58 protein-coding genes and 1 tRNA gene (2 of these 59 cut by a window edge) are annotated in these 55,154 nt (G+C 59.1%); 26 read left to right on the top strand and 33 right to left on the bottom strand.

Going from position 1 to position 55,154, the window contains the following annotated elements; translation table 11 throughout:
• The 3 genes from nuoC to HBJ59_RS09480 form a co-directional block, all read right to left on the bottom strand.
• A protein-coding gene (nuoC, locus tag HBJ59_RS09490; RefSeq protein WP_167663372.1) for an NADH-quinone oxidoreductase subunit C/D crosses the window boundary here: on the bottom strand, positions 1-1,288 show its 5' portion. It extends 497 nt beyond the left edge of the window; the window shows 1,288 of its 1,785 coding nt (coding positions 1-1,288); the start codon lies at positions 1,286-1,288; the stop codon falls past the left edge of the window.
• A 72-nt stretch (positions 1,289-1,360) separates the two neighbouring features.
• Positions 1,361-2,035 (bottom strand): NADH-quinone oxidoreductase subunit B family protein, encoded by a 675-nt coding sequence (locus HBJ59_RS09485; RefSeq protein WP_003174719.1) that lies wholly within the window; start codon positions 2,033-2,035, stop codon positions 1,361-1,363.
• Positions 2,036-2,045: 10 nt separating this feature from the next.
• Positions 2,046-2,459, bottom strand: coding sequence for an NADH-quinone oxidoreductase subunit A (locus HBJ59_RS09480; RefSeq protein WP_003219575.1), 414 nt, complete (start codon positions 2,457-2,459; stop codon positions 2,046-2,048).
• A gap of 592 nt (positions 2,460-3,051) precedes the next feature.
• On the opposite strand from HBJ59_RS09480, the gene HBJ59_RS09475 reads away from it, so the two are divergent.
• The 12 genes from HBJ59_RS09475 (at position 3,052) to HBJ59_RS09420 (ending at position 13,899) form a co-directional block, all read left to right on the top strand.
• Positions 3,052-4,050 (top strand): ATP-grasp domain-containing protein, encoded by a 999-nt coding sequence (locus tag HBJ59_RS09475; protein ID WP_167663371.1) that lies wholly within the window; start codon positions 3,052-3,054, stop codon positions 4,048-4,050.
• A 79-nt stretch (positions 4,051-4,129) separates the two neighbouring features.
• On the top strand, positions 4,130-5,269 hold the full coding sequence (locus tag HBJ59_RS09470) for a trypsin-like peptidase domain-containing protein (RefSeq protein ID WP_076016760.1): 1,140 nt from the start codon (positions 4,130-4,132) through the stop codon (positions 5,267-5,269).
• A gap of 69 nt (positions 5,270-5,338) precedes the next feature.
• On the top strand, positions 5,339-6,475 hold the full coding sequence (locus HBJ59_RS09465; protein ID WP_167663370.1) for a phosphoribosyltransferase domain-containing protein: 1,137 nt from the start codon (positions 5,339-5,341) through the stop codon (positions 6,473-6,475).
• Positions 6,465-7,223 carry a trehalose phosphatase gene (locus HBJ59_RS09460; protein WP_167663369.1) on the top strand — a complete coding sequence of 253 codons (759 nt, stop codon included), beginning with the start codon at positions 6,465-6,467 and terminating at the stop codon, positions 7,221-7,223. The genes HBJ59_RS09465 and HBJ59_RS09460 overlap by 11 nt, the downstream gene beginning before the upstream one ends.
• Complete coding sequence (locus tag HBJ59_RS09455; RefSeq protein WP_167663368.1) at positions 7,216-8,310, top strand: cysteine protease StiP family protein; 1,095 nt, start codon at positions 7,216-7,218, stop codon at positions 8,308-8,310. The genes HBJ59_RS09460 and HBJ59_RS09455 overlap by 8 nt, the downstream gene beginning before the upstream one ends.
• On the top strand, positions 8,310-9,260 hold the full coding sequence (locus HBJ59_RS09450; protein WP_167663367.1) for an HpcH/HpaI aldolase/citrate lyase family protein: 951 nt from the start codon (positions 8,310-8,312) through the stop codon (positions 9,258-9,260). The genes HBJ59_RS09455 and HBJ59_RS09450 overlap by 1 nt, the downstream gene beginning before the upstream one ends.
• 102 nt (positions 9,261-9,362) lie before the next feature.
• The gene (locus HBJ59_RS09445) at positions 9,363-9,953 is read left to right on the top strand and encodes a TerD family protein (RefSeq protein WP_076016765.1); all 591 of its coding nucleotides are present in this window, start codon (positions 9,363-9,365) and stop codon (positions 9,951-9,953) included.
• Positions 9,950-11,122 (top strand): TerD family protein, encoded by a 1,173-nt coding sequence (locus HBJ59_RS09440; RefSeq protein WP_167663366.1) that lies wholly within the window; start codon positions 9,950-9,952, stop codon positions 11,120-11,122. The genes HBJ59_RS09445 and HBJ59_RS09440 overlap by 4 nt, the downstream gene beginning before the upstream one ends.
• 63 nt (positions 11,123-11,185) lie before the next feature.
• A complete protein-coding gene (locus HBJ59_RS09435; RefSeq protein WP_167663365.1) occupies positions 11,186-11,635 on the top strand; it encodes a tellurite resistance TerB family protein in 450 nt (149 codons plus the stop codon).
• Positions 11,636-11,647: 12 nt separating this feature from the next.
• Complete coding sequence (locus HBJ59_RS09430; RefSeq protein ID WP_076016768.1) at positions 11,648-12,682, top strand: TerC/Alx family metal homeostasis membrane protein; 1,035 nt, start codon at positions 11,648-11,650, stop codon at positions 12,680-12,682.
• A 33-nt stretch (positions 12,683-12,715) separates the two neighbouring features.
• Positions 12,716-13,291: a TerD family protein gene (locus tag HBJ59_RS09425; RefSeq protein ID WP_076016769.1), complete on the top strand. Its 576-nt coding sequence runs from the start codon at positions 12,716-12,718 to the stop codon at positions 13,289-13,291.
• Between the two features lie 29 nt (positions 13,292-13,320).
• Positions 13,321-13,899, top strand: a complete 579-nt coding sequence (locus HBJ59_RS09420) for a TerD family protein (protein ID WP_076016770.1) — start codon at positions 13,321-13,323, stop codon at positions 13,897-13,899.
• Between the two features lie 77 nt (positions 13,900-13,976).
• On the opposite strand, the gene HBJ59_RS09415 is transcribed toward HBJ59_RS09420, so the two are convergent.
• The 10 genes from HBJ59_RS09415 to HBJ59_RS09370 all read right to left on the bottom strand — a co-directional run bounded on the left by HBJ59_RS09415 (position 13,977) and on the right by HBJ59_RS09370 (position 25,430).
• Positions 13,977-14,516: a DUF1523 family protein gene (locus HBJ59_RS09415; protein WP_076016771.1), complete on the bottom strand. Its 540-nt coding sequence runs from the start codon at positions 14,514-14,516 to the stop codon at positions 13,977-13,979.
• Between the two features lie 253 nt (positions 14,517-14,769).
• Positions 14,770-16,095, bottom strand: coding sequence for an isocitrate lyase (gene aceA / locus HBJ59_RS09410; RefSeq protein ID WP_003219577.1), 1,326 nt, complete (start codon positions 16,093-16,095; stop codon positions 14,770-14,772).
• 494 nt (positions 16,096-16,589) lie between these two features.
• Positions 16,590-17,327, bottom strand: a complete 738-nt coding sequence (locus tag HBJ59_RS09405) for a secretin N-terminal domain-containing protein (protein WP_076016773.1) — start codon at positions 17,325-17,327, stop codon at positions 16,590-16,592.
• A gap of 237 nt (positions 17,328-17,564) precedes the next feature.
• Positions 17,565-17,987 carry a GNAT family N-acetyltransferase gene (locus tag HBJ59_RS09400; RefSeq protein ID WP_017479509.1) on the bottom strand — a complete coding sequence of 141 codons (423 nt, stop codon included), beginning with the start codon at positions 17,985-17,987 and terminating at the stop codon, positions 17,565-17,567.
• The gene (locus tag HBJ59_RS09395) at positions 17,980-19,146 is read right to left on the bottom strand and encodes a cupin domain-containing protein (RefSeq protein WP_063031419.1); all 1,167 of its coding nucleotides are present in this window, start codon (positions 19,144-19,146) and stop codon (positions 17,980-17,982) included. The genes HBJ59_RS09400 and HBJ59_RS09395 overlap by 8 nt, the downstream gene beginning before the upstream one ends.
• Before the next feature lie 84 nt (positions 19,147-19,230).
• Positions 19,231-20,601 (bottom strand): adenylosuccinate lyase, encoded by a 1,371-nt coding sequence (gene purB, locus HBJ59_RS09390; RefSeq protein WP_167663364.1) that lies wholly within the window; start codon positions 20,599-20,601, stop codon positions 19,231-19,233.
• A 124-nt stretch (positions 20,602-20,725) separates the two neighbouring features.
• Positions 20,726-21,349 carry a high frequency lysogenization protein HflD gene (gene hflD, locus HBJ59_RS09385; protein ID WP_076016775.1) on the bottom strand — a complete coding sequence of 208 codons (624 nt, stop codon included), beginning with the start codon at positions 21,347-21,349 and terminating at the stop codon, positions 20,726-20,728.
• Positions 21,346-22,470, bottom strand: a complete 1,125-nt coding sequence (gene mnmA, locus HBJ59_RS09380) for a tRNA 2-thiouridine(34) synthase MnmA (protein ID WP_076016776.1) — start codon at positions 22,468-22,470, stop codon at positions 21,346-21,348. The genes hflD and mnmA overlap by 4 nt, the downstream gene beginning before the upstream one ends.
• A gap of 59 nt (positions 22,471-22,529) precedes the next feature.
• A complete protein-coding gene (locus tag HBJ59_RS09375) occupies positions 22,530-22,976 on the bottom strand; it encodes an NUDIX hydrolase (RefSeq protein ID WP_167663363.1) in 447 nt (148 codons plus the stop codon).
• Between the two features lie 228 nt (positions 22,977-23,204).
• The gene (locus tag HBJ59_RS09370) at positions 23,205-25,430 is read right to left on the bottom strand and encodes an NADP-dependent isocitrate dehydrogenase (RefSeq protein ID WP_167663362.1); all 2,226 of its coding nucleotides are present in this window, start codon (positions 25,428-25,430) and stop codon (positions 23,205-23,207) included.
• A gap of 494 nt (positions 25,431-25,924) precedes the next feature.
• Between HBJ59_RS09370 and icd the strand changes: the two genes are divergently transcribed.
• Positions 25,925-27,181: an NADP-dependent isocitrate dehydrogenase gene (gene icd / locus HBJ59_RS09365; protein WP_167663361.1), complete on the top strand. Its 1,257-nt coding sequence runs from the start codon at positions 25,925-25,927 to the stop codon at positions 27,179-27,181.
• Positions 27,182-27,251: 70 nt separating this feature from the next.
• Here the strand turns inward: icd and cspD are convergent, their stop codons facing one another.
• Positions 27,252-27,518 carry a cold shock domain-containing protein CspD gene (cspD, locus tag HBJ59_RS09360; protein WP_076016779.1) on the bottom strand — a complete coding sequence of 89 codons (267 nt, stop codon included), beginning with the start codon at positions 27,516-27,518 and terminating at the stop codon, positions 27,252-27,254.
• A gap of 218 nt (positions 27,519-27,736) precedes the next feature.
• On the opposite strand from cspD, the gene clpS reads away from it, so the two are divergent.
• Positions 27,737-28,126: an ATP-dependent Clp protease adapter ClpS gene (clpS, locus tag HBJ59_RS09355; protein WP_076016780.1), complete on the top strand. Its 390-nt coding sequence runs from the start codon at positions 27,737-27,739 to the stop codon at positions 28,124-28,126.
• Positions 28,127-28,155: 29 nt separating this feature from the next.
• Positions 28,156-30,426 (top strand): ATP-dependent Clp protease ATP-binding subunit ClpA, encoded by a 2,271-nt coding sequence (gene clpA / locus HBJ59_RS09350; protein ID WP_010172706.1) that lies wholly within the window; start codon positions 28,156-28,158, stop codon positions 30,424-30,426.
• Between the two features lie 236 nt (positions 30,427-30,662).
• Here clpA and infA read toward each other — a convergent pair whose 3' ends face one another.
• The 3 genes from infA to aat all read right to left on the bottom strand — a co-directional run bounded on the left by infA (position 30,663) and on the right by aat (position 32,425).
• Positions 30,663-30,881 carry a translation initiation factor IF-1 gene (infA, locus tag HBJ59_RS09345; RefSeq protein ID WP_002553999.1) on the bottom strand — a complete coding sequence of 73 codons (219 nt, stop codon included), beginning with the start codon at positions 30,879-30,881 and terminating at the stop codon, positions 30,663-30,665.
• A 100-nt stretch (positions 30,882-30,981) separates the two neighbouring features.
• Positions 30,982-31,689, bottom strand: a complete 708-nt coding sequence (locus HBJ59_RS09340; protein WP_167663359.1) for an arginyltransferase — start codon at positions 31,687-31,689, stop codon at positions 30,982-30,984.
• 55 nt (positions 31,690-31,744) lie between these two features.
• Positions 31,745-32,425 (bottom strand): leucyl/phenylalanyl-tRNA--protein transferase, encoded by a 681-nt coding sequence (aat, locus tag HBJ59_RS09335; RefSeq protein WP_076016782.1) that lies wholly within the window; start codon positions 32,423-32,425, stop codon positions 31,745-31,747.
• A gap of 486 nt (positions 32,426-32,911) precedes the next feature.
• Between aat and HBJ59_RS09330 the strand changes: the two genes are divergently transcribed.
• Genes HBJ59_RS09330 through cysG form a run of 6 tightly spaced genes read left to right on the top strand, consistent with a single transcriptional unit; the run spans position 32,912 to position 40,417 of the window.
• Positions 32,912-35,320, top strand: coding sequence for a DNA translocase FtsK (locus tag HBJ59_RS09330; protein ID WP_167663358.1), 2,409 nt, complete (start codon positions 32,912-32,914; stop codon positions 35,318-35,320).
• Positions 35,321-35,377: 57 nt separating this feature from the next.
• Positions 35,378-36,001: an outer membrane lipoprotein chaperone LolA gene (lolA, locus tag HBJ59_RS09325; protein WP_026078226.1), complete on the top strand. Its 624-nt coding sequence runs from the start codon at positions 35,378-35,380 to the stop codon at positions 35,999-36,001.
• Between the two features lie 27 nt (positions 36,002-36,028).
• Positions 36,029-37,351, top strand: a complete 1,323-nt coding sequence (locus HBJ59_RS09320) for a replication-associated recombination protein A (RefSeq protein WP_010172481.1) — start codon at positions 36,029-36,031, stop codon at positions 37,349-37,351.
• Complete coding sequence (gene crcB, locus HBJ59_RS09315; RefSeq protein ID WP_008431560.1) at positions 37,351-37,725, top strand: fluoride efflux transporter CrcB; 375 nt, start codon at positions 37,351-37,353, stop codon at positions 37,723-37,725. The genes HBJ59_RS09320 and crcB overlap by 1 nt, the downstream gene beginning before the upstream one ends.
• Positions 37,726-37,741: 16 nt before the next feature.
• The gene (serS, locus tag HBJ59_RS09310; RefSeq protein WP_167663357.1) at positions 37,742-39,022 is read left to right on the top strand and encodes a serine--tRNA ligase; all 1,281 of its coding nucleotides are present in this window, start codon (positions 37,742-37,744) and stop codon (positions 39,020-39,022) included.
• Complete coding sequence (gene cysG, locus HBJ59_RS09305; protein WP_167663356.1) at positions 39,023-40,417, top strand: siroheme synthase CysG; 1,395 nt, start codon at positions 39,023-39,025, stop codon at positions 40,415-40,417.
• Positions 40,418-40,546: 129 nt separating this feature from the next.
• Here cysG and HBJ59_RS09300 read toward each other — a convergent pair whose 3' ends face one another.
• The 7 genes from HBJ59_RS09300 to HBJ59_RS09270 form a co-directional block, all read right to left on the bottom strand.
• On the bottom strand, positions 40,547-41,542 hold the full coding sequence (locus HBJ59_RS09300; RefSeq protein ID WP_167663355.1) for a glutathione S-transferase family protein: 996 nt from the start codon (positions 41,540-41,542) through the stop codon (positions 40,547-40,549).
• Between the two features lie 88 nt (positions 41,543-41,630).
• Positions 41,631-42,632 (bottom strand): glycosyl transferase family protein, encoded by a 1,002-nt coding sequence (locus tag HBJ59_RS09295; RefSeq protein WP_167663354.1) that lies wholly within the window; start codon positions 42,630-42,632, stop codon positions 41,631-41,633.
• A complete protein-coding gene (locus HBJ59_RS09290; RefSeq protein WP_167663353.1) occupies positions 42,629-42,964 on the bottom strand; it encodes a TusE/DsrC/DsvC family sulfur relay protein in 336 nt (111 codons plus the stop codon). The genes HBJ59_RS09295 and HBJ59_RS09290 overlap by 4 nt, the downstream gene beginning before the upstream one ends.
• A complete protein-coding gene (gene tusB / locus HBJ59_RS09285) occupies positions 42,961-43,254 on the bottom strand; it encodes a sulfurtransferase complex subunit TusB (RefSeq protein WP_167663352.1) in 294 nt (97 codons plus the stop codon). Before tusB ends, HBJ59_RS09290 begins: the two co-directional genes overlap by 4 nt.
• Positions 43,254-43,604, bottom strand: a complete 351-nt coding sequence (gene tusC / locus HBJ59_RS09280; protein ID WP_017479529.1) for a sulfurtransferase complex subunit TusC — start codon at positions 43,602-43,604, stop codon at positions 43,254-43,256. Before tusC ends, tusB begins: the two co-directional genes overlap by 1 nt.
• A 1-nt stretch (position 43,605) precedes the next feature.
• Positions 43,606-43,998: a sulfurtransferase complex subunit TusD gene (tusD, locus tag HBJ59_RS09275; protein WP_017479530.1), complete on the bottom strand. Its 393-nt coding sequence runs from the start codon at positions 43,996-43,998 to the stop codon at positions 43,606-43,608.
• Between the two features lie 89 nt (positions 43,999-44,087).
• Positions 44,088-44,759, bottom strand: a complete 672-nt coding sequence (locus tag HBJ59_RS09270; protein ID WP_076016792.1) for a Bax inhibitor-1/YccA family protein — start codon at positions 44,757-44,759, stop codon at positions 44,088-44,090.
• 152 nt (positions 44,760-44,911) lie between these two features.
• Here HBJ59_RS09270 and HBJ59_RS09265 point away from each other — a divergent pair.
• Positions 44,912-45,002: transfer RNA gene (locus HBJ59_RS09265), tRNA-Ser, on the top strand.
• Positions 45,003-45,260: 258 nt separating this feature from the next.
• On the opposite strand, the gene HBJ59_RS09260 is transcribed toward HBJ59_RS09265, so the two are convergent.
• Entirely contained in the window at positions 45,261-46,172 is a 912-nt protein-coding gene (locus HBJ59_RS09260) for a bifunctional GNAT family N-acetyltransferase/nucleoside diphosphate kinase regulator (RefSeq protein ID WP_167663452.1), read from the bottom strand.
• Between the two features lie 280 nt (positions 46,173-46,452).
• Between HBJ59_RS09260 and HBJ59_RS09255 the strand changes: the two genes are divergently transcribed.
• Positions 46,453-46,881, top strand: a complete 429-nt coding sequence (locus HBJ59_RS09255; RefSeq protein WP_167663351.1) for an N-acetyltransferase — start codon at positions 46,453-46,455, stop codon at positions 46,879-46,881.
• Positions 46,882-47,079: 198 nt separating this feature from the next.
• Complete coding sequence (locus HBJ59_RS09250; protein ID WP_003219642.1) at positions 47,080-47,538, top strand: Hsp20 family protein; 459 nt, start codon at positions 47,080-47,082, stop codon at positions 47,536-47,538.
• A gap of 128 nt (positions 47,539-47,666) precedes the next feature.
• Here HBJ59_RS09250 and HBJ59_RS09245 read toward each other — a convergent pair whose 3' ends face one another.
• The 5 genes from HBJ59_RS09245 to HBJ59_RS09225 all read right to left on the bottom strand — a co-directional run bounded on the left by HBJ59_RS09245 (position 47,667) and on the right by HBJ59_RS09225 (position 51,303).
• On the bottom strand, positions 47,667-48,995 hold the full coding sequence (locus HBJ59_RS09245) for an OprD family porin (RefSeq protein ID WP_167663350.1): 1,329 nt from the start codon (positions 48,993-48,995) through the stop codon (positions 47,667-47,669).
• Between the two features lie 233 nt (positions 48,996-49,228).
• A complete protein-coding gene (locus HBJ59_RS09240; RefSeq protein ID WP_017477095.1) occupies positions 49,229-49,483 on the bottom strand; it encodes a hypothetical protein in 255 nt (84 codons plus the stop codon).
• 40 nt (positions 49,484-49,523) lie between these two features.
• Positions 49,524-50,516 carry a zinc-dependent alcohol dehydrogenase family protein gene (locus HBJ59_RS09235; protein WP_167663349.1) on the bottom strand — a complete coding sequence of 331 codons (993 nt, stop codon included), beginning with the start codon at positions 50,514-50,516 and terminating at the stop codon, positions 49,524-49,526.
• A gap of 61 nt (positions 50,517-50,577) precedes the next feature.
• Positions 50,578-50,880 carry a helix-turn-helix transcriptional regulator gene (locus HBJ59_RS09230; protein WP_167663348.1) on the bottom strand — a complete coding sequence of 101 codons (303 nt, stop codon included), beginning with the start codon at positions 50,878-50,880 and terminating at the stop codon, positions 50,578-50,580.
• 54 nt (positions 50,881-50,934) lie between these two features.
• On the bottom strand, positions 50,935-51,303 hold the full coding sequence (locus HBJ59_RS09225; protein ID WP_167663347.1) for a hypothetical protein: 369 nt from the start codon (positions 51,301-51,303) through the stop codon (positions 50,935-50,937).
• A 204-nt stretch (positions 51,304-51,507) separates the two neighbouring features.
• Here HBJ59_RS09225 and HBJ59_RS09220 point away from each other — a divergent pair, with 204 nt between their 5' ends.
• Entirely contained in the window at positions 51,508-51,705 is a 198-nt protein-coding gene (locus HBJ59_RS09220) for a hypothetical protein (protein ID WP_167663346.1), read from the top strand.
• A 56-nt stretch (positions 51,706-51,761) separates the two neighbouring features.
• On the opposite strand, the gene HBJ59_RS09215 is transcribed toward HBJ59_RS09220, so the two are convergent.
• Positions 51,762-52,322, bottom strand: a complete 561-nt coding sequence (locus HBJ59_RS09215) for a fasciclin domain-containing protein (protein ID WP_167663345.1) — start codon at positions 52,320-52,322, stop codon at positions 51,762-51,764.
• 191 nt (positions 52,323-52,513) lie between these two features.
• On the opposite strand from HBJ59_RS09215, the gene HBJ59_RS09210 reads away from it, so the two are divergent.
• Positions 52,514-53,263 carry a hypothetical protein gene (locus HBJ59_RS09210; protein ID WP_076017135.1) on the top strand — a complete coding sequence of 250 codons (750 nt, stop codon included), beginning with the start codon at positions 52,514-52,516 and terminating at the stop codon, positions 53,261-53,263.
• Between the two features lie 13 nt (positions 53,264-53,276).
• Here the strand turns inward: HBJ59_RS09210 and HBJ59_RS09205 are convergent, their stop codons facing one another.
• Positions 53,277-54,413 (bottom strand): sugar ABC transporter permease, encoded by a 1,137-nt coding sequence (locus HBJ59_RS09205; protein WP_076016803.1) that lies wholly within the window; start codon positions 54,411-54,413, stop codon positions 53,277-53,279.
• Positions 54,414-55,154: the final stretch of a D-xylose ABC transporter ATP-binding protein gene (gene xylG / locus HBJ59_RS09200; RefSeq protein ID WP_167663344.1), read on the bottom strand. 819 nt of this gene lie beyond the right edge of the window; the window shows 741 of its 1,560 coding nt (coding positions 820-1,560); its start codon lies beyond the right edge, outside the window; the stop codon is at positions 54,414-54,416.

The following is a 55,154-nucleotide window of genomic DNA, read 5'->3' as shown; positions in this document are numbered from 1 at the left end:
CGCAACCGGTGGAACGCAGGCCAGCACCGGTGACGCCCCATTCCAGGGCTTCTTTGGTGTTGTACTGGGCGACGCCGATGGTCCGGCCCTTGAGGATGCTGTTGTCCAGGGCGGCTTTCTGGTACTCGTCCAGACGCTTGGGCATCCAGTCGATGAATTCCTTGACCAGGCGTTCCCAGCCACGCGGCAGGTCGTGGGCGACACCGCCGATGCGGTACCAGGCCGGGTGCAGGCGGAAACCGGTGATGGCTTCGATGACCTTGTACGCACGCTGACGGTCGGTGAAGGTGAAGAACACCGGGGTCATGGCGCCGACGTCCTGGATATAGGTACCCAGGAACAGCAGGTGGCTGGTGATCCGGAAGAACTCGGCCATCATGATGCGGATGGTGTCGACCTTCTCCGGCACCTTGATGCCGGCCAGCTTCTCGACCGAGAGCACGTACGGCAGGTTGTTCATCACGCCGCCGAGGTAGTCGATACGGTCGGTGTACGGGATGAAGCTGTGCCACGACTGACGCTCGGCCATCTTCTCGGCACCACGGTGGTGGTAACCGACGTCTGGCACGCAGTCGACGATTTCTTCGCCGTCCAGTTGCAGGATGATGCGGAAGGCACCGTGAGCCGAAGGGTGGTTCGGGCCCAGGTTGAGGAACATGTAGTCCTCGTTGGTGCCGGAGCGCTTCATGCCCCAGTCTTCCGGACGGAAGCGCGCAGCCTCTTCTTCAAGCTGTTGCTTGGCGAGGGTCAGGCTGAAGGGATCGAATTCGGTGGCGCGGGCAGGGAAGTCCTTGCGCAGCGGGTGACCTTCCCAGGTCGGCGGCATCATGATGCGCGTCAGGTGCGGGTGACCCGGGAAGTCGATGCCGAACATGTCCCACACTTCACGCTCGTACCAGTTGGCGTTAGGCCAGATACCGGTCACGGTCGGAACGCTCAGGTCGCTCTCGGAGAGGGCTACCTTGATCATCACGTCGCTGTTACGTTCCAGCGACATCAGGTGATAGAACACGGTGAAATCGGCGCCGCTCGGCAGTCCCTGGCGCTTGGTGCGCAGGCGCTCGTCCACGCCATGCAGGTCATAGAGCATGACGTACGGCTTGGGCAGGTTGCGCAGGAAGCTCAGGACTTCGACGAGCTTGGCACGCGCCACCCACAGCACCGGCATACCGGTGCGTGTGGCCTGGGCGGTGAAGGCGTCAGGGCCAAAACGGTTATTGAGTTCGACGACCACATCCTGGTCGTCTGCCTTATAAGGCGGGATGTACAGAGCACTGCCTGTAGTCATGGTTTTTTATCGCTTTCGGTCAACGTAAAGAATGAAGCCAGGTTTTCGTTCTATAAAAGAAGCGGTTCTGGATCAGACTTCGTCGGGGCTGCGCAGGTTGGTGACTGCGATTCGCTGTTCGCGGCGCTGTTCCTTTTGCGAAGGCATCTCGGCGCGGTACACGCCTTGATCGCCGACGACCCAGGACAGTGGGCGACGCTCCTTGCCAATCGATTCCTGCAGCAGCATCAAGCCTTGCAGAAATGCTTCAGGGCGGGGCGGGCAGCCAGGCACGTAGACGTCCACGGGCAGGAACTTGTCCACCCCTTGAACCACGGAGTAGATGTCGTACATGCCACCGGAGTTGGCGCACGAACCCATGGAGATAACCCACTTTGGCTCGAGCATTTGCTCGTAGAGACGCTGAATGATCGGCGCCATCTTGATAAAGCAGGTACCGGCGATAACCATGAAATCCGCCTGACGCGGCGATGCCCGGATAACTTCGGCGCCAAAGCGCGCGATGTCGTGGGGCGCCGTGAAGGCGGTGGTCATTTCCACGTAGCAGCAGGACAGACCGAAGTTGTACGGCCACAGGGAGTTCTTACGTCCCCAGTTGACCGCGCCACTCAGCACGTCTTCCAGCTTGCCCATGTAGATGTTTTTGTGGACTTGGTCTTCTAACGGGTCGGAAACGGTTTCCCGTTCGCCGATGGGGTACTGCTCGTTAGGAGCATCCGGGTCGATCCTGGTGAGATTGTATTGCATCGCCAAAGCCTCATTGTTTCAGCTTCGCTTGCCGCTTGCGACGAGCTTCCGGAGCCCAATCAAGGGCGCCCACTCGAAATAGGTAGACAAGGCCTGCCAACAGAATTGCTATGAAAACGAGAGCTTCGACGAATCCGGTCCAGCCGCTTTCGCGGACGGACACAGACCAGGCAAAGAGAAAAAGGGCTTCGATATCGAAGATCACGAAGAGCATCGCGACCAGATAGAATTTGGCTGAGAGCCGCAAGCGGGCGCCACCTGTAGGCAGCATGCCGGATTCGAACGGTTCATTTTTGCTGCGGCCCCAGGCTTTTGACCCGAGGAGGCTGGAGACACCGAGCATGAAGGCGCAGAGGCCGACAACACCGAGGAGGAAAATGGCAAAGCCCCAGTTGTGGGCCATGAGTCCTGTCGCTTCGGTCATGCTGGAAATCCTTAACAGAGAGCAAAGGTCTCTGAGCTCGAAAAAGTAACGATGCAGTGACGATATGTCGCAGCGCAATCAATCGCGGTGATTTTATGGCTAAACACCGGGCAAGTAAAATTCCTATAGCGAAATTATTCGATGGAATAAGGACATAGTGCACCTTCTTGGGGCTGTAGCCCTTGTGGGGCGGGCATTAGCGCGCATTTAATGAATTGTGTTTTGTTTAACCGGTAACGAAGTTTTCATGCTCTAAATGATAATGAATATTGTTTGCGTGGGTTTTAAACAACTGTTCGGCGTTTAGCGGGGGAAGTTGCTGTTACTTGTGCGGGTGGCGCAAGTTGGTAAAGCGGATGTTTTAACTGACTTTGGCGACGCGGATACCGCTCTGGATCAATGTTTGGTCCAAAAAGGCGCGAAAGCGACCTCGGCGGGACTTGGGGCGTTTGCGGTCTGTGATACGGCGAAACAGGATTTAGATAGCCTTTTGCTTGATGTTCGTTAATGTGTCGGAAAAATTACACAGCGTTGAGGGCTATCGCCCAACGAGTGCGTCAATTTCTGCCGATGTTCATTGAGGAGCGTACACGTGATCTGGTTTCTTGAAGGTCAATCCAGCCAGCGCGACATTATTATAGGTGCGCGTGAAGCATTACCGGCGGGTGTCAGGGTCTTTGCCTCACACCGCCAGGATCGGCCCGAGATCACAGGGCAGGCCGACGTCGCTTTTCAAGAGCCTCAAGACAACCAGGAGCGTATCGACTGGGTAATTGAGACGGCACTTGAGCACCGTATCGAAGTCATTCTTGCGGGACGTATTGGCAGCCAGTACGAGGCGGCACGCGACCGATTCGAGGCTGCTGGCTTGCGCCTTGTCACCGGCGGCATGTCCATGGAGACCTTTGACAAGGTCGACGATAAAAGCCAGTTCACCGCTGAGGCCGAGCGTGCGGGGCTCGCTTGCACGCCTGCGATTACGGTCACAAATGCCCAGGAACTGGCGGCGGCCTACGCGGTGCTGTCGGCGCAGGGAGAGGTTTGCATCAAGCCTGTGGTCGGCATCTACGGGCAAGGGTTCTGGCGGTTCAAGTCGGATGTCGACCCGTTTCGCTGTTTGCAAAACCCGGATGCGCGGGAAATCGATTTCGACACCTACCTGAAGATTTACCGGTCGGGCGCAGAGCGTGCGCCGATGCTGGTCATGCCTTACCTCGCCGGCAGCGAGTGTTCGGTCGACATGGTGTGCGAGGCGGGCAGGCCCGTGGCATTCGTGGGCAGGAGGAAGCAGGGCGTTCACCAGACATTCGAGCGCGAATCAGCGGCCGTGGAGTTGGCGCTCAAGGCTGCGGCGCATTTCAAGTGCGATGGCTTGGTGAACGTGCAGACGCGGGACGACCTTGAAGGCGTTCCCTATCTGCTGGAGATCAATCCGCGCTACTCCGGCGGTATCGGCTATACGCGCGCGACCGGGGTAAACCTGGCCGGAATTTTCGCCACTCGTCGGCTTGGTTTGCCGGAGCCGGCGAGTCAATGGGCCGAAGGCGTGCGCGTGAAGCCCATTACGGTCGCCGTACTAGCCTCTAATTGATATCAACGCGCCACAGAAAGAGTGAATGATTATGTCTGTCTTGACATAATCACCCTCACATCGATCAGGGAAGGTTAGGATGAAGGCGCTTACGCCCGGAGCAAACACCGCTATTTCAGGTGTAAAGACTGCATGGACACTCGACTCCGGTAACGCCACCGCCTTCGGTGAGTACGCTGCCGTCGCATTGCTCCCCGTCACCGAGAAGCGCCTGCCAACAGGCGATCCGGCGCTGTTTCAAATCACCCAGAAGTGGATGGAGTGGAGCGGCAAGCAAGCCTCGATCGGTTGTTCCCTTGATTTGTCCGCGTTGCCTGGCGGCAGTGAAGGGGTGTTGCTGGTCGTTTACACCTTTGGCGCCGCAGGCCCTGTCAGTGAACTCAAAGAGTTGCGTCTTCAGGTCGACAATCAGGTCGAGTTGCACCTGGATTTGCGTAACAACGGCGAATCGGCCATTGTCATCGGCGAGTTTTACAAGCGTAACGATCAGTGGAAGTTCCGCGCGCTCGCCGAAGGTTCCGCCTATGGCCTCGCCGCGATGGGGCGACGCATGGGCATCAGCATCGACGACGCACACCCAAACCGCCGCCCTTATTCCGGCGACTCTCCAAGAAACCGTGGTTCTGCAACGGGCACCGGTTTTGCCGTTTCACCCAGTCACGTCATGACATGCGCCCACGTAATCGAGGGCATGCAGGAACTGCACATTTCTTCTTTTGCCGGCCGTTACCGCGCGGAAGTGGTCGTGGTCGATCAACGTAACGATATCGCGCTGTTGCGGGTCCAGGACTGCCCGACGTTATCGCCCGTGCTCTTCAAGGACGGCGCCGGTTGTGCCCTGGGCGAATCAGTGATTGCACTGGGTTTTCCAATGGCGGGCCTGGCCGGAGGTGGTGTGCATGTCACCCAGGGAGGCGTGTCCAGTTTGTTCGGGCTGCACAACGATTCCAGTTTGCTGCAATTCACCGCAGCGATTCAGCCCGGGTCCAGTGGCAGCCCGTTGTTTGATACCAGTGGCGGCGTCATCGCGATGGTGACGTCGACCTTGCCGGACGCGCAAAACATGAACTTTGCCGTCAAGGCAGGCCTGCTCCTGGCCTTCCTGGATGCCTGCCAGGTATCACCTTCCAAATCTCCAACGGGCCGAACGTATTCGACCTCGGAAATGGCCCGTGAAGCTCAATCCTCGCTTTGGCGGATTGAAGCCAGAAACCCGTAGAGGCACCCGGTTTGAAGAAAAAGTGAGGGGCATTGCACTCACTAAACGCCTCTTTTAGGAATGTCGTACATGGAATCCGCAGCAGTAAAAACATCGACCCGCCGACTCAGCGCGCAGCTCAAGCGCGGGTTGATGGAGGTTGATATAGACCAATCGGCCTTCGAGCCCGAATCACTCTTCGGATTCGCGGAACGCCGCAATCCAAAGCGCGCGTTCCTGTTTGTATCGCGGGTGCTGGGCAAGCATATCCCTGTGCGCCCATCGGCCATGCAGGCCAGTTACGCAAGCCTAGCCGCGAAGATTCCCGCAGATTTACCCGGGCCGGTGCTGGTGATCGGCATGGCCGAGACCGCCGTGGGCCTGGGCGCCGGTGTGCACCGCATGTACAGCAAGACCCGCCAGGACACCGTCTATCTGGTGAGCACCCGGCATCCGGTGGGGGATGAAATGTTCGCCCGCTTCGAAGAGGAGCACAGTCACGCCAGCGCGCACTTGATCCATCAGCCAACCGATCCCGCTATCCGCGAACGGATGCACCAGGCGCGTTCTCTGGTGCTGGTGGACGACGAGGCCTCAACCGGCAAGACGTTTATCAATCTGCACCGGGCGCTGATAGAGGCCGGGCTTAGCAAGGTCGAGCGGGTGGTGACGTGCGTGCTTACCGATTGGTCCCAAGGGGCCGTGCGCAAGGTTTTGGGCGAGACGGCCGATGAGGTGTCGCTGCTTCAGGGCACGTACCGCTTCCTTGAGGATGTGAGCGCGCCGCTGCCGCACATGCCGGATGTCGGGGCGGTGGCGGTGGGCGACTGGCCGATTGATCCGCGCAACGATTGGGGGCGTCTGGGCGTTTGTCATGTGGATGACACGCTTGCAACGGATATTCAGGTGAAGCCGGGCGAACGGATTCTCGTGGTGGGCACCGGGGAATTCGTGTGGCGCCCGTTCCTGTTGGCCGAGCGCCTTGAACAGGCGGGGGGCGACGTTCATTTCAGCTCCACCACCCGCTCGCCGATTGCCCTGGGGCATGAGATCGGCCACGCCTTGTCGTTCTCCGACAACTATGGCCTGGGCATCCCCAATTTTCTTTACAACGTGCGGCCAGGCCAATTCGACCGGGTGTTGATCTGTAGCGAAACACCTGCCCAGGCAGTTCCGCAATCGTTGATAGACGCATTGAACGCAGAGGTCATCGTCGATGAGCAGTAAGCGCCCCCTGATCCTCATAGACCTGGATGACACGTTGTTCCAGACGGCTCGCAAGATGCCCGAAGGCAGTGCCCGGCATACGGCGACGCTGGATGTCGATGGGCAGCCCAACGGTTACATGAGTGCCGTGCAGAAAACGTTTGTGGAGTGGCTGCTGGAATCGGCCGATGTGGTTCCGGTCACCGCGCGCAGCGTGGAAGCTTACAGTCGCGTGCAATTGCCCTTTGTCGCAGGGGCAGTGTGCTCCCACGGTGGGGTGATTCTTCAACCCGACGGGACGTTGGATCGGGATTGGCATGGGCAGATGACTGAGGTGCTCGCCGCCTATCAAAGCCGTTTGCCTGCGCTCAGCGCGGCAACCTTGGCGATCGGCGAGGAAATGGGCTTTTCCCTGCGCGGCTGGGTGGTCGAAGAGCAAGGCCTGCTCAACTATGTCGTGACCAAGCACAACGAGTCCGACGACTCGGTGCTGCAGAAGGTACTGGCAGAAGTCCAGGCCCGCGGCCTTGTGGAAGGCATGCATATTCACGGCAACGGTAACAACCTCGCGTTCCTGCCCAATGGCCTGGCCAAGCGCCATGCGGTCCAGGAACTGCTGCGTCGAGACCGTGCCGCTCACGGCGAACGCCCGGTGTTGGGGTTTGGCGACAGCGTGACTGACCTGGGTTTTATGAACGAATGCAACTTCTGGGCAACGCCGGCCAATAGCCAACTGGCAAAAGTCGTGGAGGCGATGATCCATGCGTGATGCCTTCGCCCATCTGACAACGGTCGGTAGCGGGAGCTACCAGGCCGACGACGTGCTCTTCCTGCTGCAGCCCGTCGAGATTGAAGTGACGGATGTCCATGAGAAAGAGCGCCTGATCCAGACCAAACAAAAGCATTACTCGGAGATGATCAGCCAGGAGTCGGCGCCTACCGAAGTGCACAAAGAGCTGTACCAGCGGGCCATGCAGCAAAACGCGGGCAGGATGGCCAGCGACGTTCAGTCCTTGGCCCTGGCCCTGGCCCAGGCTTGCAAGGGGCCTTCGATTGCGCTCGTGTCGTTCGTCCGCGCGGGCCTTCCGCTGGGCGTGCTTTTGCGCCGTGCGCTGCTGGATCTAGGGCGTGATGCCCATCATTACGGCATCAGTATCGTGCGTGACCGTGGCATCGACAAAGTTGCCCTGGAAGCCGTGATCGCCGCTCATGGCGCCGAGAACATTGTGTTCGTGGATGGTTGGACTGGAAAGGGCGCAATCTCCGGCGAGATCCAGCGCAGCCTCAACGGCGATGCGCGGTTCCCGGAGCAGCCACGCCTTGTGGTGCTCGCCGATCCATGCGGGCGCGCCTGGCTGGCGGCTTCCGCTGAAGACTGGGTGATTCCATCGGGCATTTTGGGTGCCACGGTTTCCGGCCTGGTCTCGCGCTCCATCTGGCCCGCCGAGGGTGGGTTGCATGGGTGCGTGGTCTACGACCACCTGAATGAACACGATGTTACCCGCGATTTTGTGAACCAGATTGAAGCCGTGCGCCGGGCATTGCCTGCCGTCGCGCCCGCGTCTGCATGGACGCAAGCGCAGCGCACTGAGTTGCAGTCGGCGGCGCTGGACGTGATCGACGTAATCGCCAAGCGTTTTGGCATTACCAATTTGAACCGGGTAAAACCTGGTATCGCCGAGGCTACCCGTGCCGTATTGCGCCGAGTGCCGGACCACGTGCTGGTGCGTGATCGCAGCGATCCGGACGTCCAACTGCTGATGCACCTGACCGAGCGGGCCGGTGTGACGGTTGAGGAAGTGGGGGCGGCCCTTGGCCCCTACCGTGCAGTGACCGTCATCCGGAGCTTGAGCTGATGAAGAAAATATCGCCTTACGCCCTGGGTGCCACGCTCTACATGCCGGCCACCCGTGAGGACATTCTCGAGGTAGTGTTTCGCAAGAAGCTGCCTCAACTGCGCTCTATGGTGGTGTGCCTTGAGGACGCGGTTGCCGAAATCGACGTCGACACCGCCCTGCGCAATCTCCATCGGTTGTTGAGCGCCATTGAGCAGCAGGGCGGCCGGTCGGAAGACGGGCCGATGCTGTTTGTGCGCCCGCGCGACTGGCAGATGGCGGCGGTGCTGAACGATTGGCCGCTGATGGCTCATGTCGATGGCTTTGTCGTGCCCAAATTGAGCCTGTCTAACCTGCGTGCGTGGGAGTTGGCGGTTACCAACCCGCATATTCTGCTGATGCCGACCCTGGAAACCCGGGAAGTCTTCAATCCGCAGGCAATGGTCGAGCTGGGTACGGCGCTCAACGAAACGCTGGCGCAGCGCATTATCGCGCTGCGCATCGGCGGCAATGACTTGCTGGGTTGCCTGGGGTTGAGGCGTAACCCGGACATGACGCTGTACAACACGCCTATGGGCTATGTGATCCCGATGTTGGCCGGGGTTATGGGCTCCCAAGGGTTTGCCTTGACGGCGCCGGTGTTCGAGCAACTGGCCACGCCGCATCTGCTGCTGGAAGAGCTGGGCCTTGATATTGCCCATGGTTTGGTGGGTAAGACGGCGATTCACCCGAGCCAGATCAACACTATCCAGGACAGCCTGCGTGTCAGTGTTGAGGATTTAAATTGTGCCAAATTAATGCTGAACGAGATCGCGCCCGCTGTTTTCAAACACAATGACGCAATGTGCGAACCAGCGACTCATCTCAAATGGGCGACCAACATCCTTGAACGTGCCAAATGGCATGGCGTCAGGCATGTCGAAACCAGCCACACCGAACAACCGATTCGTCTCGCCGAGGCCGGCCGATGACTCAGGGCATACCTGCTTTTGTCCTGAAGCCAATGGTCGCCTGCGTGGCTGAAGACAACAACCGTACACACCAGAAAACGACGATTAACAAGGAGCGTACCGATGGCCCTGACTCTGACTAAAAACCAAACAATTTCCCTGGAAAAAACCGCGGGCGGTGGTGGCCTTACAGCGATCAGCCTTGGACTGGGCTGGGATCCGGAGAAAGCCGGGTTCCTGGGGCGGTTGATGGGCAACAGCGGTGAGATCGACCTGGATGCCTCCTGCATCCTTTTCGACGCAGACCTTCAGCCAGTGGACCTGGTGTGGTTCCGCCAATTGCAATCGCGCGACGGCTCGATCAAGCATTCCGGCGACAACCGCACCGGCGAAGGCGATGGCGACGATGAAACCATCAACGTTGACCTGCAGCGCCTGCCGGCCACGGTCAAATCGCTGGTGTTCACCGTGAACAGTTTCACGGGTCAAAACTTCGAAAAAATTGCCAACGCCTACTGCCGTATCGTCAACGCGAGCAACAAGACCGAACTGGCGCGCTTCAATCTGTCCGAGAAGGGCAGTCATACCGGCGTGGTCATGGCAAGCCTGGTGCGCGAAGCCGGCGGTTGGGAATTCAAGGCTATCGGTCAAGTCACCAACGGCCGCACAGCTGACGACCTGGTCAACCTGGCCATCCAGGCAGTACGGCCATGACGACCTTGGGGCCAGGCGCAAATGCGCCGGTCGCCACCGGCCAGGTACGGGTCGATATCAGCTACTCGGCCATTCCGGGCGCTGATATCGACGTGTCTGCGTTTGTCCTTGGGGCTGCTGGAAAAGTCCGCGGCGACACTGATATGTGTTTCTACGGGCAGACCAATGTACTGGGTGGCGCGGTGCAAATGACCGAGTCCTCGGCCGGTCGCGCGGGGTTCACGCTTGACCTGTCGCGCCTTGAGGCGGCAGTCGAGAAAGTCGCGTTGACCGCAACGATCTATGAGAACAAGGCCAGCTTTGACCGTGTGTCTCATCTCGCACTGACTGTTACCGGCGGCATTGAGGCGCAGATCCCCACGGCAGGCATGAAGGAAACCGCACTGATTCTGGGTGAGTTCTATCGTCGCCAGGGTGAATGGAAGTTCCGCTGTGTAGCCCAGGGTTTTGCAGGTGGCCTGGAGCCGTTGGCCCAGCACTTTGGTGTTGAAGTCGCTGCGCCTGCGCCTGCGCCCGCAGCTCCAACTCCAGCACCCGTGCCTGCTCCGGCAGCGGCGCCGAAGCCATCGGTCAGCCTCAGCAAAATTACCCTCGACAAGACTCGCTCGTCGATCAGCCTGGAAAAAACCGCTGACGGCTTTGGCGAAATCAAGGTCAACCTGAACTGGAACAAAGGCAAGGGTGGTGGCGGTTTCTTCTCGCGTAACAACGCCATTGACCTGGATGTCGGGTGCCTTTACGAGTTGCAGGACGGTTCCAAGGGCGTCGTTCAGGCGCTGGGCAATTGCTTCGGCGAACTGAATCGTGACCCCTACATTCAGCTCAAAGGTGATGACCGTACCGGCGCCGTCAGTGATGGCGAATGGCTGCACATCAACGGTAAACACTGGGGTGAGATTCGACGGGTCCTGGTGTTCGCATTCATTTATGAAGGCGCCCCGAACTGGCGGGAAACCGATGGCGTGGTGACTATCCATGTCCCGGGTCAGCCACCTATCGAGGTTCGCCTGAATGAAGAGGGCGGTCGCCTGGGCATGTGTGCAATCGCCCTGCTGGAAAACGTCGGTGGCAGCGTCAAGGTGAGCCGCCGCGTTGACTTCCACAAGGGGCATTCGCTGATGGACAAGGCTTACGGCTGGGGTATGCGCTGGGCGGCAGGTTCCAAGTAACCCGGTTATCCAACTGCAATTGAATACGGCGGGCCAGACCGGCCCGCCCTTGAGGTGAACAACATGTTGTCATGGCTGAAAACGAATGCGGCGCTTGCCCGCGAAAAGTTGACCACCGAGGTGAGCAAGTTCAAGAACAGGGAGTTCATGGAAGCTGTCGCCAACAGCTGCGCTATGGTCGCGGCGGCCGATGGTGAAGTCACCGCAGCAGAAAAAACCAAGATGGCGGGGTTCATCAGCAACTCGCCCGAACTGAAAGTGTTCAACCTGACCGACGTCATCAAGGTCTTCAACGACGCGTGTGCCAAGTTCGAATTTGACTTCCAGATCGGTCAGGCTGAAGCCCTGAAAAACATCAGCAAGATCAAAGGCAAGGACGGGGCAGGTCGTTTGCTCGTTCGTGTCGCCTGCGCCATTGGCGCGTCGGACGGTGATTTCGACGAAAAAGAAAAAGCCGTTTGCCGTCTGATTTGTCTCGAGCTGGGTCTCCCCCCAGCTGACTTTGAACTCTAAAGGAACATTACTGTGGAAGTTAGCCACCTGGGTTTCCCCCCGCTGACCATTGCCGTGTTTGTAGCATTGGCGATTGGCGCGATGGTACTCGACATGTTTACCCACCGTGGCGACCAGCCCATCAGCCTGGCGCGTGCGTCGGCCTGGTCGATATTCTGGATTCTCATCTCGTTCGCTTTTGCAGGATTCCTGTACGTCGAGCACGGTTCTGAAGTCGCCACGCTGTTCATCACCGGCTACGCCCTTGAAAAAGTGCTGAGCGTGGACAACCTGTTCGTGTTCATGGCGATCTTCGCCTGGTTCAAGGTGCCCAATGGCCTGCGTCATCGCGTGCTGTACTGGGGCATCCTTGGCGCGATCGTGTTCCGCCTGATCTTCGTCGCCATTGGTACCGGACTGTTGGCCCTGGGGCCTTGGGTCGAAGTGGTCTTCGCCCTGGTCGTCGCCTGGACTGCCGTCATGATGCTGCGCAGCGGCGGCGATGACGAAGAAGAAGAGGATTACTCCCAACACATGGCTTACCGTTTCGCCAAGAAACTGTTCCCTGTGTGGCCGAAACTGCACGGTCATGCCTTCTTCGTACGTCGCAAGACCCTGGAAGCCGAACTGACCAAGCCGGAAAACGCCGGGATGTCGTTGGCTGCCAAAGGCGGTTTGTTCGCGACACCACTGTTCCTCTGCCTGGTGGTGATGGAAGTCTCCGACGTGCTGTTTGCGTTTGACTCTGTCCCGGCAGTTATTGCGGTGAGTCGTGAGCCATTGATCGTGTTCTCGGCGATGCTCTTCGCCATTCTCGGCCTGCGGACCATGTACTTTGTGCTGGAAGCCTTGAAGCGCTACCTGGTTCACCTGGAAAAAGCGGTCATCGCACTGCTGTTCTTCATTGCCGTAAAACTTGGCTTGAATGCGACAGACCATATTTTCCATCACGGCTACAACATTGATCCGAACACCAGCTTGATCATTGTTGTCGTTGTACTGGCCATCGGTATTTTTGCCAGCGTGCTCTTCCCTCAAAAGGAAGAAGTCGAAGTCGAAAAATCGTAATTTCAAACAGATTACCCACAAGGAGTTGTACTCATGGCACTGACCCTTCAAAAAGGCGGCAACCTGTCTCTTTCGAAGACCGACCCGACACTGACCAAGATTCTGATCGGTCTGGGCTGGGATCCTCGCGCGACTGACGGGACTGAGTTTGACTTGGACGCCAGCGCATTCCTGCTGGGTGCCAACGGCAAAGTACGCAGCGACGCCGACTTTATTTTCTACAACCAGCTCAAAAGCGCTGACGGTTCCATCGAGCACACTGGCGACAACCGCACCGGTGCCGGCGATGGCGATGATGAAGTACTGAAAGTTGATCTGAGCCGCGTTCCTGCGGATATCGACAAGATCGCGTTCACCGTTACGATTCACGATGCAGACGCTCGTAAGCAGAATTTCGGTCAGGTCGGCGGCTCGTTCATTCGCGTCGTAAACGAGATCAGCGGTGCTGAGATTGTTCGTTATGACCTTGCTGAAGATGCCTCTACCGAAACCGCGATGATCTTTGCCGAGCTTTACCGTAACAACGGCGAGTGGAAATTCCGCGCCGTTGGTTCGGGCTTCGCGGGTGGCCTGAAAGCAGTGGCCAACTCGTACGGCATGAGCTTCTAACCCCCACGTCCAGAACAAGGAAATTAATCATGGCTGTAAGTCTTTCCAAAGGCGGCAACGTATCGCTGTCCAAAGAAGCCCCCGGGTTGACCGAAGTAGTTGTAGGTCTGGGCTGGGACCCTCGTGTCACGGACGGCACCGAGTTCGACCTCGATGCATCGGTTTTCGTCGTAGGTGAAAACGGCAAGGTGCTCGACGACAACAGCTTCATTTTCTACAACAACAAGAAGTCGGCTGACGGTTCCGTCGAGCACATGGGCGATAACCGCTCCGGTGCCGGCGAAGGCGACGATGAACAAGTGACCGTAAAACTGACTTCCCTGGCCCCGCTGGTGAAGAAGCTGGTATTTGCTGTCACCATCCACGACTCCGAAGCCCGCAAACAGACCTTCGGTCAGGTTGCCAACAGCTTCATTCGTGTGGTGAACAAGGCTGATGGTAAAGAGCTGGCGCGTTTCGACCTGAGCGAAGACGCTTCGACTGAAACTGCGATGATCTTCGGCGAGCTTTATCGCAGCGGCGAAGAGTTCAAGTTCAAGGCGATCGGTCAGGGTTTTGCTGGCGGCTTGAAGCCTCTGGCTGAAGCCCATGGCGTTAGCATTGGCTAACCCATTGGGTTAAAAAAAAGCCCCGTCTTTCGAGCGGGGCTTTTTCATGTCTGCCGTTTAAGCAATCAGGGCTGGGGTCAACTTACGACAGTCTGATGACGCCGCTTCAGGCGGCGTTTGATGAACACCGCGACAACAATAAGCACCAGCGCGATGATACTCAGGAACACCGTATTGAACAGCGGGAAGGGTTCTTCACGGCTGTTGGTAGCTTCGATATCGGTGACGTTCGGGAACACCGACAATATCTTGATGCGCCACCCGTAGTACCGGATGAGCGCCAGTTGTTCAGCGTTGCGAGAGTAACCCTGGGCCTTGGCCTGGATGTCCGCAGAATCGAACTTGAAATACCAGGGGAACGACCAGCCGGTGTCTTCATTGCGGTAGACCATGACGTCTTTGGTGTCAGGGTGCTCGGTGTTGATGAAGTAAACGTCTCGGGTCGGGCCATCAGCCGGGTTCTCGGCATTGATCACGCCATCGTGGTCGACCCGCTTGACCTCGCCTCCGGTGATCAGCACCACCTCGTGTTGGGGGAGGACGTAGAAAAGCCCCAGTGCGCCGGCGCTGACGATAAGCAGCACTGCACCCAGAATTACGCCTTTGAGCAACTTCATACCTTCACTCCATTTTATAAGGTGGCAATTTTGCCCGTTTTCTTCGCCAGAGGGCATGTTTAGTTGGTAGCCATTCAGTGTTGCAGGGCGCGCGCAGTGGCGCATCTGCACTGACCAGTGGCGTTTGACGGCGGTAGTAGCGTGCAGGATAAAACTGTTGCAAAAAAAAACGCCCCGAACCAGTCGGGGCGTCAGATCGTGCGGCACTGCGGTTAGGTCTTCCTTGGGGCCGCCGTGGCCGTGTACTCAGTACTTAGTGGAACTGCTCTTCTTCGGTCGAACCGGTCAGCGCAGTCACGGACGAAGTGCCGCCCTGGATCACGGTGGTCATGTCGTCGAAGTAGCCGGTGCCCACTTCCTGCTGGTGCGCCACAAAGGTGTAACCCTTGGCGGCGTCAGCGAATTCCTGCTCCTGCAGCTTCACGTAGGCGGTCATGTCGTTGCGGGCGTAGTCGTGCGCCAGGTTGAACATGCTGTGCCACATGTTGTGAATGCCGGCCAGGGTGATGAATTGGTGCTTGTAGCCCATGGCAGACAGTTCACGCTGGAACTTGGCGATGGTCGCGTCGTCCAGGTTCTTCTTCCAGTTGAAAGAAGGCGAGCAGTTGTAGGACAGCAGTTGGTCCGGGTATTCCTTCTTGATGGCTTCGGCAAAGCGGCGAGCTTCGTCCAGGTCCGGCTTGGCAGTTTCGCACCAGATCAGGTCGGCGTACGGCGCGTAGGCCAGGCCGCGAGCGATCGCCTGGTCGAGACCGGCGCGCACTTTATAGAAGCCTTCCTGGGTACGTTCGCCAGTCACGAACGGCTGGTCGTACGGGTCGCAATCCGAGGTCAGCAAGTCAGCCGCGTTGGCATCGGTACGGGCCAGGATGATGGTCGGAGTGCCAGCAACGTCAGCAGCCAGACGAGCAGCCGTCAGCTTTTGAACAGCTTCCTGGGTTGGAACCAGTACCTTGCCGCCCATGTGGCCGCATTTCTTCACCGAAGCCAGTTGGTCTTCGAAGTGAACGCCGGCAGCACCCGCCTCGATCATGCTCTTCATCAGCTCGTAGGCGTTCAGAACGCCGCCGAAACCTGCCTCAGCGTCTGCAACGATCGGTGCGAAGTAGTCGATGTAGCCTTCGTCGCCCGGGCCTTTACCGGCTTTCCACTGGATCTGGTCGGCGCGGCGGAACGAGTTGTTGATGCGTTTGACCACGGTTGGCACGGAGTCCACCGGGTACAGCGATTGGTCGGGGTACATGGATTCAGCGGAGTTGTTGTCCGCTGCCACTTGCCAGCCGGACAGGTAGATCGCCTGGATGCCGGCTTTTACTTGTTGAACCGCTTGGCCGCCGGTCAGGGCGCCCATGCAGTTGACGAAATCTTTCTCTGGGCGGAAGGACGGCTTGGCACCCTGGGTGACCAGCTTCCACAGCTTCTCGGCGCCGAGTTTTGCAAAAGTGTGCTCAGGTTGAACCGAGCCACGCAGGCGGACGACGTCAGCAGCGGAATAAGCGCGGGTCACGCCTTTCCAGCGTGGGTTTTCAGCCCAATCTTTTTCAAGGGCTGCAATTTGCTGTTCGCGTGTCAGTGCCATGGGGAAAAACCTCGTCGCATAGGTCTAGGTGGAAAATTCCATTTGCCAGCCGCGCAATCGTTGCGTGGGAATGGCTGCTCGCTGACCAGAAGCTTAGGCGGTCAAGTCAGGCTTGGCGGGGAAGGCGACGGGATGAACGAGTATCGAGCGGGGGAGTTGAGCAGGTAAGGGCGAACTGCGAACGGTCTTCAGGCGTCGTGGGCCTTTGTACGATCCATCAGTGTGTTGCCGGGTTACCTGGTTAGCTTCCGTCCCTCGGGACAACTTCGTTCCAGTCGCAACCTCGTCAAACACACCTTGTGGGCGGTACAGACACGAATCGGCTCAGGTGGGTAGCTTAGAGCGACGATCCGAAGGCCCTTGCCAGGGCCCCTGATTAGCGGGAGCGAGGCCATCATGCCCATGCTTTTTTGGATCGTCAAATGTTTTGTAGTGCTTTTTTTCAAGCACTACATCTTTAGTCTAATACGACTTGCCAGTCAGTTTTTGGTGCTTCAGTTCAGGGTCTCGACTTTGACCCGCAAGGTCAGGTCATCGCGCCCCTGAGTAGAGTAGCTGCGGGTTGTAGTGGTTTTGTCGGCCTGCGTCTGGCGATTGACCCCGGCCAGGGTGATCCACTCGCCCAAGCGTCCGCTGACAGTTGTGTCGGTACTTTGCACGTTCACTACATCGGGACGTTCCTGGCTCATGCGGTCACGATTGGTACTGATGCTCAGGTGAACGGTCTCACCGGTGACGCTGGCGGTGACGTAGAAGCCCTGGGTCACGTTGCGATACTGCGTCTGGTTCTGCGGGCGGCCGTAGGCATCAGGCTGGGTGGTGGTGAGCGGCACGCTCTGGCCGACCTGGATCAGCGCAGGCACGCCTTCGCTGGCCTGGATCTGCTGGATCCCGCCGTCGCGGCTCTCGGTGCTGTAGGTGATGACCTGAGTTTGATTGTTGCCGTTGCTTTGCTGGTTGTTCTCGTTGGTGTCGACGGTGATCAGCAGGCGTTTGGAAGGCGTGTCCAGTTGCGCAAGCAAGGCGCGCAGGCCCTGGATCTTGTCGGGTTCGGCATTCACGATCAGTTGGTTGCCGTAGGCGCTGACGGTACCGTCCTTGCCGATAAAGTTCTGCGCGACGGGCAACAGCTCGGCGCTGGTGCGGTTGCTCAGGGGTACGACTTCGGTGGCAGCCATCACCGAGAAGCTGGTGGCCAGGAGCAAAGTAGTGAGCAGGGTGCGTAGGGACATGTCCGTTATCTCTGCGAGTCATTAGGCTTGATAGTGCCAGTTTGTCGGCCTGGCGGGGTGCAAGTTGAATCCTGGACGGCAAAAGGCCCTGGCATCGGTGGATGGCAGGGCCTTTTGAGGTGTTGCTGATGGCGCCTTCGCGAGCAAGCCCGCTCCCACATGTGATCGCATTCCAAGGATGTACTGGATCGAATGTGGGAGCGGGCTTGCTCGCGAAGGGCGCGGCGCGGTCTCGGATCAGCCCTCGCGCACCATATCAACGTGAGGAATCCCGACTTCCAGGAACTCATCGCTGACAATCTTGAAGCCCAGGCGCTCATAAAACGGCGCTGCGTGGACCTGTGCGCTGAGGATCTGCCGGGTCTGGCCGCGTTTCTCGGCCTCGCCGATCACGGCTTCCATCAGCTTGTCGCCGACCTTCAGGCCGCGCCAGTCCTTGAGGACTGACACACGCCCGATCTCGCCGGTAGGCAGCAGGCGTGCAGTACCGATGGGGAAGTCGCCTTCGAACGCCAGGAAATGCACCGCACCCGCGTCGTCAGCATCCCATTCCAGCTCCGGTGGAACCGATTGTTCAGCGATAAATACCGCTTCACGAATGCGCCGTATCTCGGCGATATCCTTTTGCCAGTCCGCGACACTTACGTGAATCTTATTCATCGGCAAACCCCAGGCTCCCTTGCTTGACCAGTTCCCACAGCAGGGCGCAGCCATCTTCATCCGCCAGCCATGGGCCGAGGTTGTCGATGTGCAATGCGTCGGCAGCGCAGACCAGCTTCAGCAGTTCCCGCAGCTTGCCCGGCAACAGGCGGCTCTGGCCGCTGGCGAACAGCAGCAGGTCGTCGTCCACTTCGGACCAGGCCAGGCGTGCACTTGGGTTGCGGATCAGCACGGCGCCGTCTTGCAGGCTGCCCAGCAGGTCTTCTTCTTCCACTTCCGGGCCGGCGACCAGTTCCGGGTAGCGCGGCTCGGTCATGAACTGGCCAAACCAGGTCAGCAGCATGCGCTCGTCGCTCATGTGCTCGGCCAGCAGGCTTTTCAGGCGGTCGAGGGCGTCGGCCTGGATCTGGTGCGGGTCGCTGACCGGCTGGGCGTCGGCGTCGGTGTAGCGCTCTTCGTCAGTCAGGTACTGGCTGAGGAAGTCGGTGAAGTGGGTCAGCACTTCAGCCGCGCTCGGGGCGCGGAAGCCTACGGAGTAAGTCATGCAATCATCCACGGCAACACCGCAGTGAGCCAGGCGTGGCGGCAGGTAGAGCATGTCGCCCGGTTCCAGTACCCATTCGGCGGTTTCTTCGAATTCTGCGAGGATGCGCAGGTCGGCGTGCTGCAGCAGCGGGCTTTCGGAGTTGCACATCTGGCCGATCTTCCAGTTGCGCTTGCCGGAACCTTGCAGCAGGAACACGTCGTAGTTGTCGAAGTGCGGGCCCACGCTGCCACCCGGGGCGGCGTAGCTGATCATCACGTCATCGATGCGCCAGCTCGGCAGGAAACGGAAGTTTTCCAGCAGTTCAGCCACTTCCGGCACGAACTGGTCGACGGCCTGCACCAGCAGGGTCCACTCACGCTCGGGCAGGGTGCTGAAGGCATCTTCGGCGAACGGGCCGCGACGCAACTCCCACGGGCGCTCGCCGTGTTCGATGATCAGGCGCGACTCGACTTCTTCTTCCAGCGCCAGGCCGGCCAGTTCGTCGGCGTCGATCGGGCTTTCGAAATCAGGAATGGCCTGGCGGATCAGCAGCGGTTTTTTCTGCCAGTAGTCGCGCAGGAACTCGCGTGCCGTGATGCCGCCCAGAAGTTGAAGAGGAATATCAGGATTCATGTGTAACCTATTGAAAAAAAGCACTTTTCAGACGGGAATAAAAACGCCCGGCGCTGCCGGGCGTCTCAAAGGGTCAAGCAGCTATCAGATGCGTTTGGCTTGGGCCACAGCGTTGCCGATGTAGTTAGCCGGGGTGAGCAGTTTCAGCTCAGCCTTGGCGGCGGCTGGCATGTCCAGGCCGTCGATGAAAGTTTGCAACGCTTCAGAGGTGATGCCCTTGCCGCGGGTCAGCTCTTTGAGCTTCTCGTACGGGTTTTCGATGTTGTAGCGGCGCATCACGGTCTGGATCGGCTCGGCCAGGACTTCCCAGCAAGCGTCCAGGTCAGCGGCGATCTTCTGCGCGTTGAGCTCCAGTTTGCTGATGCCTTTGAGGCTGGCTTCGTACGCGATCACGCTGTGAGCAAAGCCCACGCCGAGGTTGCGCAGTACGGTGGAGTCGGTCAGGTCGCGCTGCCAGCGGGAGATCGGCAACTTGCTGGCCAGGTGCTGGAACAGGGCGTTGGCGATACCGAGGTTGCCTTCGGAGTTTTCGAAGTCGATCGGGTTGACCTTGTGCGGCATGGTCGACGAACCGATTTCACCGGCGATGGTGCGCTGCTTGAAGTAGCCCAGGGAGATGTAGCCCCAGATATCGCGATCGAAGTCGATCAGGATGGTGTTGAAGCGCGCAATCGCATCGAACAGCTCGGCGATGTAGTCGTGAGGTTCGATCTGCGTGGTGTACGGGTTGAAGCCCAGGCCCAGCTCGTCTTCGATGAAGGCGCGGGCGTTTTCTTCCCAGTCGATCTCAGGGTAGGCCGACAGGTGGGCGTTGTAGTTGCCTACGGCGCCGTTGATCTTGCCCAGCAGCGGCACGGCGGCCACTTGAGCGATCTGGCGCTCCAGGCGGTACACCACGTTGGCCAGTTCTTTACCCAAAGTGGTCGGCGAAGCCGGCTGGCCGTGGGTGCGCGACAGCATCGGTACGTCGGCGAAACGGATAGCCAGTTCGCGGATGGCTTTGGCAGTCTGGCGCATCAGTGGCAGCATCACGTCATCACGGCCTTCGCGCAGCATCAGGGCGTGGGACAGGTTGTTGATGTCCTCGCTGGTGCAGGCAAAGTGGATGAACTCGCTGACTTTGGCCAGTTCCGGCAGCTTGGCCGCTTGCTCTTTGAGCAGGTACTCGATGGCTTTAACGTCGTGGTTGGTGGTGCGCTCGATCTCTTTGACACGCTCGGCGTGCTCCAGAGCGAAGTTTTCCGCCAGGGCGTTCAGCACCGCGTTGGCTTCGGCGGAGAACGCCGGCACTTCGCTGATGCCAGGGTGAGCGGCCAGGCGCTGGAGCCAGCGCACTTCAACCAGAACACGAGCACGGATCAAGCCGTATTCGCTGAAAATAGGGCGCAGGGCCTGGGTTTTGCCGGCGTAGCGGCCGTCAACAGGGGAAACCGCAGTGAGCGAAGAAAGCTGCATGGGGTGTTCTCGGACAGTCGGGCAACGAAATGGGGCGCGTATCATACATGAAAAAATCCGCCGGTCCGTTGCCAACTGACCGGCGTATTACGCGTGGGGCTATAAAAAAATCGGTTGCTGCGACTTATTCGTTGCGCATCAACGGGTAAAGCTCTTTCAGCAATTTGCGACGGCTGACGACCAGTTGCCAGCGATGACCGCCCAACTGGCGCCACAACCGCGCCGAACGAATACCGGCCAGCAGCAGCGCGCGGATTTTCGAGGCGTTGTTCGGTTGTTGCAGGTTGCGCATGTCGCCGTGCACCTGGATCCGCTGGCGCAATGTGCTCAGGGTGTCCTGATACAGCGCGCCACAGGCAGCGATCACGTTTTCGTGGGCCGGGCCGAAATGTTCGACCTGAGACTGAATCTGCGGCAGGCGCTTGCCGATGGTTTCCAGCAAGTCGTCGCGCTTGGCCAATTGGCGCTCGAGGCCGAGCATCGACAGGGCGTAGCGCAGTGGCTCGCGCTGCAAGGTGCTCGGGTCGCGCTCGAGGGCGCCGACCAGCGCGCGATAACCTTCACGCAGGGCCAGGTCGTCGCCGCCGTACACTTCCAGGGTGTCCTTCGGGTCGCGGATCAGCAGGCTGCCGAGCATGCAGGTCAGGCCTGCCTCGGTGACCTGGCCGGTCTTGGCGATCTTGTCCACCAGCACCGCGGCGAGAAACACGCCGCCCAGTGCCGTCAATTGCTCCTGGGTCGGGCTCATGCCTTGCTGCTCCAGGGTTCGGCAACTTCGATCACGCCGCCCCCCAGGCAAATCTCTCCGTCGTAGAACACTACCGATTGGCCCGGCGTTACGGCGCGCTGCGGGTCGTCGAAGGTGGCGCGATAGCCGGTGGCGGTTTTTTCCAGGGTGCAGGGTTGGTCGCTCTGACGATAGCGAACCTTGGCGGTCAGGCGGCGCGGGCTGCTGAGGTCCACCGGGTTGACCCAGTAGATGTCCGAAGCAAGCAGGGCGCGGGAGAACAGCCATGGGTGGTCATTGCCCTGGCCCACGATCAGTTCGTTGTGTTCCAGGTCCTTGACCAGCACGTACCACGGCTCTTCACCCGCGTCTTTCAGGCCGCCGATGCCCAGGCCCTGGCGCTGGCCGATAGTGTGGTACATCAGGCCGTGGTGACGGCCGATGATTTCGCCTTCGGTGGTCTTGATCTCGCCCGGTTGCGCCGGCAGGTATTGCTTGAGGAAGTCGCTGAAACGGCGCTCGCCGATAAAGCAGATCCCGGTGGAGTCTTTCTTCTTGGCGGTGGCCAAGCCGTGTTTTTCCGCAATTGCGCGCACTTCGGGCTTTTCCAGTTCGCCCACCGGGAACAGGGTCTTGGCGATCTGTTCGCCGCCGACGGCGTGCAGGAAGTAGCTCTGGTCCTTGTTGGCGTCCAGGCCCTTGAGCAGTTCGGTGCGGCCATCGATGTCGCGACGGCGCACGTAGTGGCCAGTGGCGATCAGGTCGGCACCGAGGATCATCGCGTAGTCGAGGAACGCCTTGAACTTGATCTCGCGGTTACACAGGATGTCCGGGTTCGGCGTACGACCGGCCTTGTATTCGGCCAGGAAGTGCTCGAACACGTTGTCCCAGTACTCGGCGGCGAAGTTGGCGGTGTGCAGCTTGATGCCGATTTTGTCACAGACGGCCTGGGCATCCGCCAGGTCGTCCATGGCGGTGCAATATTCCGTTCCATCGTCTTCTTCCCAGTTCTTCATGAACAGGCCTTCCACCTCATAACCCTGCTCCATGAGCAGAACGGCGGAAACGGAAGAATCCACGCCGCCGGACATACCGACGATGACGCGCTTCTTTTGTGTGTCAGAAGGGGCTGGATCACGCATAGGATTTCAACGGGTGTCTTTAAAAAGGACGCGATTCTAGCAGGCTCGCGTCTGCAAGGCTAAAGAGAAGGGCGGATCAATTCGAGGCTGTGGCGTTGGCCGGCCAGATAATCGTCGATACAGCGGATAATCAGCTCGCTGCGCCAGTCTTCGCGCACGGCCATCAATTCGTCACGGGTCAGCCAGCGGGCGCGCAGGATGCCGTCGTCCAGTTGGTAGTCCGGGTGGTGTTTCAGGGCCTTGGCGATGAAGCACACGCGCTGATAGGTCACGCCATTGCTGGGAGCGGTGTACAGGTAAATCCCGACAATCCCGGTGGCTTCGACGTCCCAGCCGGTTTCTTCGAGGGTTTCGCGCACGGCGGCCTCGATCAGGGTTTCGTTCGGATCAAGGTGCCCGGCGGGCTGGTTCAGCACGGCGCGGCCGCCCTTGAGTTCTTCGACCATCAGGAAGCGGCCGTTGTCTTCGACGATGGTGGCGACGGTGATGTGAGGTAGCCAGGTCATAAAGTGCCTCGATTCAAGGTGTAACGCTGTCTTCAGGCGCGATTGCATTCAGTGCGGGAGCGGGCTTGCTCGCGAATACGGCGTGTCAGTTAAAGAGGTATTGACTGATCCACCGCATTCGCGAGCAAGCCCGCTCCCACATTTTGATTGGATTTCTTCAATAAAAGCGCCATGTCCAGAAACAGAAACCCCGGCACAGGGCCGGGGCTTCTTTGCATCCTTACAACCTTACACCAGCGCAGCGATTGCCGCGTTGAGGGTGTTGCTTGGGCGCATGGCCTTGCTGGTCAGCTCGGCGTTCGGCGCGTAGTAGCCACCGATGTCCACTGGCTTGCCCTGGACGGCGTTGAGCTCGGCAACGATGGTTGCCTCGTTCGCAGCCAGGGTCTTGGCCAGTTCGCCAAACTGCGCCTGCAGTGCAGTGTCTTCGGTCTGGGCGGCCAGGGCTTGAGCCCAGTACAGCGCCAGGTAGAAGTGGCTGCCGCGGTTGTCGATGTTGCCGACTTTGCGCGATGGCGACTTGTTGTTGTCGAGGAACTGGCCGGTGGCCTGGTCCAGGGTCTTGGACAGCACCAGGGCTTTCGGGTTGTTGTAGTTCACACCCAAATGCTCGAGGGACGCTGCCAGGGCCAGGAACTCGCCCAGGGAATCCCAGCGCAGGAAGTTTTCTTCAACCAGTTGCTGTACGTGCTTCGGAGCCGAACCGCCGGCGCCGGTTTCGAACAGGCCGCCACCGTTCATCAGCGGCACGATCGACAGCATCTTGGCGCTGGTGCCCAGTTCCATGATCGGGAACAGGTCAGTCAGGTAGTCGCGCAGTACGTTGCCGGTCACCGAGATGGTGTCCAGGCCCTTGCGGGTGCGCTCCAGGGTGAACTTCATCGCGTCGACCGGCGCCATGATGCGGATGTCCAGGCCTTCGGTGTTGTGGTCTTTCAGGTAAGCCTGAACTTTCTCGACCACGACGCCGTCGTGCGCGCGCTGTGGGTCCAGCCAGAAAATGGCCGGGGTGTTGCTGGCGCGGGCACGGTTGACGGCCAGTTTGACCCAGTCCTGGATCGGCGCGTCTTTGGTCTGGCACATGCGGAAGATGTCGCCGGCTTCAACAGCCTGTTCCATCAGCAGGTTGCCCTTGCTGTCGGTGACGCGGACTACGCCGTCAGCCTTGATCTGGAAGGTCTTGTCGTGGGAGCCGTACTCTTCGGCTTTTTTCGCCATCAGGCCAACGTTTGGCACGCTGCCCATGGTGGTGGGGTCGAAGGCGCCGTTGGCCTTGCAGTCTTCGATGACTGCCTGGTAGATGGTCGCGTAGCAGCGATCCGGGATCACAGCCTTGGTGTCGTGCAGCTGGCCGTCGGTGCCCCACATCTTGCCGGAGTCACGGATCATCGCAGGCATCGAGGCGTCGACAATGACGTCGCTCGGCACGTGCAGGTTGGTGATGCCTTTGTCGGAGTTGACCATCGCCAGGGAAGGGCGAGCGGCGTACACCGCCTGGATGTCAGCTTCGATCTGCGCTTGCTGATCGCCAGGCAGGGCCTTGATGCGAGCGTACAGGTCGCCGATACCGTTGTTCAGGTTGAAGCCGATCTGCTCCAGCACGACAGCGTGCTTGGCCAGTGCGTCTTTATAGAACTCGGCAACGATTTGGCCGAACATGATCGGGTCGGAGACCTTCATCATGGTGGCTTTCAGGTGAACCGACAGCAGTACGCCTTGTTTCTTGGCGTCTTCGATTTCAGCGGCGATGAAGCTGCGCAGGGCTTTCTTGCTCAGCACGGCGCTGTCGATGATCTCGCCAGCTTGTACGCTGGTTTTTTCTTTCAGGACGGTAGCGGTACCGTCCTTGGCGATCAGTTCGATCTTGACGGCATCAGCGCCTTCGATCTGTACGGCTTTCTCGCTGCCGTAGAAGTCGCCGTTGCTCATGTGGGCAACGTGGGACTTGGAGTCGGCAGCCCAGGCGCCCATTTTGTGCGGGTGCTTGCGTGCGTAGTTCTTGACCGACAGCGGTGCGCGGCGATCGGAGTTGCCTTCGCGCAGTACCGGGTTCACGGCGCTGCCCTTGACCTTGTCGTAGCGTGCACGGGTTTCTTTTTCCGCGTCGGTGGTTACGGTTTCCGGGTAGTCCGGCAGGTCGAAGCCCTGGGCTTGCAGTTCCTTGATGGCGGCCTGCAGCTGAGGGGTCGAAGCGCTGATGTTCGGCAGCTTGATAATGTTGGCTTCAGGGGTTACGGCCAGGTCGCCCAGTTCGGCGAGGTGGTCCGGCACAGCCTTGGCGCCCAGTTGCTCGGGGAAGCTTGCGAGGATGCGCGCGGCCAGGGAAATGTCGCGGGTTTCCACAGCAATATCAGCGGAAGCGGTGAAGGCCTCTACGATAGGCAGCAGTGAATAGGTGGCGAGGGCTGGGGCTTCGTCGGTGAAGGTGTAGATGATCTTCGAGCGGGTGGGCATATTCGGATTAACTCTCTTCTTTGCTGAAAGCATGCGCAGAAACTCGAGATGCGCCGGGTAAAGCGCGTTCGTTCAAAGTCATCCATGAGCGAAATGTCGAAGTTTCTTCGCGGTGATGTTGGGTTGCATCAGTCGAGCGTCAAGCGGGTGGACTATTGTAATAGTCCGGCTTTTCGGGCGGAGGGCATCAATGTAGAGCGGTCGGCCGTCGTGACTCTTTGGTCAGCGGCGGCATTATACATAGGTCGCTATGCTTACGCCGAGCCTTCATACAAAAGGTGTGTCGTCCATTGGTCTAAAGGTCGCAGGCAGCGGGGTACGCCCAAAGTCGCATGAGGTGCTCAAGATTGGCGCTTTTCCCTTTGCTTTCAAGCTTGTAGGCCACTAAATGTGCTGTTTTCGACGCAAATGTGCAGGCCCTGAGGTTTCAGTCCTCATTTATCTGGAGTAGGCTCGAACGCAGCCAGATGTTCAATCCATAGATGGAGTTCAGCATGGGATACAAGAAGATTCAGGTTCCGGCAGTCGGCGACAAAATCACCGTCAATCCAGACCATTCTCTCAATGTTCCTGACAACCCGATCATCCCCTTCATTGAGGGTGACGGTATTGGCGTCGACATCAGCCCGGTGATGATCAAGGTTGTCGATGCAGCTGTTAACAAGGCTTATGGCGGCAAGCGCAAGATCTCCTGGATGGAGGTTTATGCCGGCGAAAAGGCCACTCAGGTTTACGACCAGGACACCTGGCTGCCCCAGGAAACCCTGGATGCGGTCAAGGACTACGTGGTTTCCATCAAGGGCCCGCTGACCACCCCGGTCGGTGGCGGCATTCGTTCGCTGAACGTGGCCCTGCGTCAACAGCTCGACCTTTATGTGTGCCTGCGCCCGGTGCGCTGGTTCGAAGGCGTGCCGAGCCCGGTCAAGAAGCCAGGCGATGTGGACATGACCATCTTCCGTGAGAACTCCGAGGACATTTACGCCGGTATCGAGTGGAAGGCTGGCTCCCCGGAAGCGATCAAGGTCATCAAGTTCCTGAAAGAAGAGATGGGCGTCACCAAGATCCGTTTCGACCAGAATTGCGGGATCGGCATCAAGCCGGTGTCCCTGGAAGGCACCAAGCGCCTGGCGCGCAAAGCTCTGCAATATGTTGTGGATAACGACCGCGACTCGCTGACCATCGTGCACAAAGGCAACATCATGAAGTTCACCGAAGGTGCCTTCAAGGAATGGGCCTACGAAGTGGCGGCTGAAGAATTTGGCGCGACCCTGCTCGATGGCGGGCCGTGGATGCAATTCAAGAACTCGCGCACCGGCAAGAATGTGGTGGTCAAGGATGCAATTGCCGACGCCATGCTCCAGCAGATCCTGCTGCGCCCGGCGGAATATGACGTGATCGCTACGCTTAACCTTAACGGTGACTACCTGTCCGACGCCCTGGCGGCGGAAGTGGGCGGCATCGGTATTGCGCCGGGTGCCAACCTGTCCGACACCGTGGCCATGTTCGAAGCCACCCACGGTACCGCGCCGAAGTATGCCGGCAAGGACCAGGTCAACCCGGGTTCGCTGATCCTGTCGGCGGAAATGATGCTGCGTCACATGGGCTGGACTGAAGCGGCCGACCTGATCATCAAGGGCACCAACGGTGCGATTTCGGCCAAAACTGTGACTTATGATTTCCATCGCTTGATGGACGGCGCCAAGTTGCTGTCTTCGTCCGCCTTCGGGGATGCGCTGATTTCGCATATGTAGACTTATAGGCAGGCATAAAAAAACCGGCCTTGATGGCCGGTTTTTTTTAGAACGTTTGCTCAGCGGCTGATCAGGCCGACTGTTTTTCTGATTTTTGAGCGACGTCTTCTTTGGCGGTGCCTAGGCTGACGGGCGCGCCGATATTCACCGCATGCAAGCCTTTGGGTCCCTGAATGATTTCGAAGGAAACCGGTTGCCCTGCCTTCAGAGTCTTGTAGCCATCCATTTGGATTGCCGAGTAATGCGCAAAAAGGTCGTCTTCCTTGCCGTCTTCATTAATGAAGCCGTAACCCTTGGCATTGTTGAACCATTTGACCTTACCGCTTGCCATGCCCATATCCCTCTGCACCAGACTCCATCACTGGAGTATCATCCAGTTTATCCGTCCTAACCCGAATAAATAAGGTTGACTGCGCGGACCTTTTTTACCCACTGTGGGTTCTATTGGTTGTAACACTGATTTGCCGATAGTCAAGGCGACCAGTCGGTCAGAGTTGAAAATCTGACAGGCCGCCCCCACCACTGTATTTGAACCACTGACGAACCTTTCTTTCCATGCATGCAATCAGCCAGATTCGACTAACATTCAATCAGGATCGCCCGACTCTCCATAAAGATCATCCGGATGGTCATGAAGACGACGATGGTTCTGCAGGCATTGCTGTTCAGGAGGCCAAGCCTGCTTTACAGGCGCCGCCGATGTACAAGGTGGTTTTGTTCAACGATGACTACACACCGATGGATTTCGTCGTCGAAGTGCTCGAGGTGTTTTTTAACCTGAACCGCGAGTTGGCGACCAAGGTAATGCTGGCCGTTCACACAGAAGGACGGGCAGTATGTGGAGTGTTTACCCGCGACATCGCCGAGACAAAGGCCATGCAGGTCAACCAGTACGCCAGGGAAAGCCAGCATCCGCTACTCTGTGAAATCGAGAAGGACGGTTAACTCCGACCACTTGGGTATGAGGTGAAGCTATGTTAAACCGCGAGCTCGAAGTCACCCTCAATCTTGCCTTCAAGGAGGCCCGTTCGAAGCGTCATGAATTCATGACCGTCGAACACCTGCTGCTGGCACTTTTGGATAACGAAGCTGCCGCCACCGTACTGCGTGCGTGTGGTGCCAATCTCGACAAACTCAAGCATGACCTGCAGGAGTTTATCGACTCCACCACGCCGTTGATCCCCGTTCATGACGAGGACCGCGAGACCCAACCTACCCTGGGCTTCCAGCGGGTACTGCAGCGTGCCGTTTTCCACGTACAGAGCTCCGGCAAGCGCGAAGTCACAGGGGCCAATGTGCTCGTGGCGATCTTCAGCGAGCAGGAAAGCCAGGCCGTATTCCTGCTCAAGCAGCAAAGCGTTGCCCGTATTGATGTCGTCAACTACATCGCCCATGGCATTTCCAAAGTGCCAGGGCATGGCGATCACTCAGAAGGTGAGCAGGATATGCAGGATGACGAGGGCGGTGAGTCTTCTTCTTCGAGCAACCCGCTGGATGCCTATGCCAGCAACCTCAACGAACTGGCGCGCCAGGGGCGGATCGATCCGCTGGTAGGGCGCGAGCTGGAAGTTGAACGCGTGGCGCAGATCCTGGCGCGTCGTCGCAAAAACAACCCGCTGTTGGTCGGTGAAGCAGGCGTGGGTAAAACCGCGATTGCCGAAGGCCTGGCCAAACGCATTGTTGATAACCAGGTGCCAGACCTGCTGGCCAACAGCGTCGTCTACTCCCTTGACCTGGGCGCGCTACTCGCCGGGACCAAGTACCGTGGCGACTTCGAGAAGCGCTTCAAGGCGCTGCTCGGTGAGCTGAAAAAACGCCCGCAGGCGATCCTGTTCATTGACGAAATCCACACCATCATTGGTGCCGGTGCTGCTTCCGGTGGCGTGATGGATGCGTCGAACCTGCTCAAGCCGCTGCTGTCTTCGGGTGATATCCGTTGCATCGGTTCGACCACGTTCCAGGAATTCCGCGGGATCTTCGAAAAAGACCGTGCCCTGGCGCGCCGCTTCCAGAAAGTGGACGTGTCCGAGCCTTCGGTTGAAGACACCATCGGCATCCTGCGCGGGCTCAAGGGGCGTTTCGAAGCGCACCATGGCATCGAGTACACCGATGAGGCGCTGCGTGCAGCCGCCGAGCTGGCGTCGCGCTACATCAATGACCGGCACATGCCGGACAAGGCCATCGACGTGATCGACGAGGCGGGTGCCTACCAGCGCCTGCAGCCGGTCGAGAAGCGTGTGAAGCGCATCGACGTGCCTCAGGTCGAGGACATCGTGGCGAAGATCGCGCGTATTCCGCCAAAACACGTCAACACGTCCGACCGGGAACTGCTGCGTAACCTGGAGCGTGACCTCAAGCTGACCGTGTTTGGTCAGGATGCGGCCATCGACTCGCTGTCCACCGCGATCAAGTTGTCCCGTGCGGGCCTAAAGTCGCCGGACAAGCCGGTCGGTTCGTTCCTGTTTGCCGGGCCTACCGGTGTCGGCAAGACCGAAGCGGCGCGGCAACTGGCCAAGGCCATGGGTATCGAGCTGGTGCGTTTCGACATGTCCGAATACATGGAGCGTCACACTGTGTCGCGCCTGATCGGTGCGCCTCCGGGCTATGTCGGCTTCGACCAGGGCGGCCTGTTGACCGAGGCGATCACCAAGCAGCCACATTGCGTACTGCTGCTCGATGAAATCGAGAAGGCGCACCCGGAAGTCTTCAACCTGCTGTTGCAGGTAATGGACCACGGCACCCTGACCGACAACAACGGGCGCAAGGCGGACTTCCGCAACGTGATCGTGATCATGACCACCAACGCCGGTGCCGAAACGGCCGCGCGGGCTTCCATTGGCTTCACTCATCAGGATCACTCTTCCGACGCCATGGAAGTGATCAAGAAGAGCTTCACGCCGGAATTCCGCAACCGTCTGGACACCATTATCCAGTTTGGTCGCCTCAGCCATGAGGTCATCAAAAGCGTGGTGGACAAGTTCCTCACCGAGCTTCAGGCGCAGTTGGAAGACAAGCGTGTGCAGCTGGAAGTTACGGACGCGGCGCGCAACTGGCTGGCAGAAGGTGGCTACGATGCGGCAATGGGCGCTCGGCCAATGGCTCGCCTGATCCAGGACAAGATCAAGCGCCCACTGGCGGAAGAGATCCTGTTCGGCGAACTGGCAGACCATGGTGGCGTGGTGCATATCGATCTGAAGGACGGCGAGCTGACCTTCGACTTCGAGACCACGGCTGAAATGGCCTGATAGCTGACGCAACAAAACAAAAAGGCGCCGAGAGGCGCCTTTTTGCTGTCTTGGAACTGATGGAGATCAAATGTGGGAGCGGGCTTGCTCGCGAATGCGGTGTGCCAGTCGACACAATCAATAACTGACACCCCGCATTCGCGAGCAAGCCCGCTCCCACAAGGGATTTCTGGTCTCAGGTAAATAGCGCACACACAAAAACGCCCGGCATAACCGGGCGTCTTGTATTGACTTGATTAACGGGCGCGGTAAGTGATGCGCCCTTTGCTCAGGTCATAGGGCGTCAGTTCGACGCGCACTTTGTCACCGGTAAGAATACGGATGTAATTCTTGCGCATCTTGCCGGAGATATGCGCGGTTACGACGTGCCCATTTTCCAACTCCACACGAAACATGGTGTTGGGCAGGGTGTCGACGACAGTGCCTTCCATTTCGAAGCTGTCTTCTTTCGACATGCAGTAAAGCCCTCGGTATCCAGTGAATGGCCCGGTGCAACTGCGCCAGGCAAAAGCGGCGTGCATTGTGCCCGAAAAAGGGTGTTTAAGCCAAGAGGTTCTAGTTCAAGGTGACCCATCTTTGGTTAATTAACAGCTCAATGGGCCGATATTGGGTCTTGTAGTTCATCTTTTTGCAGTTTTTTATCCAGTATCCGAGGTACACCGCCTCCAATTCCATGCGCAGGGCTTCGCCGATTTGCCACAGGATCGCAAAGCGTCCCAAGCTGCGCCGCTCCTCGCTAGGCTCATAAAAGGTGTAGACCGCCGACAGGCCATTGGGCAGCAGGTCGGTGACGGCTACCGCCACCAGGCGTCCCTCAAGGCGAAACTCGTAGAAGCGTGAGAAGGGCAGGTCGCGCACCAGGAAGGTGGAAAACTGGTCGCGGCTGGGCGGGAACATGTCGCCGTCGGCGTGGCGCTGCTCGATGTAGCGCTGGTAAAGGTCGAAGTATTCTTCGCTGAAACCCGGTTTGGCGGCGGTGACGGTCAGGTCGGCATTGCGCTTGAGGATGCGTTTCTGATTACGGTCCGCCAGGAACTGCGCCACCGGGATACGCGCCGGTACGCAGGCGTTGCAGTTCTGGCAGTGGGGCCGGTAAAGGTGGTCGCCGCTGCGCCGGAAGCCCATTTCCGACAAATCGGCATACACATGCACGTCCATCGGCTGGCTGGGGTCGAGGAACAGCGTGGTGGCCTGCTCATCGGGCAGATAGCTGCAAGAGTGGGGTTGAGTGGCATAAAACTTCAAACGCGCCAGCTCGGTCATGATCAACCCTCGGATAAGCTTTGAAATAAGTGTAAGCCAGGTGCGGGGAAGTCGCCTAGGAAACCCATGGCGCAGAGCTGGTTTGGTCCAAATGGTCGCGCAGGTAGTTGGCAAAGTCGCTGCGGGGAATGGCGCGGGCGCCGAGGCTGTGCAGGTGGTCGGTGGGCATTTGGCAGTCGATCAGCACAAAGCCCCATGCCTGTAATTGCCTGACCAGGGTGGCGAAGCCGAATTTGGAGGCGTTGTCGGCGCGACTGAACATTGACTCGCCGAAAAACAACTGGCCCATCGCCAGGCCGTACAAGCCGCCGACCAGTTCGCCTTCGTCCCAGACTTCCACCGAATGCGCATAGCCGCGCTGGTGCAGCTGCAGGTAGGCACTCTGCATGGCTTCGGTGATCCAGGTGCCGTCGGCATAACTGCGCGGCGCCGCGCAGGCCTGGATGACGGCGGCGAAATCCTGGTCAAAGGTCACCGTATAACGCTGCTGGCGCAACAGTTTGCCGAGGCTGCGGGAAACATGCAGCTCGTCGGGGAACAGCACGGTGCGCGGGTCGGGCGACCACCAGAGGATTGGCTGGCCCTCCGAGAACCAGGGAAAGCAGCCATGGCGATAGGCCTGGATCAAGCGGTCGGCCGACAGGTCGCCACCGGCGGCGAGCAGGCCATTGGGTTCGCGCATGGCTTTGGCCAGCGGTGGAAACGTCAGGGTGTTGCGTTGTAACCAGGTCAGCATGGCATCCAGGCTTACGGAAGGGGAGGGCGGTAACGGCGATGTTGCCCGTTGCAAGAGCTGTGATTATTGTCGACGAAACGCTCTGGGGCTACCCCGAACATGGGATCGGTGCAGATAAGCATGAACGGGTGTTTCTGCAACTCTATGCCGGGGCCGTGGTCGTAATCGCGTACGTCGGTCGGCAAGCTAGCCTGGATTGGCAAAAACGGCTCATAAGCCTTTGTCAGTAAAGACAATGCATGCTCAAATTGAGCGTTATGAAACCGAGCACTGACTATGCTGTGTAACGTAGGGGCAAGTGCGTGGCATAGCGCACACAAATCCGTACAATGCGGCCATTCAGGCGTTATCGCCGTTTCATGAATCAGTTGCAGAGTGTTAAAAGTAGCTTCACTGGCACTCGTTCATTTTTTACCTGCTCGGATTGAGCAGTATTTTGCAGTCATTAATAGATGGACGCGCTAAAGGCGCAGGAAAAGACCCGTTTTGAAGAAATCCGCCGCAACACCTAAAGCCGCAGTCGTGCCCGCCTGGCGCCAGCACCTGCACTATCGACTCAAGGAAGGCGCACTGATCGCCATCGGCGCCCTGTGCCTGTTCCTGATGATGGCCTTGCTCACCTATGGCAAGGACGATCCAGGCTGGAGCCACAACAGCAAGATCGAAGACGTGCAGAACTTCGGTGGCCCGGCCGGCTCCTACAGCGCCGATATCCTGTTCATGGTGTTGGGTTATTTCGCCTATATCTTCCCGTTATTGCTGGCCATCAAGACCTGGCAGATCTTCCGTCAGCGTCATGAGCCATGGCAGTGGAGCGGCTGGCTGTTCTCCTGGCGCCTGATCGGCCTGGTGTTCCTTGTACTGTCGGGCGCCGCCCTGGCCCACATCCATTTCCACGCACCTACCGGTTTGCCGGCCGGTGCCGGCGGCGCGTTGGGCGAAAGCCTAGGCGACCTGGCCCGCAGGAGCCTGAACATCCAGGGAAGCACCCTGATGTTTATCGCGCTGTTCCTGTTTGGCCTCACCGTGTTTACCGACCTGTCCTGGTTCAAGGTCATGGACGTGACCGGCAAGATCACCCTCGACCTGCTCGAACTGTTCCAGGGCGCCGCCAATCGCTGGTGGTCGGCCCGGGTTGATCGCAAGCGCATGGTTGCGCAGTTGCGTGAGGTCGATACCCGCGTCAATGAGGTGGTGGCCCCGAGCACGCCGGACCGACGTGAACAAGCCAAGGTCAAGGAACGCCTGATCGAACGCGAACAGGCCCTGACCAAGCACATGTCGGACCGCGAGAAGCAGGTGCCGCCGGTGATCGCACCGGCGCCGCCCAAAGCGCCCGAGCCAAGCCACCGCGTGCAGAAAGAGAAACAGGCGCCGTTGTTTGTCGACAGCGCCGTGGAAGGCACCTTGCCGCCGATCTCGATTCTCGACCCGGCGGAAAAGAAACAGCTCAACTACTCCCCTGAATCCCTGGCGGCCGTCGGCCACCTGCTGGAAATCAAGCTCAAGGAATTCGGCGTCGAAGTCTCGGTGGACTCGATCCACCCGGGCCCGGTGATTACCCGCTACGAAATCCAGCCGGCTGCCGGCGTGAAGGTCAGCCGCATTTCCAACCTGGCCAAGGATCTGGCGCGTTCGCTGGCCGTGACCAGCGTGCGGGTGGTGGAAGTGATTCCGGGCAAGACCACCGTCGGTATCGAGATTCCCAACGAAGACCGGCAGATCGTGCGCTTCTCCGAAGTGCTGTCGACCCCGGAATACGACAACTTCAAATCGCCGGTCACCTTGGCCCTGGGCCACGACATCGGCGGCAAGCCGGTGATCACCGACCTGGCGAAAATGCCTCACTTGCTGGTTGCCGGTACCACCGGTTCCGGTAAGTCGGTGGGTGTGAACGCGATGATCCTGTCGATCCTGTTCAAGTCTGGCCCGGAAGACGCCAAGCTGATCATGATCGACCCGAAAATGCTCGAGCTGTCTATCTACGAAGGCATTCCGCACCTGCTGTGCCCGGTAGTGACCGACATGAAGGACGCCGCCAACGCCCTGCGCTGGAGCGTCGCCGAGATGGAGCGCCGCTACAAGCTGATGGCGAAGATGGGCGTGCGTAACCTGTCGGGCTTCAACGCCAAGGTCAAGGAAGCCCAGGACGCCGGCACACCGCTGACCGACCCGCTGTACAAGCGCGAAAGCATTCACGACGAAGCGCCGCTGCTCACCAAGCTGCCGACCATCGTGGTGGTGGTCGACGAATTTGCCGACATGATGATGATCGTCGGCAAGAAGGTCGAAGAGCTGATCGCCCGTATCGCCCAGAAGGCGCGGGCCGCCGGTATCCACTTGATCCTGGCCACCCAGCGTCCGTCGGTGGACGTGATCACCGGCCTGATCAAGGCCAACATCCCGACTCGCATGGCGTTCCAGGTATCGAGCAAGATCGACTCCCGGACCATCATTGACCAAGGCGGCGCCGAGCAGCTGCTGGGCCACGGTGACATGCTCTACATGCCGCCGGGCACCAGCCTGCCGATCCGCGTTCACGGCGCCTTCGTCTCCGATGATGAAGTGCACCGTGTGGTGGAAGCCTGGAAACTGCGCGGCGCCCCGGAATACAACGACGACATCCTCGCAGGCGTCGAAGATGCCGGCAGCGGCTTCGACGGTGGCAGCAGCGGTGGCGACGATGATGCCGAGACCGATGCGCTCTATGACGAAGCCGTGCAGTTTGTCCTTGAAAGCCGCCGCGCCTCAATCTCTGCGGTACAGCGCAAGCTGAAGATTGGCTACAACCGTGCTGCGCGCATGATCGAAGCCATGGAAATGGCCGGCGTAGTCACCTCGATGAACACCAACGGCTCGCGCGAAGTCATCGCGCCAGCGCAGATGCGTGACTGATTACGTGCCGCGTGGCAACACGCGGCACGCCTTGTAAACGAATCTAAGAGGACTCCCATGCGTCTTATCCGCATGCTGTTGTTGCCGGCATTGGCCCTGACTGCTGTTTCGGCTCACGCTGACCCGGCTTCCGTTGCGAGCCTGACCAACCTGCTGGACAAATCAAAGACCCTGAGCGCGCGCTTCTCCCAGTTGACCCTGGACGGTGGCGGCACTCAATTGCAGGAAACCGCCGGCGAAATGGCCGTGCAGCGTCCTGGGCTGTTCTACTGGAAAACCGACGCGCCAAACGAGCAGACCATCGTTTCCGACGGCCAGAAAGTCACCCTGTGGGACCCGGACCTGGAGCAGGCGACCATCAAGAAGCTTGATCCGCGCCTGAGCCAGACCCCGGCGTTGCTGTTGTCGGGCGATGTGTCGCAGATCAGCCAGAGTTTTGATATCACCTCCAAGCAGGCCAGCAACGTCATCGACTTCACGCTGAAGCCGAAATCCAAGGACACGCTGTTCGACAGCCTGCGCCTGTCGTTCCGCAACGGCGTGATCAACGACATGCAGTTGGTGGACAGCGTCGGCCAACGCACCAATATCCTGTTCACCGGGGTCAAGGCCAACGAGCCGGTGGCCGCGTCCAAGTTCAAGTTCGACATCCCGAAGGGTGCCGACGTGATCCAGGAATAAACTGCCTAGAGGTTTCAAACGCTGCCCATGGACCTGTTTCGAAGTGACCCGATTGCTCAGCCTCTGGCGGCGCGCCTGCGTTCGACCAACCTGGACGAGTACGTCGGGCAAGAACACCTGCTCGCTCGCGGCAAGCCATTGCGCGAAGCCCTGGAGCAGGGTGCGCTGCACTCGATGATTTTCTGGGGGCCGCCGGGCGTGGGTAAAACCACCCTGGCGCGGCTCCTGGCGAAAGTCTCGGATGCCCACTTCGAAACGGTTTCGGCGGTGCTGGCCGGGGTCAAGGAAATCCGTCAGGCGGTGGAAGTCGCCAAGCAGCAGGCCGGGCAATACGGCAAGCGCACCATCCTGTTTGTCGACGAAGTGCATCGCTTCAACAAGTCGCAGCAGGATGCGTTCTTGCCGTATGTCGAAGACGGCACGCTGATCTTTATTGGCGCTACCACCGAAAACCCGTCCTTTGAATTGAACAACGCCTTGCTGTCCCGGGCGCGTGTCTATGTGCTCAAAAGTCTTGATGAAGCAGCGATGCAAAAGCTGTTGCAGCGCGCGCTGAGCGAAGACAAGGGCTTGGGCAAGCGCCAACTGAGTGTCAGCGAGGAAGGCTTCAAGATTCTGCTGACCGCGGCTGACGGTGACGGTCGACGTTTTCTCAATCTGCTGGAGAACGCCTCCGACCTCGCCGAGGACGGCAGCGAGATCGGCGTCGATTTGCTGCAAAGCCTTTTGGGCGACACCCGCCGGCGTTTCGACAAGGGCGGTGAAGCGTTCTACGACCAGATTTCCGCGTTGCACAAGTCGGTGCGCGGCTCTAATCCCGACGGCGCGCTGTATTGGTTTGCGCGGATGATCGACGGCGGTTGCGACCCGCTGTACCTGGCCCGGCGCGTGGTGCGTATGGCCAGTGAAGACATCGGCAATGCCGACCCGCGGGCGCTGAGCCTGTGCCTGGCCGCCTGGGAAGTGCAGGAACGCCTGGGCAGCCCGGAAGGCGAGTTGGCGGTGGCCCAGGCCATCACCTATCTGGCCTGCGCGCCGAAAAGCAACGCGGTGTACATGGGCTTCAAGTCCGCCCTGCGTGCTGCCGCCGAGCATGGCTCCCTGGAAGTGCCGCTGCACCTGCGCAATGCGCCGACCAAGCTGATGAAGCAGCTTGGCTACGGCGATGAATACCGCTACGCCCACGATGAGCCGGACGCCTATGCGGCTGGCGAAGATTACTTCCCGGATGACCTTGAGCCGCAGCCTTTCTACCAGCCGGTGCCGCGTGGCCTGGAGCTGAAGATTGGCGAAAAGCTCAATCACCTCGCTCAACTTGACCGGCTCAGTCCGAAACAGCGGAGAAAGTAGTGCTCAGAACGATTCTTGCCGTGTCCGTGGCCGGCATCGCTGGTACATTATTGCGTTTCGCCACCAGCACCTGGGTCAGCGCCAACTGGCCGAAGCATTTTTATGCGGCGACCCTGGCGGTCAACCTGGTGGGCTGTTTGATCATCGGCTTGTTGTACGGGTGGTTTCTGCTTCGCCCGGAAGTGCCGATTGAGATTCGTGCCGGCTTGATTGTCGGCTTTGTAGGCGGTCTGACGACCTTTTCATCCTTTTCACTGGACACGCTGCGACTGCTGGAAAGCGGGCAGGCACCGGTCGCCTTCGGGTACCTGGCCATCAGCGTGTTCGGCGGGCTGCTCGCCACCTGGGCTGGCCTGTCCTTGACCAAACTTTGATAAACGAGAGACCGACATGCTCGATTCCAAACTGTTACGTAGCAACCTTCAGGACGTAGCGGACCGCCTGGCATCCCGTGGCTTTGCCTTGGATGTTGCGCGCATCGAAGCGCTGGAAGAACAGCGTAAGACCGTCCAGACCCGCACGGAAGCACTGCAGGCTGAGCGTAATGCGCGTTCCAAATCCATCGGTCAGGCCAAGCAGCGCGGCGAAGACATCGCGCCATTGATGGCGGACGTCGAGCGTATGGCTGGCGAGTTGGCTTCCGGCAAAGTCGAGTTGGACGCGATCCAGACCGAACTGGACTCGATCCTGCTGGGCATCCCGAACTTGCCGCACGAATCCGTGCCGATTGGCGAAGACGAAGACGGCAACGTCGAAGTCCGTCGCTGGGGCACGCCAAAAGCCTTCGATTTCGAGATCAAGGACCACGTCGCCCTGGGCGAATTGACCGGTGGCCTGGATTTCGAAACGGCGGCCAAAATGTCCGGCGCGCGCTTTGCCTTGCTGCGCGGCCCGATCGCGCGCATGCACCGTGCCCTGGCGCAGTTCATGATCAACCTGCACACCGGCGAACACGGCTACGAAGAGGCTTACACCCCGTACCTGGTTCAGGCGCCGGCGTTGATGGGTACCAGCCAACTGCCGAAGTTCGAGGAAGACCTGTTCAAGATCAGCCGCGATGGCGAAGCCGATCTGTACCTGATCCCGACCGCCGAAGTGTCGCTGACCAACATCGTGGCCGGGGAAATCCTCGATGCCAAGCAACTGCCGATCAAGTTTGTCGCCCACTCGCCGTGCTTCCGCAGTGAAGCCGGTGCATCGGGTCGCGATACGCGCGGCATGATCCGCCAGCACCAGTTCGACAAGGTCGAGATGGTGCAGGTTGTCGAGCCTTCGACGTCCATGGAAGCGCTGGAAGGCCTGACCGCCAACGCCGAACGCGTCCTGCAACTGCTGGAGTTGCCGTACCGCGTTCTGGCGCTGTGCACCGGCGACATGGGTTTCAGTGCCGTGAAGACTTACGACCTGGAAGTGTGGGTGCCGAGCCAGGACAAATACCGCGAGATTTCGTCGTGCTCCAACTGCGGTGATTTCCAGGCCCGTCGCATGCAGGCGCGTTTCCGTAACCCGGAAACCGGCAAGCCTGAGCTGGTCCACACCCTCAACGGTTCGGGCCTGGCGGTAGGCCGTACCTTGGTGGCCGTGCTGGAAAACTACCAGCAGGCTGACGGTTCGATCCGCGTACCTGACGTGCTCAAGCCTTACATGGCGGGCGTTGAGGTCATCGGCTAAATGGAATTTCTGCCGCTGTTTCATAACCTGCGCGGCAGTCGTGTGTTGGTCGTCGGTGGCGGGGAGATTGCCTTGCGCAAATCCCGGCTGCTGGCCGACGCCGGCGCGTTGTTGCGGGTGGTTGCTCCCCAGATTGAAGACCAGTTGCGTGAACTGGTGCAGGGCAGTGGCGGTGAACTGATTTTGCGCGGATATCAGGAGGCCGACCTCGACGGTTGCACCCTGATCATCGCCGCGACCGACGACGAGCCGTTGAACGCGCAAGTGTCCAGCGATGCCCGGCGCCGTTGCGTACCGGTCAATGTGGTGGATGCGCCAGCCTTGTGCAGCGTGATCTTCCCGGCGATTGTCGACCGTTCGCCTTTGGTGATCGCAGTGTCCAGCGGCGGCGATGCGCCGGTGCTGGCACGCTTGATTCGCGCCAAGCTTGAAACCTGGATTCCTTCGACTTACGGCCAACTGGCCGGGTTGGCGGCGCGGTTTCGCAGCCAGGTCAAAGGCTTGTTCCCGGATGTGCAGCAACGTCGCGCGTTCTGGGAAGAGGTCTTTCAAGGCCCGATTGCTGATCGGCAACTGGCCGGGCAGGGCGATGAAGCCGAGCGTTTGCTGGTGGAGAAAATCAACGGCGCGCCGCCTCACGCACCGGGCGAAGTCTACCTGGTGGGCGCAGGCCCGGGTGATCCGGACCTGCTGACCTTCCGCGCCTTACGCTTGATGCAACAGGCCGATGTAGTGCTGTACGACCGCCTGGTGGCGCCTGCGATTCTTGAGTTATGCCGTCGCGATGCCGAGCGGGTGTATGTCGGCAAGCGTCGCGCCGACCATGCCGTGCCGCAAGACCAGATCAACCAGCAACTGGTGGACCTGGCCAAGCAAGGCAAACGCGTGCTGCGGCTCAAGGGTGGCGATCCGTTCATCTTCGGGCGTGGTGGTGAAGAGATTGAAGAGCTGGCGGCCCATGGCATCCCGTTCCAGGTGGTGCCAGGTATTACGGCGGCCAGTGGCTGCGCGGCGTATGCCGGTATTCCACTGACCCACCGAGACTATGCGCAATCGGTTCGCTTCATTACCGGGCACTTGAAGGACGGGACTTCGGACCTGCCATGGAGTGACCTGGTGGGGCCGTCGCAAACCCTGGTGTTCTACATGGGGTTGATCGGGTTGCCGATCATCTGCGAACAGCTGATCCAGCATGGCCGCTCGCCGGATACACCGGCGGCGTTGATCCAGCAGGGCACTACGTCTAACCAGCGGGTGTTTACCGGCACCCTGGCTGATTTGCCACGCATGGTGGCGGAGCATGAAGTTCATGCACCGACACTGGTGATTGTGGGAGAAGTGGTGCAGTTGCGTGAGAAGCTGAAGTGGTTTGAAGGCGCTCAGTCGCAAGTCTGACAAGCGCGACACATTCCAACTGTAGGAGCGAGCTTGCTCGCGAAGGTCGTCAACGATAACGCGCTCATTCTGAATGAACGCGGTACCCTTGAGTTTTTCGCGAGCAAGCTCGCTCCTACAGGGCTTGGGTCAACTCCAGACGCCTTTCCCGCTCAACCGGTCTCGGTCATGAGCGGCATCAAACGCCTGTAAAGGCCCCTTCGGCACAATCCCCGTCGGATTAATCGTGCGGTGACTGGCGTAGTAATGCCCCTTGATGTGGGCAAAATCCACCGTCTCGGCAATCCCCGGCCACTGATACAGCTCCCTTAGCCAGTTCGACAAGTTCGGATAATCCGCAATCCGCCGCAGGTTGCATTTGAAGTGGCTGTAGTACACCGCATCAAACCGAATCGCCGTGGTGAAAAGCCTTACATCGGCTTCCGTCAGGTATTCCCCGGCCAGGTAACGATGCTCACCCAAGTGCTGCTCAAGGTGATCCAACTCGGCGAACACATCATCAAATGCCGCTTCATACGCCTTTTGCGACGTGGCAAAGCCTGCGCGATATACGCCATTGTTCACGGCGGGATAGATCCGGTCGTTCAGTGCATCGATGGTCGAGCGCTGGGCCTCGGGATAGAAATCCAGTTGATTGCCGGTCAGTTGATTAAACGCACTGTTGAACATGCGAATAATCTCCGCCGATTCATTGCTGACAATCCGCTTGAGTTTCTTGTCCCACAACACCGGCACCGTGACACGCCCGGTGTAGTTGGCGGTGTCGGCGGTGTAGCGTTGGTGCATGTAGGTGAAGTCGTCGAGCTTGTCGCCGCTGGAGCCGTGGGCCTTGTCGAAGGTCCAGCCGTTCTCGAGCATTAACCAACTGACCACGGACACATCAATCAGGCTTTCCAGGCCTTTGAGCTTGCGCAGGATCAAGGTGCGGTGTGCCCAGGGGCAGGCGAGGGAGACGTACAGATGATAGCGACCGGCTTCGGCCGCGAAACCGCCTTCGCCGGTCGGGCCGGGTTCGCCATCGGCGGTCACCCAGTTGCGGCGTTGCGCCTGTTCCCGTTGGAAGGCGCCGTCTGCGCTACTTTCGTACCACTGGTCATGCCAGCGTCCTTCGATCAGCAAACCCATGACTGACTCCTTGGCTAATAAGCGTTGGAGTGCAGTCTAAAGGTCTGAGTTCGAACAAAAAGCGCAAAGGCTGGGGGTTAATGATCGACTAAATCGATTTGTCCCGGGCGTCCCAGTACTGCTGGGCCAGTTCAAACGCTTGCTCCCGCGTGTGGCCGAGGCCACGCAAGGCCAGGGCCATGGTGGCGATCAGTGCCAGTTGCGGGTAGCTGTCCTGCACGTCGCCGCGCCATAACGCCTTGAGGTGCTCGGGCTCCAGGGCGGCAGGTTTGACGTGGCGCTGGGCCGAGAGGGCAGGCCACTCTTCATCCCAGCTTTCGCCGCCGGTGGTGCCGTACAAGTGGCTGATGGTGTCCGGGTTGATCTCGATCTCGCCGCCGTCGCCCTTGACCACGATGGTGTTGTCGCCGAGCAAGCCGCTGGCATCGCGGTGCACGCCCTGATAGCCCGGGTGGAAGATGCTTTGCAGGCCGCAGCGAGCGCTCAACGGGTTGAGGATGCGTGCCAGGGAGTGGATCGGCGAACGTAGGCCCAACGTGTTGCGCAGGTCGATCATGCGCTGCAGTTGCGGCGCCCAATCTCCCAGCGGAATAAACGCCAGGTTGCCCTGCTCAAGGGCGGCCTCGACCTGTTGCCAGTTGCGGCACAACGGAATCTGCAAGCCTTCCAGCAATTGCTCGGTGTAGAGCCGGCCTGCCGTATGTGCGCCGCCGCCGTGCATCAAGATGCGCACACCGTTCTGTGCCAGGCACTTGGCCGCCAACAGGTACCACGGCAGGTGGCGTTTTTTACCGGCGTAAGTAGGCCAGTCGACATCCACATTGAGTGACGGTGCATTCAAGCGTTCGCGCACGGCTTCGGTGAAACCGGCGAGTTCTTCCGGGCTTTCTTCCTTGTGCCGCAACAGCATCAGGAAAGCGCCGAGTTGGGTGTCTTCGACCTTCTCGTCCAGCAGCATGCCCATGGCTTCCCGGGCTTCCTCACGGGTGAGGTTGCGGGCGCCGCGCTTGCCTTTGCCGAGGATGCGCACGAACGGCGCGAACGGGTGCTCGGCAGGGGTTTCAGTGATCAACGGGGCAAAATCAGTCATAAGCAATTCGTCGGCCTGGGCAGGCCCGCCAGCTTGGCGGCGAGTTTGGCGGGAGTGCCTTTGAACAGTCGGTTGAGATGCAGGCTGTTGCCCTTTTCCGGGCCCAGCTTCAAGGCGGTGTACTTGATCAGCGGGCGAGTGGCGGGCGACAGCTGGAATTCGCTGTAGAAGCCCCGCAGCAGTTCGAGGATTTCCCAGTGTTCCGGGGTCAGCGCCAGGTCTTCTGCGGTGGCGAGGGCGTTGGCTACGTCGCTGGACCACGCGTTCAGGTCGACGAGGTAGCCGTCCTTGTCCAGTTCGAGAGTGCGTTCGCCTACGGTCAGGGTGTTCATAGCCAGGTGTTGACCTTGTTGTAATCGATCGACAGCTGGACGAAGGCCGGGTAATCGACACTGGCGGCCCAGGCAGGCACCGCAAGATTGCGCGCCTGGCTGTCTTCGGCCAGCACAAACACCTTCAAACCCTTGGCTTGCAGGGCCTGGAAGGGCGCACTGGCGGGTTGCAGGGCGTAGACGCCATCGCCGCACAGCAGGATCGCATCCTGTGCGCCACAGAGGCGCAGGCAGCTGTCCAGTCGGCTATCGGTAAAAGGAGAGTGGGATACCACATGCAAAGTCGACATCAGAGGGTAATCACCTGGTCGTAACGGTCAATCATCTGTGAGATCTGTTCGCTGCTCAGCGGCTGCGCGTTGCCGGATGCGGTCAGGCCACGCTCGGTGAGGCTATGGCTGCAGGCAAACACATCCTCAACCCCAAACAACTCCAAAGCCTGGAGGTTGGCGCTGAGGTCTTTCTGTTGCACAGCCTTGGCGTCCTGGCTTGCGGCCAGTTGAAACACGCCGTCGTCCAGAAACAACAGGCCAATCGGCAAATCAAACGCGCCGCCAGCCAGTACGATATCCAGCGCTTCACGGGCACTGGGGCCGGACCACGGCGCCTGTCGGCTGATCACCAGCAAGGATTTCGACATGTCACGGCCCTCCGAAGCAGATCAAACGGTCAGCGGCCTGGGCGGCGTCATGCAGTTGCCCAAGCCCGGACAGCGCCCAAGGCGCCTCCAGATTCACCGCGCTGCGCTGATAGCGGGTGGCCTCTTCGGCATTCAGCACCCCACGGCGCAGGGCCGCGGCGATGCACACCACGCCATCAAGCTGATGCTCGCTGACAAACTCGCGCCACTGACGGGCGATATCCTGCTCATCCTGCGGCGCAACAATGTTGGTGGACGCGCTGTAGACGCCATCCTGATAAAAAAACAGCCGCACAATTTCATGCCCGCCGGCCAGCGCCGCTTGAGCGAACAGCAAGGCACGGCGCGAGGAGGGCGCATGGGCGGCGGAAAAAAGCGCAATCGCGAACTTCATGGAACACTCTGAAGGCAAAACCTGTGGCAATGATAAAGCCGCAGGCAACAAAAAGCCCGCCGAAGCGGGCTTTTTACATGCGGCTGCGATCAGTCGTCGCGGCTCATGATGCCGAAGATCTGCAACAGGCTGATAAACAGGTTGTAGATCGATACATACAGGCTGATGGTGGCCATGATGTAGTTACGCTCGCCACCCTGGATGATCGCGCTGGTCTGGAACAGGATGCACGCCGAGGAGAACAGCACGAAACCGGCGCTGATCGCCAATTGCAGGCCGCTGATCTGGAAGAACATGCCTGCCAGCACGGCAGCCAGCAACACGAAGAAACCGGCGGTGATGAAACCACCCAGGAAGCTCATGTCCTTGCGTGAGATCAGCACGTAAGCCGACAGACCGCCAAATACCAGGGCCGTCATGGCAAATGCCGAGCTGACCACTTCCGCGCCGCCGGCCATGCCGAGGTAACGGTTAAGGATCGGGCCGAGGATAAAGCCCATGAAACCGGTCAAGGCAAACGCCGACACCAGGCCCCAGGCCGAGTCGCGCAGCTTGTTGGTCAGGAAGAACAGACCATAGAAGCCGATCAGCACGACGAAGATATTCGGGTAGCCGACGCGCATTTGCTGGGCTACGAAGGCCATCACGCCGCTGAAAGCGAGGGTGAGAGCAAGCAAGCCGTACGTATTGCGCAGGACGCGGCTAACTTCTAGCTGCTCAGCCTGCGCGTTTCCATTCACTGCGTAATTTTGTTCGCGCATGGCGACACTCCTTCAGTTTTGAAACATTCAGTCGCAAGGATCATAACAGACGCTCTGTAACAAGCGATGGCGAGAGTTTGACAGTGTGTTTCATTCGGGTATTATGGCGCCCGCTGAGACAGGATGGGCTACGCTAATCCTGTGTTGCACAAGGGAAATTGGCAGAGTGGTTGAATGCACCGGTCTTGAAAACCGGCGAACGTTAATAGCGTTCCCAGGGTTCGAATCCCTGGTTTCCCGCCAAGATTTACTCAAGAGCCCCGCTATTGCGGGGCTTTTGCGTTTCTGGGGTTCAGGAATATTGGCAGTGAAACATCTAACCGTTTCCGCATCATTTCAGGCAGTTTTCGCAACTCTGCAAAAAGTGGGGGTCAACGGGTAGGTTTCACGATCTTACCCCTGCGCCGATAAACCCTCTCGGGTATCAGTTCACTCTGGATAAGTCAGGCGCCCAAGCCGGGCGCGCTGACTGGCGTGATTCGTTGCTGATAAAAGGCGTAATTACAGGTGGAAGTCGCCCGCAGCCTCCGGCTGGTAAAGCACTTTCTTGATCTCAATCCGTCGGGTCCGATCAGCAATTCGCCAGTCGATGGCGTCTCCCTCCTGATAGCCAAGAATGGCGGCGCCTATGTCGGAATACACGGAATGCTTTCCTGCGTTGCTGTCCGCGTCTTCAGGGTAGACCAAGGCCACTTCGAACTCTTCGTCGTCCAGTTGCAGCAACGCCCTGGAGTTCATCGTGATGACATTGCACGCCACCTGCTGCGGCTTGACGACAATGGCTCGCTCAAGCTCATGTTCGAGTTCAACAACCGCCGGGCCTTGCTCGAACGCGATTAGATCCTCGAGCCTGGCCTTGTCGATTTCAGTGATGTAGATCCTGGTGGAGTCGTCACCGGCGCCTTCGCGCAAGAACTGGAGGTAGCGCGCCGCCGTCATGGAAAATGACTTCAATGTCGGCGTTTCGCTCTCAAGCATAAAGCCGCTGCGCAGAAAGGCTTTCAGCGAGCGCGAGTTGTCGGGGTGGATCTTGGCGATGAGCTTCTTGGCCCGCATGTCGAGGAAGGCCAGTTTCATGCCTTCGCGGATCGTGCGGGCGCCAAGGTTTCGACCCCATTTGTCGCTGTCTCCGATGACCAGGACTATCTCGCAATTTGAGCCGGTCTTGATTAGACGGACAAAGCCTACCGGGGCGTCATGCCGGTCATAGGCCATAAAGAATCTGCCGCCCCGGTTGAATAGGTGAGTCAGGATCGGCAGTTGAGTCCGATCAATGACTTGCTCAATGGAGCGGGAGACATGACGCGAATCGCTCAGATAGCAGGTGATGCGTTCATCCTCTAACCAATCCATCAACGTCAGCGCGTGCGCCCGAGTAATTTCAGGGCACAGCGAAATGAAAGGCTTGTTCATCTTAACCACACTTATTTGTAAAGGATTGAAGCCCTTCATGGATAAGTCATGGCGGTTCTTCGGCAACCGGATATTTTAAGACATACCGCGAGTAATGGCGAACACGCCAGAGAGTTCCAAGAGACCACCGCTTGCTGAACCCGAACCAGTCAAGCACTCAAGCCTCGATGAAGCCGACTCGTTTTCGTCAGCCAAAGAGTCTTTAAATGTGGTCGCGAATTGACGCACAATAAAACGTGTCTTTACGGATAATTCACGACTGCATCTACAGGAACTCAGTATGATCCGCCGCTATCATCCCAGCGACATTGACCACGTCCTCAATCTTTGGCTGGTCGCTTCGATTAAGGCGCACGATTTTGTCCCTGAAGCGTTCTGGCGCGAGCAATTAGGTGCCATGCGCGATCATTACCTGCCACAAGCCGAAACCCTAATACTTGAAGAGGAAAGTCGGGTACTTGGTTTTTTGTCGTTGCATGAGAATCGTCTAGCTGCTTTGTTTGTCAGTCCTGAAGCCCAAGGACGTGGTTTAGGTCGACAGTTACTGGACGAAGCCAAGCGCTTGCGCTCGTCCCTTGAACTGAATGTCTACAGTGCCAACGACCGAGCGATAGCTTTTTATCAGGCTGGTGGCTTTTCAACGGTTGCTGAGTCGCTCGATCCAGTTACAGGCCAGCAAGAGTTCACGATGCGCTGGGGCTGCAGTTGAACAAAGTCGTCACGAAGGGCGCTTCACATAGGCGGGCGGCCTGTTTATCCAATCGAGCCGGCCGTTCCTGGCTGGCTCAAATGTAAAAATTTTTATCTGCCCTCTTGAAGTTTTCCCCGGCGAACATAAATTTTCATCACGCGACGCCGAATGCGGGTCGCGCACTTAATCACTTGGATTTAATCAGGAGATTTTGAGATGGCTACTACCCTTTCGTTGGCCCCTTTGTTCCGCCAATCCGTGGGCTTCGATCGCTTCAATGACCTGTTTGAGTCGGCGCTTCGCAGCGAGGCTCCGAACACTTATCCGCCTCACAATGTGGAAAAGCACGGTGATGACGAATATCGCATTGTCATTGCAGTCGCTGGGCTTACTGAAGCGGACCTGGATATTCAGGTCGAGAAGGGCGTTTTGACAGTCGTTGGCGACAAGCGCGAAACCGAGAAAGCAGTCACTTATCTGCACCAGGGCATCGCGCAACGAGCGTTTCGGTTGTCGTTCCGGCTGGCAGATCATATCGAGGTGCGCGGTGCTTCGATGAACAACGGGCTGTTAAGCATCGACTTGCTGCGCGTGGTTCCTGAAGAGGCCAAGCCCAAGCGCATCACGATTGGCAGCGGGAAAGAGCCCGAACTGCGTCAGGTTAGTTTGCAATAAGTCAGCGGTAACAAAAAAGGCGCTCTTGGTAGCGCCTTTTTTGTGTGTGTGGAATCAAAATGCCTGCCGAACAATACCTGGCCACGCAGAGTACCCGGTCGATCCATCAACCGGGCACTCCCGTCTGTTTAGAAGATATTCAACGGATACTCCGTAATCAGCCGCGTCTGCACCAAATGCCCCCCGGTGGACGCATCGCCATCGTGCCAAGCTTCCCGCAGGCGGAAGGACAGCTTCTTGGCCGGTCCACTCTGCACCACGTATTTCACTTCGGCGTCGGTTTCGTGTTCCTGGTCGTTGGCACCATAGAACCCGGTGTAGGCCGAATTGCCGGGAGTATGCGTACCGTCGATGCCGGCACCGCGAATATGACGGGCCATGAAGCTCAGGCCGGGGGCGCCGAAGGTGCCCATGTCCAGGTCATAGCGCATCTGCCAGGACCGCTCGCCCGGGCCGTTGAAGTCGGAGTACTGCACGGAGTCGGCGAGGTTGATCGAGTTGCCGTAGCGGCCAGCACCGACACCGGCATTGGTCTCCCCAAAGCCGACATAGTCGAACGGCTCGTCACCATGAACTTTCTGTCCGGCGAGGGTGAAGGTCTGCGCGCCCAGGGTGTAGGCAGCCGCCAGCGAGGCGGCGGTGGTGTCGATGGTGCCGGCCTTGGCGCTGCCGTCGTCCAGTGTGCGATAGAGGTTGAAGTCCAGCGCGACGGATTGGTCGTCGGCCAGTGGATGAACAAGGTTCAAGTTGACGTAGTACTGGTTCCAGACATCTTCCAGATGCGCTCCGTACAGCGACGCCGTGAATTCCTTGCTGAACTGGTACTTGCCCCCTGCGAAGCTTGCCGACGACGCAGCCACACCTGCATAGCTGGCGAGAATGTCGCCGCTGCGCGAGGTGGTGGTGTTACCGGTGCCGGAGGTGTAGTGACCAGCCTCCAGGTTCAGGCCGGTGATTTCATGGCTGTCGATCTGGAAGCCTGATGCGGTCTGGGGCATCAGGTAGTTGTCGGCGGTGGCGAACACCGGCGATGTAGGCTGCAGGTCGCCGACCTTGAGCGTGGTGTTGGAAACACGGAACTTGATGTCTCCGCCGGCCTTCGCATAGCCTCGATCCGGATTGCCATTGGCGTCGGAGGGTATGGTCGGGCCGCCGGCACGGTCGGTGTCCCCGTCGATGCGCAATGCCAGGTCGGCAAACGCATCGATGCCGATGCCGATGGTGCCTTGGGTGAAGCCCGAGCTGTAGGTTGCCATCAGCGCCTGGCTCCAGTCACGGGTGTGGGCGCTGCTTCCGTTCTGGTTCCAGAACACGTTGCGGTTGAGGATATTCAAACTGCTGTCCGCGACGAAGCCCTTGGAGTCGGACTGATCGCTGGCGTAGCTCATGGCCGGCAAGGCAAATGCCAGCGCCACTGCCAAGGTATTGAGCTGAAGTAACGGTTGACGTTTTTTCATTATTTTTTGCTCCTGTGCACGAGTTCGTGTTGGAGCATTAAGGCGACAGCCCAGGCCATCAACAAATGAAACTGGATGAATGTTTTGATATCCCTTTTACTGAATTCCAGGCAAAGAAAAGCCCGCGATGGGGAGTGCGGGCTTAAAGGTGTTCACTTAGGAGCTGGGGTAACCATAAGCGCTCGACTGTGAAAGGGATGTGAAAGGTTGTTGGTTGCGTAGCGCATTGACCGCTATTGATCCTCCCCCCGCACAATCCTTCCCGCCTTCACCTCATCCGCGTACCCGCTGAGCTTTTCCTGCTGAGCCGCGAGCAGGGCGCCCATCTTCATGAGGGCGACAGCTTCGTCGGGTGATTTGGCGACCCCGGCGATACTGGCCAGCTCATTGACCGACCAGGCGATAACGGCCATCGCATCTTCGAGGTCGTAGAACAGCTCCTGCTGTGCGGTCCTTGGGCCGTCGAGCATTTCCATCAGTTCTGCCATTTACCCGTGCTCTCCAAAGAAGTGGTTCAGTGCCATCAGCTCAGACACCGTTGCGCCAATCCTCCTGTAACTCGGAAGACACGGCAATCGCGATTTTTCCTTGGATGCCGTTGTTAGGGCTCTCCAGCCGGGAATGGGCGAGTGGGATGTCGGCAAGCGAATAGACCGCGCCAAGATGTGGGCGCAGTTTACCGTTGGCTATCAGTGCGCTCATTTCATCCAGTTTGCCGCGGTTCTGTCGTGTGAAAACGAAGTGATAACTCGCGTTCTTGCCCCAGGCCTGAACCAGGTTTTGCGGGTGTGCAATGTCCACAATCGAGACCACGCGCCCCAGCTGCGCAAGCGCGTCCGGGCTGCGCGATAACGTGTTGCCGCCGATGGTATCGAACACGACATCGACTCCACGACCAGCCGTTTCTCGCTGGATGACGTCGATATAATCCTCCTTTTCGTAGTCGATGATCACATCGGCGCCCATGCTTCGTGCGAACTCGACGTTCACTTCGCGCACGGTTGTGAACACCTTGGCGCCCATGGCTTTTGCCAGCTGGATCGCCACATGGCCGACGCCTCCTGCGCCGCCGTGCACCAGGATGCTTTCTCCCACTTTGAGCACCCCCCGCACCACCAGCGCTTCCCAGGCTGTCCCGCCGACCAGGCTCAGGCTTGCTGCTTCAAGATGACTCAGCGAAGAGGGCTTCTTCCCGATAATGCTTTCGTGCGCCACGTGGTACTCGGCATAACTGCCCGGGCCTTCGAAAATTTGCGGGGTGTACCAGACTTCATCGCCGGGCGCGAAGGTCGTAACCCCCGGCCCGACTTCTTCAACAACACCCGATACGTCATGCCCGGTAATGGCTGGTAACGGCACCCAGTCGGAATAGTCGCCACGCCGGACCTGATAATCCAGCGGGTTGATGGAGGTTGCGTGTACGCGCACCAGGACTTGTCCTGCGTGTGGCACTGGCTTGGGCACGTCGCACAGTTCAAACGATTCCGGGCCGCCAAATGAATTGAGTATCAACGCTTTCACTGTATTTCCTCATTTCGATAAAAAGGGATATCGCGAAATCTCGATATCATGGGGCGAAAATTTACAGCTCTTTCCCCATGACTTCGGCAAGCATGCTGATGGTTGCTTCATTGCGCTTGTAGTAGGTCCACTGGCCGATACGCCGGACTTCCACCAGGCCCACTCGCTGCAGGGTTGCAAGGTAACCGGACACCGTCGACTGCGAGAGTCCGATACCTTCTTGGATGCTGCTGACACACACACCCACCGTGTGAACGTCACCTTCATCTTGAGGCGGGAAGTTCTTTTCGGGATCTTTCAAACCTTTCAGGATTTCGAGGCGTGTCTGGTTTGAGAGTGCTTTGAATATTTCGAGTAAGTCCATGGCGCGATCATATCGAGAATTACCGATATGTCAATGTGCAGGTCTGTGTCATTGCTACCATTTCGCCGTAAACCAATACCTGGCGAGCTTTACCTGGTTCCTGAGACCTGACTGACCTTTGATACACATGTCTTCCATTTCCTCGGCGGACTCAGGAGGACCTTTCTTCACGCTAGGCTTCAGGCCATCCTGATAGGTTGGGCCAAACTCCGCAGAGGACTCTGAAAGGAGTCGAATCGCTTTGGCATAGTCGTCTTCAAGATCCTGGGGCAGGGTGCCGCAAGCTGTTTTAGTGCGCTGATAAACCTGCCCCCACATGAAGCCCGATTTGTCAGGGGTGTTGAGATCCGAATAGGTATCGGCGGCTACGGGAGCGCAGATAAAAATCAGCGCCATTGCAGCTATTGACGTTTGCGTGTGCATCGCGAGTCAGCCCTTCCTTGCTTGCTTGAGGCGCACACAAATACCGGCAACCCGTCAGCATTTCAAGTCCTGTCCAAGCGAGCCCCCGTCTTTCTCTGAAGCAGAAATTACCCCCACCGTTCGTCCATTGCCCGGCACTCGCGAGCCCGCACCGTTTCTCATGTTCAAGCACGGACATCCCGCGCGCCAGAACGGAGAGCCAGCATGGAAATTGACGAGAAGGCCCCTGGAAACGTATCCCAGCAGGGCGTAACCCGTGGTACAGACAATGAAGCCGGGCATGATCCTCGGCGCGATCAACCTGAAGTACCTCTACCACCGGACGACGACGCCCCTCTGGAAGAGGATATGTCGGATGTAGACGCCGCCGATTCTGTCGCAAGTGAACACCCAGACAACTGACGCATCCGAACAAGCCCGACGCACACTGCGCCGGGCTTTTCGGTGTCGAGCGGCGATTACGGCATCAGCACCGAATCAACCACATGAATCACGCCGTTGGACTGCATCACATCCGCAATGCTGATGCTGGCCTTGCCACCCTTGGCATCCACCACCCACAGCTTGCCGTCGTGCAGCTTGATCGTCAGCGATTCCCCCTGCACGGTTTTCAACATCACCATGCCGCCGTTCTTCTTGGCCTCGGCCATCAGTTGCGCAGAGGTATGGGTGCCAGGCACCACGTGGTAGGTCAGGATTTTCGTCAGGTCGGCTTTGTGCTCAGGTTTCACCAGCGTATCTACGGTGCCTGCCGGGAGTTTGGCGAAGGCTTCGTTGGTCGGTGCGAATACGGTGAACGGGCCTTTGCTGTTAAGGGTATCAACCAGTCCGGCTGCCTTGACCGCCGCCACCAGAGTGGTGTGGTCCTTTGAGTTGACGGCGTTTTCGACGATGGTTTTCGTCGGATACATCGCCGCACCGCCCACCATCACGGTGTCGGCGGCAATGCTGAGGGTGGTTGTGATGGAGAGGATCGTGAAGCAGGCGACGGCAGCAATTTTTTTGTAGAAAGCATGCATGATGTATCTCCTGGGTTCGTGTGCCCTCCAGATGAGGGTATGGAATCTACGTACCAAGGAGCAAAGTGGATGCATGCCTCGAAAAATTATTCGTTTGGGCGTCCCGTCGCACTTTTTCCCGATCTCCTGCTCTATCTCTGTCCCGACCACACTAATTCCCGGCGTGGACAGAAGACCCAGACCTGATGCCGATGGATCGCACGTTACCTGTTTTTATCACTCGATGGATGCGCCAGCCGCTGTGGCTCGCTGCGGTTTTGATGCTTTGCGCCAACGGTTGCAGCCAGCAGATGGGGCGCGATATTGCCACGCAGTTCAGCAACGGCAAGCCCGACGAGTTCTTCCAGACCAGCGTCGATCGCATGGCCACCCTGAGCATGCGCGACAACCTGCAAAGCCTGTATTTGCTGATGAGCAAACTCTACCTGCGCAACCCCAACCAGTGGCGTCAATCGGGTTACCCAGACGCTGTGACCGCCGCCCGGCAAATCCGCCAGGCCATCGAACTTCGCCAGCCGCTGCCCGCCCTTGGCGACCGCCGTGACCTGGCGGCGCTAAGCTATTCCCTGAGCCCGGAATTCCGCGGCGACCGTGTGGGCGCCTTCATCTACGCGATCGGCAGCATGCTGGTGACAGCACATGGCGGGCGCACCGAGTTTTATATAACGGACTCGATCAACCCCCAGTTCGTCAGCAATGCCGCGCGCAATATCGAGAAGGCAACCTGGCTGCTCAGCCAGCGCCAGGACGCCAATGGCTCGCTGTTGCTGTTCTCCAACGAGATCTCGGAGGCGGGCAGCAACCTCAGTTTTGCTGTCGAATTCGGCAAGATCGTCGCGCGCCTCGACCTGTTGACCCAGATGCAAGACGAGCGCTACCGGCGCATCGGTCTCAACTATGCGCAAAGCTTGCTGCTGATGAACTTCCTGCCGGTGCAGTAACCGGCTGGCGCCCTCAGCGCCGCCCGGTCCGCGTACTCACATCCACCCACACCGCCAGCACCAGAATGCTGCCCTTGACGATCATCTGCCAGTAGCTGTCGACATCGAGCATCGACATGCCGTTGTCCAGGCTGCTGATCACCAGCGCGCCGAGCAGGGCGCCGTACACCGTGCCCGAACCGCCACGCATCGATGTGCCGCCAATGAAACATGCCGCGATGGCATCCAGTTCGCCCATGTTGCCCGCCGAAGGTGAACCGGCCGCCAGGCGCGCGGTGTTGACCAGCCCGGCGAGGGCGCACATCACGCCCATGATCCCGAAGATCCACAGCTTGACCGCCTGCACGTTGATCCCGGACAGGCGCGTGGCTTCCATGTTGCTGCCCACCGAGTAGATGCGGCGGCCGAACACGGTCTGGCTGGTGACGTAACTGAACACCCCCAGCAGCACCAACAGAAGCAGCACTGGCACGGGAATCCCGTCGTAGCTGTTGAGGGTGTAGACGAAGCCGGCCAGCACGAAACCGATCAGCACCACACGCACGCTGTCCCGCAGCATCGACGGCAGTGCCAGCCCGTGCAGGGCGCGGTTGTGGCGTTGGCGCCAGGTCAGGAACACTGTCAGCCCGAACAGCAATACGCCGAGAATCACCCCGACCACCGTCGGCAAATAGCCCTGGCCGATGTACACGAGTTCCGGCGACACCGGCGCAATCGTGGTGCCGCCGGTAATGCCCAGCAGCACCCCGCGAAACGCCAGCATGCCGCCCAGCCCGACGATGAACGAAGGAATGCGCAGGTACGCAGTCATGTAGCCGTTGCCCAGGCCAATCAACAAGCCGCAGAGGGCGACGATGGCCAGGTTGAGCGGCAGCGGCACGTGATAGACCACATCCAGAATCGCCGCGACACCGCCGAGCAAGCCGAGCATCGAGCCCACCGACAGGTCGATCTCGCCACTGATGATCACCAGCACCATGCCGCACGCCAGAATGCCGGTGATGGACATCTGCCGCAGCAGGTTCGACAGGTTGCGCGGGGTCAGGAAACCGCCTTCGGTCTGCCAGCTGAAAAACACCCAGATCAGCACCACGGCGATCAACAGGGCGAGCATTTTGTAGCGGGTGAAAAGCTGTTTGACCTGGTTCATTTACGCGGACTTCCGATCATTATTATTGTCCTGCCCGTTTGGTTGGCTGAGGGCGGCGGCGAGCACCTGTTCCTGGGGCAGGCCCTGGTTGATGAAGTCGCCGCGCAGTTGGCCTTCGCCGATCACCAGTACCCGGTCAGACACTCCCAGTACTTCGGCCAGCTCCGAGGACACCATGATGATCGACACGCCTTCGGCCGCCAGCGCGCCCATCAATTTGTAGATCTCGTATTTGGCGCCCACATCCACGCCGCGGGTGGGTTCGTCGAGAATCAACACCCGGGGTTTGGTCAGCAGCATCTTGGCCAATACGGCTTTCTGCTGGTTGCCGCCGGAGAGGCTGGTGATCGGCAGGAACGGGTTCGCCGTCTTCAGGTGCATGCGTTTGATTTCCTGCTCGACGCTGCCCAGTTCCGCCTCGGCATCGATGCGCGTCAGGTGCGAGAAACTGTCCAGCACCGCCAGGGTGATGTTTTGCCCGACGCCCAGGTCCGGCACGATGCCCTGGCGCTTGCGGTCTTCCGGGACCATGCACAGCCCCGCGCGAATCGACTTCAGCGGCGTGCGCGTATCAATCGGTTTGCCGTCCAGCCACACCTCGCCTTCGTAGCGCCCGGGGTAGCTGCCGAACAGCGCCGACACCAGCTCCGTGCGGCCCGCGCCCACCAGCCCGGCGATACCGAGGATTTCGCCACGGCGCAGGCTGAACGAGACATCGTCCACGCGCTTGCGGCCCGGGTT

It is taken from the genome of Pseudomonas sp. AN3A02, assembly GCF_011765255.1.
Classification (GTDB): domain Bacteria; phylum Pseudomonadota; class Gammaproteobacteria; order Pseudomonadales; family Pseudomonadaceae; genus Aquipseudomonas.
This window is presented reverse-complemented; position numbering and strand designations above follow the sequence as displayed.

Excerpts from the sequence above, each read along its gene's own strand:
- HBJ59_RS09485 (WP_003174719.1), bottom strand. The coding sequence starts at position 2,035 with ATGCAATACAATCTCACCAGGATCGACCCGGATGCTCCTAACGAGCAG.
- HBJ59_RS09480 (WP_003219575.1), bottom strand. The coding sequence starts at position 2,459 with ATGACCGAAGCGACAGGACTCATGGCCCACAACTGGGGCTTTGCCATT.
- HBJ59_RS09470 (WP_076016760.1), top strand. The coding sequence starts at position 4,130 with ATGAAGGCGCTTACGCCCGGAGCAAACACCGCTATTTCAGGTGTAAAG.
- HBJ59_RS09465 (WP_167663370.1), top strand. The coding sequence starts at position 5,339 with ATGGAATCCGCAGCAGTAAAAACATCGACCCGCCGACTCAGCGCGCAG.
- HBJ59_RS09460 (WP_167663369.1), top strand. The coding sequence starts at position 6,465 with ATGAGCAGTAAGCGCCCCCTGATCCTCATAGACCTGGATGACACGTTG.
- HBJ59_RS09455 (WP_167663368.1), top strand. The coding sequence starts at position 7,216 with ATGCGTGATGCCTTCGCCCATCTGACAACGGTCGGTAGCGGGAGCTAC.
- HBJ59_RS09450 (WP_167663367.1), top strand. The coding sequence starts at position 8,310 with ATGAAGAAAATATCGCCTTACGCCCTGGGTGCCACGCTCTACATGCCG.
- HBJ59_RS09445 (WP_076016765.1), top strand. The coding sequence starts at position 9,363 with ATGGCCCTGACTCTGACTAAAAACCAAACAATTTCCCTGGAAAAAACC.
- HBJ59_RS09440 (WP_167663366.1), top strand. The coding sequence starts at position 9,950 with ATGACGACCTTGGGGCCAGGCGCAAATGCGCCGGTCGCCACCGGCCAG.
- HBJ59_RS09435 (WP_167663365.1), top strand. The coding sequence starts at position 11,186 with ATGTTGTCATGGCTGAAAACGAATGCGGCGCTTGCCCGCGAAAAGTTG.
- HBJ59_RS09425 (WP_076016769.1), top strand. The coding sequence starts at position 12,716 with ATGGCACTGACCCTTCAAAAAGGCGGCAACCTGTCTCTTTCGAAGACC.
- HBJ59_RS09420 (WP_076016770.1), top strand. The coding sequence starts at position 13,321 with ATGGCTGTAAGTCTTTCCAAAGGCGGCAACGTATCGCTGTCCAAAGAA.
- HBJ59_RS09415 (WP_076016771.1), bottom strand. The coding sequence starts at position 14,516 with ATGAAGTTGCTCAAAGGCGTAATTCTGGGTGCAGTGCTGCTTATCGTC.
- aceA (WP_003219577.1), bottom strand. The coding sequence starts at position 16,095 with ATGGCACTGACACGCGAACAGCAAATTGCAGCCCTTGAAAAAGATTGG.
- HBJ59_RS09405 (WP_076016773.1), bottom strand. The coding sequence starts at position 17,327 with ATGTCCCTACGCACCCTGCTCACTACTTTGCTCCTGGCCACCAGCTTC.
- HBJ59_RS09400 (WP_017479509.1), bottom strand. The coding sequence starts at position 17,987 with ATGAATAAGATTCACGTAAGTGTCGCGGACTGGCAAAAGGATATCGCC.
- HBJ59_RS09395 (WP_063031419.1), bottom strand. The coding sequence starts at position 19,146 with ATGAATCCTGATATTCCTCTTCAACTTCTGGGCGGCATCACGGCACGC.
- purB (WP_167663364.1), bottom strand. The coding sequence starts at position 20,601 with ATGCAGCTTTCTTCGCTCACTGCGGTTTCCCCTGTTGACGGCCGCTAC.
- hflD (WP_076016775.1), bottom strand. The coding sequence starts at position 21,349 with ATGAGCCCGACCCAGGAGCAATTGACGGCACTGGGCGGCGTGTTTCTC.
- mnmA (WP_076016776.1), bottom strand. The coding sequence starts at position 22,470 with ATGCGTGATCCAGCCCCTTCTGACACACAAAAGAAGCGCGTCATCGTC.
- HBJ59_RS09375 (WP_167663363.1), bottom strand. The coding sequence starts at position 22,976 with ATGACCTGGCTACCTCACATCACCGTCGCCACCATCGTCGAAGACAAC.
- HBJ59_RS09370 (WP_167663362.1), bottom strand. The coding sequence starts at position 25,430 with ATGCCCACCCGCTCGAAGATCATCTACACCTTCACCGACGAAGCCCCA.
- icd (WP_167663361.1), top strand. The coding sequence starts at position 25,925 with ATGGGATACAAGAAGATTCAGGTTCCGGCAGTCGGCGACAAAATCACC.
- cspD (WP_076016779.1), bottom strand. The coding sequence starts at position 27,518 with ATGGGCATGGCAAGCGGTAAGGTCAAATGGTTCAACAATGCCAAGGGT.
- clpS (WP_076016780.1), top strand. The coding sequence starts at position 27,737 with ATGCATGCAATCAGCCAGATTCGACTAACATTCAATCAGGATCGCCCG.
- clpA (WP_010172706.1), top strand. The coding sequence starts at position 28,156 with ATGTTAAACCGCGAGCTCGAAGTCACCCTCAATCTTGCCTTCAAGGAG.
- infA (WP_002553999.1), bottom strand. The coding sequence starts at position 30,881 with ATGTCGAAAGAAGACAGCTTCGAAATGGAAGGCACTGTCGTCGACACC.
- HBJ59_RS09340 (WP_167663359.1), bottom strand. The coding sequence starts at position 31,689 with ATGACCGAGCTGGCGCGTTTGAAGTTTTATGCCACTCAACCCCACTCT.
- aat (WP_076016782.1), bottom strand. The coding sequence starts at position 32,425 with ATGCTGACCTGGTTACAACGCAACACCCTGACGTTTCCACCGCTGGCC.
- lolA (WP_026078226.1), top strand. The coding sequence starts at position 35,378 with ATGCGTCTTATCCGCATGCTGTTGTTGCCGGCATTGGCCCTGACTGCT.
- HBJ59_RS09320 (WP_010172481.1), top strand. The coding sequence starts at position 36,029 with ATGGACCTGTTTCGAAGTGACCCGATTGCTCAGCCTCTGGCGGCGCGC.
- serS (WP_167663357.1), top strand. The coding sequence starts at position 37,742 with ATGCTCGATTCCAAACTGTTACGTAGCAACCTTCAGGACGTAGCGGAC.
- cysG (WP_167663356.1), top strand. The coding sequence starts at position 39,023 with ATGGAATTTCTGCCGCTGTTTCATAACCTGCGCGGCAGTCGTGTGTTG.
- HBJ59_RS09300 (WP_167663355.1), bottom strand. The coding sequence starts at position 41,542 with ATGGGTTTGCTGATCGAAGGACGCTGGCATGACCAGTGGTACGAAAGT.
- HBJ59_RS09295 (WP_167663354.1), bottom strand. The coding sequence starts at position 42,632 with ATGACTGATTTTGCCCCGTTGATCACTGAAACCCCTGCCGAGCACCCG.
- HBJ59_RS09290 (WP_167663353.1), bottom strand. The coding sequence starts at position 42,964 with ATGAACACCCTGACCGTAGGCGAACGCACTCTCGAACTGGACAAGGAC.
- tusB (WP_167663352.1), bottom strand. The coding sequence starts at position 43,254 with ATGTCGACTTTGCATGTGGTATCCCACTCTCCTTTTACCGATAGCCGA.
- tusC (WP_017479529.1), bottom strand. The coding sequence starts at position 43,604 with ATGTCGAAATCCTTGCTGGTGATCAGCCGACAGGCGCCGTGGTCCGGC.
- tusD (WP_017479530.1), bottom strand. The coding sequence starts at position 43,998 with ATGAAGTTCGCGATTGCGCTTTTTTCCGCCGCCCATGCGCCCTCCTCG.
- HBJ59_RS09270 (WP_076016792.1), bottom strand. The coding sequence starts at position 44,759 with ATGCGCGAACAAAATTACGCAGTGAATGGAAACGCGCAGGCTGAGCAG.
- HBJ59_RS09260 (WP_167663452.1), bottom strand. The coding sequence starts at position 46,172 with ATGAACAAGCCTTTCATTTCGCTGTGCCCTGAAATTACTCGGGCGCAC.
- HBJ59_RS09255 (WP_167663351.1), top strand. The coding sequence starts at position 46,453 with ATGATCCGCCGCTATCATCCCAGCGACATTGACCACGTCCTCAATCTT.
- HBJ59_RS09250 (WP_003219642.1), top strand. The coding sequence starts at position 47,080 with ATGGCTACTACCCTTTCGTTGGCCCCTTTGTTCCGCCAATCCGTGGGC.
- HBJ59_RS09245 (WP_167663350.1), bottom strand. The coding sequence starts at position 48,995 with ATGAAAAAACGTCAACCGTTACTTCAGCTCAATACCTTGGCAGTGGCG.
- HBJ59_RS09240 (WP_017477095.1), bottom strand. The coding sequence starts at position 49,483 with ATGGCAGAACTGATGGAAATGCTCGACGGCCCAAGGACCGCACAGCAG.
- HBJ59_RS09230 (WP_167663348.1), bottom strand. The coding sequence starts at position 50,880 with ATGGACTTACTCGAAATATTCAAAGCACTCTCAAACCAGACACGCCTC.
- HBJ59_RS09225 (WP_167663347.1), bottom strand. The coding sequence starts at position 51,303 with ATGCACACGCAAACGTCAATAGCTGCAATGGCGCTGATTTTTATCTGC.
- HBJ59_RS09220 (WP_167663346.1), top strand. The coding sequence starts at position 51,508 with ATGGAAATTGACGAGAAGGCCCCTGGAAACGTATCCCAGCAGGGCGTA.
- HBJ59_RS09215 (WP_167663345.1), bottom strand. The coding sequence starts at position 52,322 with ATGCATGCTTTCTACAAAAAAATTGCTGCCGTCGCCTGCTTCACGATC.
- HBJ59_RS09210 (WP_076017135.1), top strand. The coding sequence starts at position 52,514 with ATGGATCGCACGTTACCTGTTTTTATCACTCGATGGATGCGCCAGCCG.
- HBJ59_RS09205 (WP_076016803.1), bottom strand. The coding sequence starts at position 54,413 with ATGAACCAGGTCAAACAGCTTTTCACCCGCTACAAAATGCTCGCCCTG.